Source organism: Curtobacterium sp. JUb34, assembly GCF_003755065.1.
Taxonomy (GTDB): domain Bacteria; phylum Actinomycetota; class Actinomycetes; order Actinomycetales; family Microbacteriaceae; genus Curtobacterium.
In genome coordinates this window covers 741,915-798,705 of the sequence record NZ_RJVH01000001.1, presented here as the reverse complement: position 1 = coordinate 798,705, position 56,791 = coordinate 741,915, and the positions used below count along the sequence as shown (strand labels likewise).

Sequence of the window (56,791 nt, the reverse complement as noted above, 5' to 3'; positions counted from 1 at the left end):
GCAGGAGGGCAGCGAAGGTCTTGCTCGCGGAACGGAAGGCACGCTCGACGATTACCTTCCTCGGCATATGGTCGACCCGAACCGCTGACGAACCGAGGACCTTGAGTCGGTCTTCGAACCTGGTGATCTCTTCGGGGGTCATGGCTTCTCCAGAACAGCTGCTGAGGTGTACGGGGTATTGAGGTCGGTGCGGAGTGCACCGGTCCAGACCAGGTGGCGGACGACCTGCAGGGCGAGGGGTCGGTCGAGGGCGCTGAACTGCGCGGCGTTGCGGACGAGTTCCGCGACGGTGACGTTCGGACGCCAACGGCGGAGCAGCTCGACCCCGTACGTCAGTGCGAGGTCGGGGTCGGGTCGGGCCTTCGAGAAGCTGCTGAGGTTGCTCGTCACGGACTCCGGTAAGCCGGTCCAGACGATGTGGATGATGCCGGCGGCGGCGAGGGTCTCGCGGATGAGAGCGTGCCGCGCGATGTTGGCGGGCTTCGCGGCGGCGGCGGGCGTCTTCACGTCGACTGCGATCACGGGAAGGCCGGGGGAGAGGACTCCGAAGTCTGGGGTGTGCTTCTTCAGGGGGAAGCCGTTCGGCCACAGTGCGGTGAATGGTTGCGCGCTGATGTGCGCGACGCGTGGATCGAAGTCCGCGAGGAGGACGAACTCTCGTTCGAGTCGGGATTCGCAGTGCACGTGGCCGTGCGTCGTTTGGGTCCAGACCGCGACGGGCTTGTGCCGCTGGCTCCGTCTACGGGAGTAGTCGCGGGTCGGGTGACCGAGCACGAAGTCCTTCACAGCGATGTCCATGAGGTCGCGGGAGTAGGTGGTGCGTCCGTCAGCACTGAACCATGCGCGAACGGTTGTCTTCTCGGCGTCCGTCCGCTGGATGAAGTTGAGGTGCCGGACGCCTCGCACTGGCCGGAACTGTCGGGCGCGTGCGGCTGGCGCTGACTCGGCGCGCAGTGCCGCGAGAGCTGTGAGCAAGGGCGGATCGGAACGGTTCTCGAAGGCACCCCAGGCGCCCTGGTCCCAGTGTTCCCATCCCTGCTGCGTCTGCTGCATCTGAACTTTGATCATGCGACACGCCGCCCTTCTTGTCAGTCCGACCACTCAGTGCGTATCAAGATACGCATCAAGGTACGGTTCCTCCTGGGCGAGCGCAAGAGGAGATTTTGGATGGTGGGAACGAAGAGGCAGACGCCCGTGGAGCTGACGCCTGGTCCGTGGCCGGACCTGCCGTCCGACGACGCTCCCGCGGAGGCGGCGAGGCAGCTCGCGCTCCGTGTTCGTGATGCCTTGGGGACGCGGAGTGTGCGGGCACTTGCTCGCCATACGGGGGTTCCGGATGGCACGCTCTTGCGCATCATGAACGGTGCGCTTTGGCCAGACCTTCGCACGGTGATCGTGCTCGAGGAGGCGATCGGCCGAGATCTTTTTCCGAGTTGGAGCGAGCGCCTTGCAGCACGGTCAGCCGTGCAGCCTCTTGAAACGGAGTCCTACATCCGTCGCGACGAGAGCGGCCAATGGCGTCATGCGGAACGAATCGCTGGGACGTGGGACCCAAACGACAAAGATCTAGGTCCACTCCCGTCGAAGGACTTCGAGTGAGAACGGTCGGTGAGTTGATTCCAGGATGTACGCGGCGGACGCGAGCACGGTGAACGTCTCGAGGTGACGGACGTAGTCGCCTTTTTCAAGGTGGCGAGGTGCAAGGCGTCGGATGGTATTCACGTCGAGGCCGGTAAGCGATGCGATGGTCTCGTTGCTCAGTTCCTGCACCTCTTCGATGCGATGGGCGAGATCATACATTCGGCGGCGATGGTGTGGGTCATTGGAGCGAGCGAGCGCGAGCATGCGCACCTGAGCGGCGTAGAGGATGCCGTCATCTTTGACGCGCGAGGACTCTGCTTGACTGAGGAGCTCGGCGCACTCGACGCCCTGGATACGGTTCGGGCACGTGCGCGGGTCCCATTCCTGCACGGTGCGGCCGAGCGGGATCCGCGGTTGCTCACCGCAGGCTGAGCACGACGTCGCGAGAACTCGCGAGTGCTTCAAGCAGATGTGCATCCACGGATGCCGCCACATCATCAAGTGAACACCGGGCAGTTCGTGGAGGCAGTCTGGGCACCACTTGTGGATGACTTCGCGATAGAGCGGGTCGCTGTCGAGGCCGCGCTCCTCGAACGGCACGTAGCCATCTCGGACGATGTCCGTGAAGGATGCCCACGTGGCTCGGTCGCGCATCGACTGCGTCATCGCGTAGAGCTGTACGAAGGGGATGCCGCTTGCTGCGCTGATGGTTTCGGCTGTCTCAGGGCGCAGCGCGACCCCAAGGCCGTGGATCTCGGTTGAGTGCAATGTGCCCATGCCGAGGGCTTCGAGGAGGTCTCGGCGGGAGCATTTGTAGACGTCGAACGCCCACCGGCTGAGTGCGGTTTGTAGCCACTCGCCGGGCTCTGGTGTTAGCGGCGTCGCCAGTCGACGTACGGTTCGTGGTGGTCGAGGCGCATCGCCGATCCGGTGTTGTGGCTGTGTCGCCTCAGGCATGGTGCGGCCTTTGCAAGGCTTCGTGTCGCGTGGGCACATGTTGCAGCGCAATGTGTCGTCTCAGTGCCGTCGTGTAACGCATCGTGTCGCCTGATCGCCCCGGTTGTCGTCGGAACGTGTCGCGTGGGCGGTTCGCGACAGTTCGCGCTACATCGCGACACATTGCGACGACAGTCACAACAGACGACTACTGCGGCATGTCCACGAACCGCGAGAACATCCCGTGGAACGCCACGGTGATGGTGTCCGTCGGCCCGTTGCGGTGCTTCGCCACGATCAGGTCGGCCTCACCCTGCCGCGGGTTGTCCTTCTCGTACGCCGATTCGCGGTGCAGCAGGATGACCATGTCGGCGTCCTGCTCGATCGACCCGGACTCACGCAGGTCGGAGATCGCGGGCTTCTTGTCGGCACGCTGCTCGGGGCCACGGTTCAGCTGCGACAGCGCGATGACGGGGACCTGGAGCTCCTTCGCCATCAGCTTCAGGGCGCGCGAGAACTCGGAGACCTCTTGCTGGCGGCTCTCGACCTTCTTGCCCGAGGTCATCAGCTGCAGGTAGTCGATCACGACGAGCTTGAGGTTGTGCTGCTGCTTGAGTCGACGGCACTTGGCGCGGATCTCGACGAGCGTCATGTTGGGGGAGTCGTCGATGAAGAACGGGGCGTCGTTGATGCGGCCGCGGGTCTGCGCGATGGTGGTCCAGTCGCGGGAGTCGACGGTGCCCTTGCGCATGTTCTGCAGCGGCACGCTGGTCTCGGCGGACAGGAGTCGCATCGCGATCTCGGCGCGACCCATCTCGAGCGAGAAGAAGGCGGCGGTCTGGTCGTGCTTGATCGCGGCCGCGCGGCACAGGTCGAGCGCGAGGGTGGACTTACCGAGCGCCGGTCGTGCGGCGACGATGATGAGCTGCCCCGGGTGGAAGCCGTTCGTCAGGCCGTCGAGCTGCGCGAAGCCGGTCGGCACACCGGTCATCTGGCCGTCGCGCCCCTTGGCGGCCTCGATCTCGTCGAGGGCGGCCGAGATGGCGTCGGTCAGCGGCACGTAGTCCTCGGTCTGCACGCCGCCTGCGACGTTGTAGACCTCAGCCTGGGCGCTGTTGACGAGGTCGGTGACCTCTCCCTCGGACGCGTACCCCATCTGCACGATGCGCGTACCGGCGTCGACGAGGCGACGGAGGACGGCCTTCTCGGCGACGATGCCGGCGTAGTACCCGGCGTTCGCCGCGGTCGGCACCATGCTCGTGACGCTGTGCAGGTACTCGGCGCCACCGCCACGGGACAGCAGTCCGGTCTTGGTCAGCTCGTCGGTGACGGCGATGACGTCGGTGGGCTCGCCGTGCGAGTAGAGCGACAGGATCGCGTCGAAGATGACTTCGTGCTTGGGGACGTAGAAGTCCACGCCACGGGCCGTCTCGATGACGTCGGCGACGGCGTCCTTCGACAGCAGCATGCCGCCGATGGTCGACTGCTCGGCCAGCAGGTCGTGCGGCGGGGTGCGTTCCATGCCGCGCTCCGGGTACTCCTGCGGTGCGGGCTCAAGATGCGCGATCGACACACTCTCTCCTCTGTTGAACGACGCGGGACCGGACACGACGGTCCGACACCCGCAACGACTTTCTACCCCCAGCAACCGACATCCCCGAGTCGCTGGGCCAAGCTACGGCCGCAGAGTTATCCCCAACAAACGGCCCTGTGGATAACTCTGTGGACAGATTGCGGAACACGCCGGGATGCTGTGTGGACAACTGTGGATGGTCCTGTGGAAACAGACCCATGGGAACACACTTTCGACCACTTGACCTGGGGTTTTCCGGTTCACACCATGTGTGGAAAAGTGGGGTTCAAGTAGGCGTTGAAGGTTCCGATTTGACACGTTTCTGCTGTGTAAAACGACTTGACAAGTGCCCCTCCTGTGGGAAGTGTTCTCGGGCCGTTCCCAGCAAGCTGGACCGGGCCTGAGAGGTAACCAGCCAGCCAAGCCGAACCCGCCCGTACAAGCCGAGCCGGGCCTCCCGGCCGTTCTGGACGACCGTGCGTTGATGGTGAGCAGAAGATGTCGAGTGGGGGATCGGGACCCGACCTTTTCTGCTCACCAAGTGAAGCCACGCGCGCCACGCGCCCCGCACCCGCGCGCCCCGCGCCCCGCGCCCCGCACCACGCGAAGCACCCGCCAACGCAACGACGGGCGGGCCTCCCGGAGGAGACCCGCCCGTCGTGGAGCGGAACGTCAGTGCTACTTGGCAGCGACGACCTTGAGCGAGATCACGGCAGTGATGTCCTCGCGCAGACGCACGGTGGCCTCGTGGTCACCGACGGTCTTGATGGTCGCGGGGACCTCGACCTTGCGCTTGTCGAGCGAGCCGACGCCCTGCGCCTGGACGGCGTCAGCGACGTCGCCCGGACGGACGGAGCCGAACAGACGGCCGTCCTTGCCGGCCTTGACCGCCAGGGAGATGGTCGCGTTCTCGAGCTTCATCTTGAGGTCCTGCGCCTCTTCGATGGTGGCGAGCTCACGCGCGGTGCGCGCGGCACGGATCGACTCGACCTGCTTCTCGCCGCCCTTGGACCACGCGACAGCGAAGCCCTGGGGGATGAGGTAGTTGCGGGCGTAGCCGTTCTTGACGTCGACGACGTCACCAGCGGAACCGAGGCCGGAGACCTCGTGGGTGAGGATGAGCTTCGACATGTGTCGACCTCCGATCAGCGGCCGGAGCCGGCGTAGGGGAGGAGCGCCATCTCACGGGCGTTCTTCACGGCACGGGCGATGAGGCGCTGCTCCTGGACGGAGACGCCGGTGATGCGACGGGCGCGGATCTTTCCACGCTCCGAGATGAACTTGCGAAGGGTCGCAACGTCCTTGTAGTCGATGACGCCGACCTTGATCGACTTCGCGGGAGCGGCGTTCTTGCCGCCCTTGCCGCGAGGCTTCCGGCGGTCGCCGGTGCTCTTTCCAGCCATAGTGATTTGTCCTTAGAAGAAGAGTTGTGTGTCCGTCGGAACGCGGAGGATCAGAACGGGGTCTCGTCGTCGAAGTTGCCGCCGGGGGTGCTCCACACGTCGTTCGACTGTGCGTTGCCGCCGCCCTGCTGGCCACCCTGCGGGGACCACGGCTCGTCGGACTGGCCACCAGCGGAGGCGTTGCCGCCACCGTTGTTGTTCCAGCCGCCGTTGCCGCCGCCCTGCTGACCGCCGCCGTTGCCGCCGCCGACCTGGCCACGACCGCCGCCGCCACCCGCTGCGCGGGTGATCTGTGCGGTCGCGTACCGGAGCGACGGGCCGATCTCGTCGACCTCGAGCTCGATGCTCGTGCGCTGCTGACCCTCACGGTCCTGGTAGGAACGCTGACGCAGACGACCCTGCGCGATGACGCGCGAGCCCTTCGTCAGTGACCCCGCCACGTGCTCGGCGAACTCCCGCCACACACTCGCGCGGAGGAACAGCGCGTCGCCGTCCTTCCACTCGTTCGCCTGACGGTCGAACGTGCGAGGCGTGGAGGCGATGGTGAAGTTCGCCACCGCGAGCCCGTTCTGCGTGTAGCGCAGCTCGGGGTCCGCGGTGAGGTTGCCCACCACCGTGATGACGGTTTCGCCGGCCACGGGTTACTCGGCGCTCGCGGTCGCGGTTGCGGACGCGTTGGCGGCCTTGCGGGCCGCACGTGCCTCGTCGCGCTGCTTCTGGGCGGCGACCTGCGCGATGCCCTCTTCGGCGCGGAGGACCTTCGTGCGGAGCACGGCCTCGGAGAGACCGAGCTGACGGTCGAGCTCCTTGGCGGCCTCGGGGGAGGACGTGAAGTCGACGACGGCGTAGATGCCCTCGGACTTCTTGGCGATCTCGTAAGCGAGCCGGCGACGGCCCCAGACGTCCACGTTGTCGACGGTGCCACCGTCGTTGCGGATGACAGCGAGGAACTTGTCCAGGCTGGGAGCGACGGTGCGCTCATCGATCTCGGGGTCGAGGATCGCCATCAGTTCGTACTGGTGCATGCGGAACCCACCTCCTCTGGTCTCAGCGGCCCCGGGCAGTTCCCGGGGCAGGAGGGTTGATGCATGTGCCACGGCACGCAGACACGCGCCGGGCAACCTGCACAGACTACCGGACGGCCTGGAGGCGCGCCACCGGTCTGTGGATCGGCTCGCGGAACCAGGTTCCGGACACCACACCGTGCAATCGCGCGGTTCCGAGTCCGGAACCTGGTTCCGTGGCTGCGGTCGCGCCTGTCAGGCGGTCGCGTCGCGCGCGGCCCACCAGTCGCGCAGGCGCGCCTCGGCTGCGTCCGCTCCGAGGGGTCCGTCGTCCATCCGCGCCTCGAGCAGGAAGCGGTAGGCCTCGCCGACCGCACGCCCCGGCGGGATGTCGAGGATCCGCATGATGTCGTCGCCGGTCAGGTCGGGCCGGATGGACTCCAGCTCCTCTTGCTCGGCGAGGACCTTGATGCGGTCCTCCAGGTCGTCGTACGCGAACGCCAGGCGGTCGGCCTTGCGACGGTTCCGCGTGGTGACGTCCGAGCGGGTGAGCTCGTGCAGCCGCTCGAGCTGCGGTCCGGCGTCGCGCACGTAGCGGCGGACGGCGGAGTCGGTCCAGGCGCCGTCGGTGTACCCGAAGAACCGCAGGTGCAGCTCGATCAGCCGGGACACGGCGGCGATCGTGTCGTTGTCGAATCGCAGGGCGCGCAGTCGTTTCTTCGCGAGCTTCGCGCCGACCAGGTCGTGGTGGTGGAAGCTGACGGCGCCGCCGGGCTCGAGCTTGCGGGTGGCGGGCTTGCCGATGTCGTGCAGCAGCGCCGCGAGTCGCAGGACGGTGTCCGGCGGGTCGCCCGCGTGCCGCTCGGCCTCGTACCCGATGGCCTGCTCGAGCACGGTCAGGGAGTGCTCGTAGACGTCCTTGTGGTGGTGGTGCTCGTCGATCTCGAGCCGCATCTCGGGCAGCTCGGGCAGGAACCGCTCGGCGAGGCCGGTGTCCACGAGCAGCCGGATGCCGGGCACCGGGTCGCTCGTGTTCAGGAGCTTGACGAGTTCGTCGCGCACCCGCTCGGCGGACACGATGTCGATGGAGTCGACGAGCTCCTGCATGGCGGCACGGACGTCGTCGTCGACCGTGAACCCGAGCTGCGCCGTGAACCGCGCTGCCCGCATCATCCGGAGCGGGTCGTCGCGGAACGACACCACGGCGGCCTGCGGGGTGCGGAGCCGGGCGGCCAGCAGGTCCTCGACGCCGCCGTGCACGTCGACGAGCTCGCGGGCCGGCAGCCGGAGCGCCATCGCGTTGACCGTGAAGTCGCGACGGAGCAGGTCGTCCTCGATGGTGTCGCCGAACGCGACCTCGGGCTTCCGGGTCTCGCCGTCGTAGACGTCACTGCGGTAGGTGGTGATCTCGACCTGCTCGCCACCGACCCGCGCGGCGATGGTGCCGAACTGGCGGCCGACGTCCCACGTGGCGCTCGCGATCGGCTCCACGATGCGGAGGATGTCGTCCGGACGGGCACTCGTCGTGAAGTCGAGGTCGGTGACGGGACGACCGAGGAAGGCGTCGCGGACGGGACCGCCGACCAGGGCCAGCTCGTGTCCGGCGTCGGCGAAGGCCCGAGCGAGGAGGTCGACGGGCTCGGTGGTGGCGAGTGCGTCGAGTCGTTCGACGGCCTGGGCAACGGACTGCATGACGGTCCTCATCCTCCCAGATCGACGCCCCGAGTTCTCCACAACCCCGCGCGCACGGGACCTGTTCATGGTCGCGCCTCATACACTCGTGCTCGGCCCGAACCGACCCCGTGGCCCGCTCCCGTATGCACATCCTCCGCACCACGCTCGCCGCAGCCGCGTCGACCCTCGTCGCGCTCGGCCTGGTCGTCGCGCCCGTCAGCGCCGACCACGCGTCCGCCGCGACGGTCTCGTCAGCAACGACCCACCTCGCCGATCCGGCTGCCGCCGACGCCGGCAAGGCCACCATCTCGGTCGCTCCCGCGCACCGTGGGATCGTGCAGCGCGACCAGGACCTCACCCTCTCGGTGACGGTCACCAACGACACCGACACCGCACTGCCGGCAGGCACCGCGGAGTTCGACATCTTCCGCTCCGTGAGCACACGGGACGTCCTCGCCGAGTGGCTTGCCGACACCACCACGACCGGTTACCTCGGCGCCCCGATGGACTCCGTGGACATCCCGGCGGTCCCGGCGCACCGATCGGTCACCATCGACTCGGTCGAGATCGTCTCGGGCAACGTCGCACTCGGCGGGTACTCCTCGTTCGGTGCGCGGCGCATCGCAGCGGAGTACACGGCCGGTGAGACGTTCGCCGTCGCCCGCTCCGCGATCACCTGGTACCCGGACTTCGAGCAGGTGCCGGTCAGCGTCTCGGTGGCGATGCCGGTGACCGTCCCGAAGTCCACGGACGGCATCCTCAGCGCGGCCGTCCTGGCCGCCGCGACCTCGGTGGACGGCACCCTCACCCAGCAGCTCGACGCGGCCGAGGACCACAACGTCGCCGTCGCGGTCGACCCACGGATCATCGCCTCGATCCGGATCCTCGGCGAGAACGCCCCGTCCGCGGCGACCGCGTGGCTCCAGCGGCTCGAGGCCCTGCGCAACGAGACCTTCGCGCTGCCCTACGCCGACGCCGACGTCACCGGTCTGCGCCAGGCGGGGTCGGACGGCATCCTCGCCCCGATCTCGCTCGACCAGTCCGTGAAGTCCGAGAACTTCCCCGGTGCCGAGACGCCCGCGCCGACGCCGACCGCCACCCCCGGGCAGACCTCCGGCCCGAGCAGCACCGCGACCCCGAGCGACGACGCCACCACCGACGCCGGCTCCGGCTCCGGCACGGGCTCCGGCACGGGCGAGACCACGGAGACGCTGCCCACCACGGAACAGCTGCTGGACTTCCCCTACTCCATGGACTCCATCGCGTGGCCGGCGGACGGCACCGTGACCGCGGCTGACCTGACGGCGCTGCAGCGGGCCGACAAGAACACGACGATCGTCTCGAGCGGGAACACCTCCGCCGGCGCGAACGCCACGATCTCGGCGTCCGAGAAGATCGGCGACGACCACGTCCTCGTCTCCGACCAGTCGATGTCGTCCCTGCTGCGCGATGCCGCGACGGCACCGGACCGCCAGAGCTGGTCGTCGGCGATGTCCGAACTGACCGCGACGCTCGCCACCTCGGCGCGTGACGGCGGCACCACCGGACCGATCCTGCTCACCCTCGGTCGCGACTGGCCCTCGGACTCCACGCGCCTCAGCCAGACCCTCGACGCCCTCGAGAGCACCGCCTGGGTGGCGCCGGCCGACCTCTCCACCACGTCGAAGGCCGTCGCGGGGTCGCTCACCCTCAACAGTGCGTCCACCGGCGCCGAGCGCATCGCGCAGCTCAAGCGCCTGGTGCAGGGCGAACAGGGGCTCTCCGCGTTCGCCACGATCCTCGACACCCCCACCGAACTGACGGCACCGGCACGCCTCCGGCTGCTCGCCCTCGCCTCGAACGCGTGGCGCGGGGACGACGAGGGACTCACGGCCGCGGTCGACGCCCGCACTGCGGCTTGGGCGAAGCAGACCACCGAGGTCGGGATCGTCGACTCGAGCAGCCTGACCCTGCTCGGGGACCGGTCGTCGCTGCCGGTCTCGATCCGCAACAGCTCGGACTACCCGGTGACGGTGCACCTGGCCGTGCAGCCGTCGAACTCCGCACTCCGGATCGTCCGCAACGACATCGTGGTCGAGATCCAGCCGGACTCGTCCACCCGTGCCACCGTGCCCGTGCAGTCGGTCGCGAACGGCAAGGTCGAGCTGACCATGTCGCTGTCGAGCCCGACCGGCGTCGCCGTCGCGCAGCCGGCCACCGTCGAGCTCAACGTCCAGGCACAGTGGGAGACGGTCATCACCGCCGCCGCCGCGGTCGCCCTGATCGCGATCTTCGGCTTCGGCATCTTCCGCAGCATCCGGAAGCGCATCCGCCGACGCAACGGCGAACTCGACGACGAGGACGACGACGACCCCAACCGCCCGCTCGCCGTGCAGCCGAGCGCGCCCGGTGCGTCCGCCGTCCCGGCCGCTGTCGCGGCCCTCGAAGGCGACCGTCCGCAGGACGCGACCGACCGTGCCGGAGCCGGCCCGGGCCTCCCGTCCGACGCCCGTGCCAGCCGGGTCGCGGACGCCCGCGACCCCGAGGAGCCAACCATCAGCGCCACCCAGCCCCAGCCCGACGTCGACGCTGAACCGGTCGCCGAGCGCAACCTGGGGCGGGCGAGTGCGATGCTCGCGGCGGGGACGATGGTGAGCCGGATCCTCGGCTTCGCGAAGACCTTCGTGCTCGCCTACGCCATCGGGCAGAACGCGAGCCCCTCGGCGAACGCGTTCGCCGTCGCGAACCAGCTGCCGAACAACATCTACGCGCTCATCGCGGGTGGCCTGCTGTCGGCCGTGCTCATCCCGCAGATCGTCCGCGCCATGAAGAACGGCACCGACGGCGGCCAGGCGTACGTCAACAAGATCGTGACGCTCGGCGGGTCGGTCTTCATCGTCATCACCATCGTCGCGACGGCACTGGCACCGCTCCTGGTCCGCCTCTACACGACGTCCTCGGACACCCGGGGGCCCGCTGCGACCGACCTGGCCATCGCCTTCGCGTTCTGGTGCCTGCCGCAGATCCTGTTCTACGCGATGTACTCGCTGCTCGGTGAGGTCCTCAACGCCAAGCAGGTCTTCGGACCGTTCACCTGGGCTCCTCTGCTCAACAACGTCATCGCGATCGCCGGCCTCGTCGTGTTCATCGCCCTGTACGGCACCAGCGGCAACGCCCTCGACGAATGGACACCCGCGAAGATCGCGCTCCTCGCCGGCAGCGCCTCGTTCGGGGTGTTCGCCCAGGCCGCGTTCCTCCCGCTGTTCTGGCGGCGGGCAGGGCTGTCGTTCCGACCGGACTTCCGGTGGCGCGGCGTCGGCCTGAAGTCGACGGGGACCGCTGCCGGGTGGCTCTTCGCGATGATCCTGGTGACGCAGGTCGCCGGCATCGTGCAGTCGGCCGTCGCGTGGAAGGGTCAGGGCGACGGACCCGGCAACGCGGTGCTCGGCAACGCGTGGCTCATCTTCATGCTGCCGCACTCGATCATCACGGTGTCCATCGCGACGGCGTACTTCACCCGGATGAGCCACGACGCCGAACGCGGCGACCTGGCATCCGTCCGACGGAACCTGTCGCTGTCCCTGCGCATCGTGGGGCTCTTCACCGTGTTCGCGTCGGTGGCGCTGGTCGTCGTCGCGGTGCCGTTCGGCCGACTCTACGAGGGCACGTTCGAGAGCGCGCTGCAGGTCGGCGCCGTCCTGGTCGCCTACATGCCGGGCCTGGTCCTGTTCAGCATGTTGTTCATCATCCAGCGCGTGTTCTGGGCCATGCACGACCACCGGACGCCGTTCCTGATGCAGTGCATCCAGTCCGTCCTGTTCGTCATCGGGGCCCTCGCGGTGTCGACGTTCCCGACCTCCGTGATCGGCATCGGTGTGGCCGCGTGCACCACCCTCGCCGGGACCGCGCAGACGATCGTCGCCCTCGTCCTGGTGCGTCGGAAGCTCGGCAGCATCGAGGGACCGGTCGTGACCCGCTCGCACGTGCAGTTCATCATCGCGGCCTTGATCGCCGGTGTCGTCGGCCTGCTGGTCGTCAACTTCTTCGGCGCGTTCTCCGCCGCCGGGTTCGCCATGTCGGACCGCACCGGCGCGCTCATCACCATCGTCCTGACCGGCGCCGTGATGGTCCTCGTCTACTTCGGGGCGCTCGTCGTCGCGAAGAACGGCGAGATCAGGAACGCCGTCGGCATGGTGAAGAGCAAGCTCGGCCGCTGACCGCACGCTTCCCGGACGTCGCGGAATGCCGCGCCGGTACCATGTGTTGACCCGGTCAGCACGCAACGGAAGGGCAGTCAGGCATGCGCCAGCTCATCATCATCGGTTCCGGTCCGGCCGGGTTCACCGCCGGCATCTACGCCGCGCGCGCAGAGCTCAAGCCGCTCATCGTCGCCTCCAGCGTCGAGACGGGCGGTGAACTCACCAAGACGACCGAGGTCGAGAACTTCCCGGGCTTCCCCGAGGGGATCCAGGGACCCGACCTCATGATCAAGATGCAGGAACAGGCCGAGAAGTTCGGTGCTGAGGTCCTGTACGACGACGCCGTCTCCGTCGACCTCACCGGCGACGTGAAGAAGGTCACCGTCGGCTCCGGCGAGACGTACGAGGCCCTGGCGGTCATCTACGCAACCGGCTCGGCGTACCGCCACCTCGGCATCGCCGACGAAGAGCGCCTGTCCGGCCACGGTGTCTCGTGGTGCGCGACCTGCGACGGCTTCTTCTTCCGTCAGAAGAACATCGCCGTCGTCGGCGGTGGCGACTCCGCGATGGAAGAGGCCACGTTCCTCACCCGCTTCGCCGACAAGGTCACCGTGATCCACCGCAAGGACACCCTGCGCGCGTCGAAGATCATGCAGGACCGTGCCCACAACGACCCGAAGATCGAGTTCGCGTGGAACAAGGAGGTCATCGGCATCCAGGGTGACTCCGCAGTGACCGGTGTGACCCTCAAGGACACCGTGGACGGCACCGAGAGCGAACTCGCCCTCGACGGCCTGTTCATCGCGATCGGCAACGACCCCCGCGTGCACCTCGTGCACGGCCAGCTCGAGCTCGCTCCCGAGGGCACCATCGCCGTCGAGGGCCGCACGTCCAAGGCCGTCGGCGTCCCCGGGGTGTTCGTGGCCGGCGACGTCCTCGACCACACCTACCGCCAGGCCATCACGGCTGCCGGCTCCGGTGCGGTCGCTGCCCTCGACGCGGAGAAGTACCTCGCCGACCTCGAGGACACGCTGACCGATGCTGCCGTGGGCGAGACCCCGGTCGAGCCGGTCACCATCTCCGCCTGACCCGGACAGCCCCCGGAATGCCGGGGGCGCGCCCGTGGTTCCACACCCAGTACTGACTTCTCACGAAAGGACACCCATGTCCAACGCAAAGGCTGTCACCGACGCCACCTTCTCGGACGAGGTCCTCAAGTCCGACAAGACGATCCTCGTCGACTTCTGGGCCGAGTGGTGCGGCCCGTGTCGCGCCGTCTCGCCGATCCTCGACCAGATCGCCGAAGAGCACGCCGGCAAGATCGAGATCGTGAAGCTCAACGTGGACGACAACCCCCAGTCGGCCATGAACTACCAGATCACCTCGATCCCGGCGATGAAGGTCTTCAAGGGCGGCGAGGTCGTCAAGACCGTCATCGGTGCCAAGCCGAAGCCCGCGCTCGAGGCCGACCTCGCCGAGTTCCTCGCGTAGGTCGAACCAGCACCACCGAACGCCCCGTTCTCGTCCTGCTCAGCAGACGCGGGCGGGGCGTTCGCATGCCACCCGTTGCGGATCGGCCCCCGCCGCGGAGCCCGGGTTTCCGGGGTCGATGTCGTAGTGTGGCGGGAATGTCTCACTGATCGGAGCACGGTATGACGAACGGCAACAGCCTCGACCCCTGGTACGACTCCTACGCCCAGCGCACCGCCGGGCTGAGCGCCTCCGAGGTCCGAGCCCTGTTCGCCGTCGCCTCGCGCCCTGAGGTGGTCTCGCTGGCCGGCGGCATGCCGTTCGTCTCCGCACTGCCCAGAGAGCTCGTCACGGGCTCCCTGGACCGTGTCATGAACGAGCACGCTGCCATGGCGTTGCAGTACGGCGGCGGTCAGGGTCTCCGGTCGCTCCGCGAGCACATCGTGGACGTCATGAGCCTCGAGGGCATCCGTGCGAGCGCCGAGGACGTCGTCGTGACGACGGGCTCGCAGCACGCGCTGGACCTCGTCACGCGGCTGTTCATCGATCCGGGCGACGTCGTGCTCGCCGAGTCCCCGTCCTACGTCGGCGCGATCGGTGTGTTCCGGTCCTACCAGGCGGAGACCGTCCACGTGACGACGGATGAACTCGGGCTGGTGCCCGAGGCGCTGCGCGAGGCTATCGCGAACCTGCGCACGCAGGGGAAGCGGATCAAGTTCCTCTACACGATCCCGAACTTCCACAACCCGGCCGGAGTCACCATGAGCCGGGAGCGCCGTATCGAAGTGCTCGACATCTGCCGGTCGAACAACATCCTCGTGCTCGAGGACAACCCGTACGGGCTCCTCTGGTTCGACGAGCCGGCACCGCAGGCCATCCGCTCCATCGACGAAGAAGGGGTCGTGTACCTGGGGTCCTTCTCGAAGACCCTCGCACCCGGTTTCCGCGTCGGCTGGGCGCTCGCGCCGCATGCCATCCGCGAGAAGCTCGTGCTCGCCAACGAATCGGCCGTCCTCGCCCCGAACTCCTTCGGCCAGTACGTCGTGAACGCCTACCTGGACGCCGCGGACTGGAAGGGTCAGGTCGACACCTTCCGGGGCATCTACGCCGAGCGTCGTGACGCCATGCTGTCCGCCCTGGGGGAGTTCCTGCCGGACCTCTCCTGGACGAAGCCGAACGGTGGCTTCTTCGTCTGGCTCACGCTCCCCGAGTCGCTCGACTCGAAGGGCATGCTGCCGCGCGCGGTGAAGGAGCTCGTCGCCTACACGCCGGGGACGGCCTTCTACGCAGACGGTCGCGGTGGGGGACACATCCGGCTGTCCTTCTGCTACCCCACTCCCGAGCAGATCCGCGTCGGCGTGAAGCGGCTCGCCAACGTCGTGAACGACGAGCTCGAGCTGATCGAGACCTTCGGCCCGAGCACGCGGCCGAACGGCGTCGTGCGTGAGACGTCCTCGGTCAGCGCGCCGCCGCCGAACATCTCCTGATCAGCGCTTTTCTGCGGTGCGAAGTCCACCAGCACCGTCGTTCCACACCGGAGGACCCCCATGGCTGAGCTCACCCGTCGTCACGTCGTCGTCGTCGCGGGAGGGATCTCGCACGAGCGTGACGTCTCCCTGCGCTCCGGTCGACGGGTCGCCGACTCGCTGACCGGGTACGGCTGGCAGGTCGACCTCCGCGACGCGGACGCGCTGCTCCTGCCGGCTCTCGCCGAAACCCGCCCGGACGTCGTGTGGCCGGCTCTGCATGGCGCCTCCGGTGAAGACGGGGCCCTGCGGGGCATCCTGGAGGCGGTGGACATCCCGTTCGTCGGCTCACGTTCCACGTCGGCACGGTTGGCATGGGACAAGCCCACGGCCTCCGCGTTGGTCGCGCGGGCAGGTGTGCGAACCCCTCGCTCCGTCACGCTGTCCCACGACGTGTTCCGCGAACTCGGTGCCGTCGGAGTGCTCGAGGCCATCGCGGGGGAGCACCCGGTCCCACTGGCCGTGAAGCCAGCACGCGGTGGCAGCGCGCAGGGCGTCACCCTCGTCGACGACGTCAACGACCTGCCGCGAGCCATGGTGACGGCGTACACGTACTGCGACGACGTCGTGGTCGAGCAGCTCATCCGAGGCACCGAAGTCGCGGTCGGCATCATCGACACCGGCGACGGGCCCGTGGCCCTCTCCGCCGTGGAGATCGTGCCGCGGAACGGGATCTACGGGTTCGAGGCGCGGTACAACGCGGGGGAGACGACGTTCTACACCCCGGCCCGGCTGTCGGACGAGTTCGCGTCAGCTGCAGCGGACGCCGCAGTCGCAGCCCACGCGGCGCTCGGCCTCCGCCACCTGTCGCGTGTGGACCTCATCATCGACGGCGCGGGCACGCCCTGGTTCCTCGAGGCCAACGTGCTCCCGGGTCTGACCGAGACATCATTGCTCCCGCAGGCACTCTCGGCGTCCGGTTTCGACCTCGGTTGGACCTACGCAGAGCTCGCCGAACAGGCGATCCGCGACCACCACGCCTGATACGCGGGTCGAACGTTCCACGTGGAACATCGGCGTGGCCGCCAGCTCGATGTTCCACGTGGAACACCGCTGTCCGGCGCCTCGCTGCTGACAGCTGATCCACTCTGAGCAGCATCGGGTGCGTCTGGTCAACTGCCGGCGCTCGGTGGACGCATGACCGATTCACCACCCCCGCAGCCTTCACGACCGAGCACCGGCGTGCCCTCTTCGACCAGCGCGTGCTCGTACTCGACGGCCACCGTGCTCGGACTCATCGCAGCGGACACCGGGCAGACGGTCGACCGCGTATTCGAGGACTCGCCAAACGACCACTGGTACTCCGCAACCCGGACTCGGACGTGCACCTCTCCGTCAACTGCGACGGGGGCGACCCGAGTGCCATGCTCGCCGTCTCCGACACCATGCGGTTCATGCCCCCGTTGCGACCACCTGTGTTGGGCAGGCAATCGGTGTCGGAGCCGTCCTGCTCGCCGCGGGCATCGAAGGAAAGCGGTCGGCCTTGCCGTACGCTCGGGCCGTGCTCCACCAGCCCGCAGCCAAGGGACAGGGGCCATACCCGAGCCCATCCTGCCGGCCGACGAGGTCGTCCGGATCCGCGCCGAGATCGAGGACGTGCTCACTGTGCACTGCGGCCGGAGTGTCGACCGACCGCAAGCCGACACCGATCACGACCGCGTCTTCACGGCCCGTCAGGCCCGGCAGTACGGGCTCGTGGACCACGTGATCACTCGACGCTGACGGACGGCGCTCCCCGACGACGCCTCAGGCTGCGAGGAGGAAACTGCTCCGCAGTTGTTCGCCACCAGTACCTGCGGAAGGTCCTCCCTCGCGGAGCTGTTCCGCTGCGGCGACCGCTAGGTCGGGCAAGCACCTCTCCAGCGCGCCGGCCACTGCTGCCAGCATCTCGCTCGAGGGCTCCTTCCGCCCGCGTTCCATCTCGGACAAGTACTGCGGTGACACCCCTGCGCGACGAGCGACGTCGTGCAGGGTGTCCCCGCGGCTGCGCCGACGACCGCGGAGTTCCTGACCGACGACATCACGCCATAGCGGCTCAGGATTGCAGGATCTCATGATCCGAGATTGAGAGCGTTCCACGTGAAACGTCCGGCCTTCCAGTTGGCTGCTCGTGAACTCGAACCAGCTGAACGGCTACGCGCCCCGTAACGGACTGACCACTCCCTCGCTGCTCCGGACACCCGAACCGGGCCTGCGAGGCCCGCTACGGGCCGCACAGCGCCCGCGGAGGCGCATCAAGACGAGACGTCGCCGATACCCAGCTCGGTGAGGATGCGGTTGAGGTCGTCACCGTTCGCAAAGTCGATCATCACGGAACTCTTCCGTGCTCCGACGGCGATCTTGACCCGCGTGTTCAAGCGATCGCCGATCCGCTCAGCGAGGTCGTTGAAGTGCGCTTGGTTCTTCGTGGGCTGTGGTGCCGGCTTCGGCGGGGTCTTCGTCGCGAGCTGCTGTGCGATGGCCTCAGCAGCACGGACGGACAGGTCCTCGTTGACGATCTTCTCGGCGAGGTACTCCATCGCCTCAGCGTCCGGAGCAGCCAGGATCGCGCGAGCGTGCCCGGCGGACAGGACACCGGCGGCGACGCGGCGCTGCACGGGGGAGGGGAGCCGGAGCAGACGGATGGTGTTGGTGATCTGCGGGCGCGATCGCCCGATGCGCTGTCCGAGCTGCTCCTGCGTGATACCGAAGTCCGCCAAGAGCTGCTGGTACGCCGAAGCCTCTTCGAGGGGGTTGAGCTGCGCACGGTGGAGGTTCTCGAGGAGGGCGTCACGGAGCATCGCGTCGTCCGGCGTCTCCTTGACGATCGCCGGGATGACGCTGAGTCCGAGTTCCTTGGTCGCACGGAGGCGCCGTTCGCCCATGATGAGCTCGTACTGCGGCTCCGTCCCCGCAGCCCCGGGGATCGGGCGGACCACGATGGGCTGCAGCACGCCGATCTCGCGAATGGAGTGGACGAGCTCCTGCAGCTCTTCCTCGCGGAACTCCTTGCGGGGCTGCTGTGCGTTCGGGATCACGTCCAGCGGGTTGAGGTTCGCGAGTCGCGCACCCGGGACGGCCACGAGCTCGTCGGCCGTCGGCGCCGATGCCGGGGAACCACCGGTGGGGAAGAACACGTCGACCGGACGATCCTGCTGGTCCGTCGCCGTCGGGATGAGCGCGCCGATGCCACGGCCCAGTCCGGTTCGCTTGGGTGCCATCAGTCCTGCGCTCCTCGTGCTGCGATCTCGGCGGCCGCCTCCAGGTAGGAGAGCGACCCGGTGGAGTTCACGTCGTACGCCACGACGCTCTGTCCGTAACTCGGCGCTTCACTCACCCGCACTGATCGGGGAATCATCGCCTTGAGCACCTGGTCACCGAAGTGCTCGCGCACGTCGTTTGCGACCTGGTTCGCCAGGTTGGTCCGTCCGTCGTACATCGTCAGCAGGATGGTCGAGACCCGGAGATTGGGGTTGAGGTGCCGCTCGATGAGCTCGATGTTCCGCAACAACTGGCTGAGGCCCTCGAGCGCGTAGTACTCGCACTGGATCGGGATCAGCACTTCCTGCGCCGCGACGAACGCGTTGATCGTCAAGAGGCCGAGCGACGGCGGGCAGTCGATGAAGACGTAGTGGTACGGCTCATCCAGCGACTGGAGGTACAGGTCGAGAGCAGTACGCAGGCGCTGTTCCCGCGCAACCAGCGACACGAGCTCGATCTCCGCGCCGGCCAAGTGGATCGTCGCCGGAACACACCAGAGCGTGTCGGACTCGGGGGACCGCTGCACCGTGTCGGCCATCGCAGCCTCGTCGACGATGACGTCGTAGATACTGGCGACCTCAGCCTGGTGGTCGACACCGAGCGCCGTCGACGCGTTGCCCTGCGGATCCAGGTCGATCACGAGGACGCGAGCCCCGCCATGGGCGAGGCCTGCAGCCAGGTTGACGGTCGTCGTGGTCTTCCCGACGCCGCCCTTCTGGTTCGAGACGGTGATGATGCGCGTCTTGGACGGCAGTGGGAACTGCTGCGTCGCGATGGCCCGGCGCCGGCGGTTCAGGTCGGCGATTTCGCGAGCAAGCGGAGTCGACGCGTCGTAATCGGTCGATGAGCTCAACGAATGCCTCTTCCCCGGTTCGATGTTTCACGTGAAACGTGAAGTCGCTGATGGTCGAACCTGTCGGTCCGGGCCGCAGCGTCAGTCAACTGTAGCCCGGAAGACACGTGTGGTCTCGTCGACCACACCGTCCCCGAGCTCGAGGACCTCGACGTCCGAGAGGTGCGTGCGAAGGATGACCTTCCGAGCCTTCTCGATCTCGTCGTCGACCCGCGCACCCTTCATCAGGATGAGCTGGCCGCCGGACCGAACGAGCGGAACCGTGAGCGGGATCAGCTTCGACAGTGCACTGACAGCGCGGGCCGTGACCTGGTCGACCACGATGTCGTCAGAGACGTCCTCAGCCCGCGCACGGACGACGGTCACGTTCGACAGGCCGAGTCGGCCCGCCTCGGACGTGAGCCAGTCCACGCGACGCTCCATCGGCTCGATGAGCGTGAACCGCACGTCAGGACGGGCGATCGCGAGCACGAGACCGGGCAACCCTGCACCGGAACCGACGTCGGCAACCCGACCACGGGCCTCCAGGAGGGGCGCCAGCAACGCAGAATTGAGGATGTGTCGCGTCCAGAGCCGAGGCAGCTCGAGCGGGCCGATCAGGCCCAGTTCCTCGCCCCGTCGAGCCAACTCGTTCGTGAACGAGCGCGCCGTCTCGATCTGGTCGCCGAAGAGCGCGGATGCAGCCGCGGGCTCGACTTCGAGCACCGGAGCGGCGTCCGTGGACACCGCGTCGTCCGTCATCGGGTGACGACCGTGTGGCGGTCCCGACCCTCGCCCTCGGACTCCGAGTGGAAGCCCTTCTCGGCGACCAGGTCGTGGACCAGCTTGCGCTCGTACGACGACATCGGGGGGAGTGCTGCGGACGACGATCCGGCTTCGATGCGCTCGACGGCGGTGTCGACCAGTCGCTGCAGCTCGTCGGCACGAGCGTCACGGGAGCCGCCCACGTCCAGGATGAGCCGGCTGAACTCGCCCGTCTCGGCCTGGACGGCGATGCGGGTGAGTTCCTGCAGGGCCGTGACCGTGTCCGGCTTCGAGAGGACGCGGAGCGCCTCGCCGTCATCGGTGACCGACAGGTAGACGCGACCGGCGCGCTCCTCGATCTCGATGTCTCCATCGAGGTCGCAGATGTCGAGGAGTTCCTCGATGTAGTCCGCAGCGATGTCGGCTTCGTCGCGGCCGTCTTCGGCCTCGGTGGTATCGACGGCTGCGGCGGTGTCCTGCTCGGTCACTTACTTCTTCCCGTTCTTCTTCGAGCGCTGCTTGCCGACCGGCTGCGAACGCTGGGTGGTGACGCGCACGGCCTCGATCTCGGCGGCACCCGCACCGGCACCGGCCTCGGCGAGGACCGGGTTCGCGATCCCACGACGCTGGGCCTTCTTCGCCAGACGTGCCTCACGCGCCAGCGCCGCCTCGGAGCCGGGCGTCGGCATGCTGCGGATGACGAAGTACTGCTGCGCCATCGTCCAGACGTTCGACGCGAGCCAGTAGAACATGACGCCGAGGGGGAAGCTCAGACCCGAGATCACGAAGACCAGCGGGAGGATGTACAGCATCATCTTCTGCTGGCGGTACATCGGCGACGCCTTGGTCTCCGGCGACATGTTCTTGGCGACGAGCTGCAGCTGCGTGATGAACTGCGACGCCGTCATGACCACGATCATGAAGCCGGCGATCGCACGGACTTCCCACCCGGAGGCGTTGGTGAACGTCTCGTGCAGGGGAGCGCCGAACAGGGCCGCGTTGCCGAACGACGCCGCGAGGTCGTTCGTCAGCAGGCCGATGCCCGTCTTGTTGATCTGTGCTTCGTGCAGCACCGAGTACAGCGAGAAGAAGATCGGCATCTGCAGCAGCAGCGGCAGGCAGGAGCTCAGCGGGTTGGTACCGGTCTCCTTGTAGAGCGCCATGGTCTCGCGGCTCATGGCCTCACGCGAGAACTGGTCCTTCTTGCCCTTGTACTTGTCCTGGATCTTCTTCAGCTGCGGCGCGACCTCGAGCATGCGACGCTGCGACTTGATCTGGCGCACGAAGATCGGGATCAGCGCGGCGCGGACCACGAAGGTCAGGAAGATGATGGAGAGGACCCAGGTGATACCCGCGCCCGGGTCCATGCCGATGCTCTCGAAGATCCAGTGGAAGCCGACGAGGATGGCGGAGACCACCCATTTGAGCGGCCAGAGGATCGTACCGATGATGTCCATGGGGACGGCTACGCCTTTCGAGTGCGCTGGGGGAGCAGGACTGGCCGGGCCGTTCCGACCGCGGGGTGCGGCTGCTGCGGGATCGGCGCGAGGACGAACCCGAACCGGTTGACGACGAACGGGCGACGACGTTCCGTGACGTCGTCGATGCCGCCTGCAGCCCAGGGGTTGCAGCGAGCGATACGCCAGGCGCCCATCGCGGATCCGCGGACGACGCCGTACTGCTGGATCGCTTCGAGGGCGTACCGGGAGCACGACGGGTGGTACCGGCAGACGTTGCCGTACAGCGGGGAGATCACGGCACGGTAGGCCCGGAGCACGACGACGCACGCGTTGCGTGGGAGCAACGCGGCGACCCAGGCCAGCCGGGTCCACTGGATGCGGTTCATGCTGCCTTCTCCACCCCGCGCGCGTAGGAGCGCACGACGTCTTCGAGCAGGGTAGGCCATCCGGCCTGCGATGCGGCTGGCAGTGCTCGGACCACCACGTCGTACCCCACGGGGGAGTCGGCGAGGATGCCGTGCGCGATCGCCTTGAGCCGCCGCCTGATCAGGTTCCGGGTCACGGCGTTGCCCACCGTCTTCGCGACGATGAACCCGAACCGTGACGGTCCGGTGAGGTCCGCCGAACGACGGACCACGGACACGACGACGTGCGCCGTGGCGCTCTTGCGACCACGACGCACGACGTTCCGGTAGTCGTCCCCGCGGACGATGCGGTTGGCTCTGGCCAACACTGCGATGCCGGGGTCAGACCGAGGACCGGATCAGGCGATGAGCCTGATCAGGCCGAGAGCTCGGTGCGGCCCTTGGCGCGACGCGCCGACAGGATGGCGCGGCCGGCACGCGTCCGCATGCGGAGGCGGAAGCCGTGCTTCTTGGCGCGGCGACGGTTGTTCGGCTGGAAGGTGCGCTTGCTCATGATCTCTCCACACGGCTGCTCGCGGCGAGCCGTCACGTATGTATGTGTCATCGCTCGGTGTCGAACGACGCAGATGGGCGCGACCAATCGGCCGCAGTCAACTGGTTAACGGTACGTGACAGCAGCGGGCAGGTCAAACGCCGATCGGGGCCGGCCTCGATGCCGGGGCGTCGTGGACACCGCTGCGGTCCATTCTCCACATTGGGGACAACTTCCGTTCGGTGCCACCCGGCCCGGTCCTTTACAGTGGGGTCATCGATCGGCCCCGCGCCCCGGTACGACAGGGAAGTACTCCTGTACGACGGATCCGGGCGGTCGTGGACAACACTGTGGACAACCCTGTGGGAACACGCGCGGTACGAGGCGTCGACGAAGCCCCCGAGCCACCGACGAACCGCCGGCGAACGACACGGTCCGCTGAGCGCCACCACCCGCGGCGCCCCGGCACGTCCGACCCAGCAGGACGCACCCCGGTCCGGCACCGAACGCACGACACACACCTGGAGACGAGCGCGACATGACGATGCCGGCCGACCCCGTCGAGGACCTCTGGTCATCCGTACTCGGAATCCTCGCCGAGGACCCCCGCATCACGCCGCAGCTCCACGGGTTCCTCAACCTGGTCGAACCGAAGGGCGTCCTCGCCGGCACCCTGTACCTCGAGGTCCCCAACGACCTGACCCGCGGCATGCTCGAGCAGCGGATCCGCATCCCGATCACCGAGGCCGTCGCACGCATCGGGGACGACACGGTCGCGAACTTCGCCATCACCGTGAACCCGGACATGGCGTCCGAGCCGCGCGTCGACCCGAACGTGCCGGAGTACGCCGAGCCCGTGCAGGAAGCGGTGGAGCAGAGCGCCGCACCCCGCCAGTACATCGAGGCACCCTTCGTCCCGAGCCAGATCGACTCCCCGGGCACGAGCGGACGGCCCGAGTCGCGGCTCAACCCGAAGTACAACTTCGACAACTTCGTCATCGGCTCGTCGAACCGCTTCGCGCACGCCGCAGCGGTCGCGGTCGCCGAAGCACCGGCGAAGGCCTACAACCCCCTCTTCATCTACGGCGACTCCGGGCTGGGCAAGACCCACCTGCTCCACGCCATCGGGCACTACGCGGAGAGCCTCTACCCGGGGATCCGCGTCCGGTACGTGTCGAGCGAGGAGTTCACCAACGACTTCATCAACTCGATCGCGAACAACCGCTCGAACCAGTTCCAGCAGCGCTACCGCGACATCGACATCCTGCTCATCGACGACATCCAGTTCCTGCAGGGGAAGGACTCCACGCAGGAGGCCTTCTTCCACACGTTCAACACGCTGCACGACCACAACAAGCAGGTCGTCATCACGTCCGACGTGGCACCGAAGCACCTGACCGGGTTCGAGGACCGCATGCGCTCCCGCTTCGAGTGGGGCCTGATCACCGACGTGCAGGCGCCCGAGCTCGAGACGCGCATCGCGATCCTGCGCAAGAAGGCGCAGTCCGACCACCTGCAGGTGCCCGACGACATCCTCGAGTTCATGGCGTCGAAGGTGTCGAGCAACATCCGCGAGCTCGAGGGGACGCTCATCCGCGTCACGGCGTTCGCGAGCCTGAACCGGACGGCCGTCGACATGGCCCTGGTGCAGACCGTCCTCAAGGACCTGATCACCCTCGACGAGGACAACGTCGTCGCGCCGACGGACATCATCAACCACACCGCGGAGTACTTCAAGCTCTCCGTCGACGACCTGTACGGCTCGTCCCGGTCCCAGGCGATCGCCACCGCTCGGCAGATCGCGATGTACCTGTGCCGCGAGCTCACGAGCCTGTCCCTGCCGAAGATCGGGCAGCTGTTCGGCAACCGCGACCACACCACGGTCATGTACGCGAACAAGAAGATCACGGAGCTCATGAAGGAGCGCCGGTCGATCTACAACCAGGTCACCGAGCTCACGAGCCGCATCAAGCAGGACCGCCGCTACCGCTGAGATCGGTACGTCTCCGGGCGTATCCACCATCTGAGACGGTTCCATGGGCCGGAGTTCTCACAGTGTGGATAGCCTGTGGATAACTGTGGAGGACACGCCGCCCGGTTGTTCACAGCGAGGGGGCCTCCTGTGGAAACTGGGGATGGAAGTGGATAGATGAGATTCATTCATCCCGACGTCGCCCACAGACCGCCCACAAGTCACAACCGTGTAGTTCCCTACGGCCGAGCGGCATGCACAGGGTTATCCACAGTGTGCACAGGCGTTAACACCATTACTCCTGGTTAACGATCCATCTCCGCGGGACAACCTTGTGGACGGCGGGATGACAAGAAATCCGGCCCACGTCCGCCTGTGCCAGAATGGGGCGGCCGGACAGTCCAAGCCGATCGACAGGGGTTCCAGCTGTGAAGTTCGAGGTCAACCGGGACGTCTTCTCCGAAGCCGTCTCCTTCGCGGTGAAACTCCTCCCACAGCGCACGACCCTCCCGATCCTGTCGGGCGTCCTGATCCACGCCGACGGCGATCGTCTGACGCTCTCGTCGTTCGACTACGAGGTCTCGGCGCAGACGTCGATCTCCGCACAGATCGACGACCCGGGCACGGTCCTGGTCTCCGGCCGGCTCCTGAACGACATCGCGAGCCGACTGCCGAACGCCCCGGTCACCTTCACGACCGAGGACTCGAAGATCTCGGTCTCCTGCGGATCGGCGCACTTCACGCTGCTGTCCATGCCGGTCGAGGAGTACCCGACGCTGCCCGAGATCGGTCCGCAGACCGGCGTCATCCCCGGCGACGCGTTCTCCGAGGCCGTGTCGCAGGTCGCCGTCGCCGCGAGCCGCGACGACGTCACCCCCGTCATCACCGGTGTCCAGCTCGAGGTCGGCGACAACGACCTGTCGCTCATCGCCACGGACCGGTACCGCGTGGCCGTCCGCACCATCGCGTGGGACTCCGGCCGCGTCGGATCGGACCCGCTGCACGCCCTCGTCCCGGCCCGCACCCTGCAGGAGGTCGGTCGCACCTTCGGGTCGGCGTCCACCGTCTCCGTCTCGATCAGCGGCAACTCGGACCGTGAGCTCATCGCGTTCCACGCCGACGACAAGACCGTCACGTCCCTGCTCATCAAGGGCAACTACCCGCCGGTCCGCCGGCTCTTCCCCGAGAACGTCAACGACCACGCGGTGATCAACACCGCGGAACTGGTCGAAGCCGTCCGACGGGTCTCACTCGTCCTGGAGCGCGAAGCAGCGCTCCGGTTCTCCTTCACGGTCGACGGGCTCACGCTCGAGGCGATCGGATCCGAACAAGCGCAGGCGTCAGAGTCGATCAGTGCGTTGCTGACCGGAGAGGAAACGGTGGTCTCGCTGAAGCCCGCCTTCCTCCTGGACGGACTGAACGCGGTGCACTCCGAGTTCGTCCGCATCTCCTTCACCAAGACGGAGAACCCCAACAAGCCGGGCCCGGTGCTGATCACCGGCCAGACTTCGCAAGAGGCTGCCGCGACCGATGGATACCGGTACCTGCTGCAGCCCAACCTGCTGCTGCGATAGGCGCAACAGGAACACTGCGCTGACCCACCACCTTCGGCCTCAGCGCGACGACGAAACAGAAGAGGAAATCATGCACATCGGTCTTGTCGGCCTTGGTCGCATGGGCAACAACATGCGTGCCCGTCTCCGCAACGCAGGGATCGAGGTCACCGGTTACGACGCCAACCCCGCCGTCTCCGACGTCGCGAGCCTCGCAGACCTGGCGGGCGCACTGCCCGAGGGTCAGCGACTCGTCTGGGTGATGGTGCCGCACGGCAAGATCACCGACGACGTCATCACCGAACTCGCCGGCGTCCTGAACGAGGGCGACCTCGTCATCGACGGCGGCAACTCGAAGTGGCTCGACGACACCACGCACGCCGAGCAGCTCGGTGCGCGCGGCATCCGGTACATGGACGTCGGTGTCTCCGGCGGCGTGTGGGGCAAGGACAACGGCTACGGCCTCATGGTCGGCGGTGACGTCAAGGACGTCGAGTTCGCGATGCCGGTCTTCGACGCACTGCGCCCCGAGGGCCCGCGCGAAGAGGGCTTCTCGCACGCCGGCCCGATCGGCGCCGGTCACTACGCCAAGATGGTCCACAACGGCATCGAGTACGCGATCATGCAGGCGTACGGCGAGGGCTACGAGCTCCTCGAGGCCAAGGACCTGATCACGGACGTCCCCGCGGTGTTCGCCGGGTGGCAGCGCGGAACGGTCGTCCGTTCCTGGCTGCTCGACCTCATGGTCCTCGCGCTCAACGAAGACCCGAAGCTCGACGAGCTCGAGGGCTACGTCGAGGACTCGGGCGAGGGTCGCTGGACGCTGGAAGAGGGCATCGAGCTCGCCGTGCCGATGCCGGCACTGTCGGCGTCGATCTTCGCGCGCTTCGTCTCGCGTCAGGGCAGCGCGTCCCCGACGATGAAGGCCGTCGCGGCGCTCCGCAACCAGTTCGGCGGTCACGCCGTCAAGAAGTCCTAGGACCACCCGGGGAAACCCGGACTCGGCCCGCGTGCACGTCGACCATCTCCAACTCACCGACTTCCGGAACTACCGGGAGGCGGACGTCGACCTCGCACGCGGGCCGAACCTGTTCGTCGGGCGGAACGGGCAGGGCAAGACCAACCTGGTCGAGGCGATCGGGTACCTGTCCACGCTCGGGTCCCACCGCGTCCCGACCGATGCCGCGCTCGTGCGGCAGGGCTGTGACGCCGCGATCGTCCGGGCACGCCTCGCGCACGAGGACCGCAGCATCCTCGCCGAGGTGCAGATCAACCGCACCGGTGCGAACCGTGCGCAGGTGAACCGGTCGGCGATCAAGCCCCGTGAACTCCCGCGCTACTGCACCTCCGTGCTCTTCGCGCCCGAGGACCTGGCACTCGTCCGCGGCGAGCCGGCTGGCCGACGGCGCATGCTCGACGAGCTGCTCGGCCAGATCGCGCCGCGGATGCAGGGCGTGCTGGCCGACTACGACCGGACGCTCCGTCAGCGGAACACCCTGCTCAAGTCGGCCCGGGCGACGGGCGCGAAGGCGAACGCCCTGTCGACGCTGGACGTCTGGGACGACCGACTCGTCGGACTCGGTGCCGAGATCGTCGCCGCGCGCGACCACCTGACCCGTCGGCTCGCACCGTTCGTCGCCGAGGCCTACGCGACGGTCGCCGGTGAGCACCACGACGCCTCCATCGCCGGGGTGCTCTCCATCCGCGGCGGTGACCCGGAGGCCGCGGCGGCGACGGACCCCGTGCTCGGGACACCGGACGAGCCGGTCACGGTCGCGGCGGCGGCCGAGGCGTTCGCAGCGGCACTCGAGCGACGCCGCCGGGACGAACTCGACCGCGGACTCACCCTCGTCGGCCCGCACCGCGACGACGTGTTGTTCCAGCTAAACGGGTTACCTGCCCGTGGATACGCCAGTCATGGTGAATCCTGGTCGTTCGCGCTCGCGATCCAGCTGGCGAGTGCGTCGATCCTGCGGGCGGAGTCGAACCTCGGTGACCCGATCATCATCCTCGACGACGTGTTCGCCGAACTCGACGAGTCCCGACGCGAACGGCTGGGCAACGCGGTGGCGGACTACGAGCAGGTCCTCATCACGGCGGCGGTGTTCGGCGACGTCCCCGCGCAGCTGGCGGCGCACACGGTGCGGATCGAGGCGGGCACGATCGTGACCGACGAGGCGGACGCGAGCCGCGCCTCCACTCCGGAGACTGACGCGACCGACGCGACGACGCCGGCGGAAGCCGACTCCTGATGCCCCGCCCCTGGAAGCCGACGGAACCGTCCCGCGTCTACCGCCACCTCCGCGCCGTCTTCGGCGACCCGTCGAAGCGCGGGGTCGACGCCCGCCGCCGACGATCCCGCGAGTTCGACGCCGACACCGTCCCCTACGGCCGTGGCCGTGAGCCCCGGGGACTCGGCGACGTCGTCGGATCCCTGGCCAACGAACTCGGGTGGACCGAACCCCTGGCCCGCTCGGAGCTCTTCGTCGACTGGCCCAGCGTCGTCGGCGAGGAACTCGCGAAGCACTCCACCCCGGTGACCATCGACGACGGTGCGCTGGTCATCCGGTGCGACTCGACGGCCTGGGCGACGCAGCTCCGGCTCATGCGTGCGAGCGTCACGACGACGATCGCCGAGCGGCACCCGGAAGCCGGGGTCGAGTCGATCCGGGTTTCGGGGCCGGACGTCCCCACCTGGAAACGCGGCCCCAGGACGGTCCAGGGGCGCGGTCCTCGCGACACCTACGGTTGAGCCGACGAAATCATCCTGCGGTGCCAAAAAAGCCCGTCTGTGGGCCGGATGAGCCCTCGAAAGAGGGGCCTCTGCGGTAGACTGGGAGGTGCAGTGCGCGGGCGTTCCGCGCGCAGGCAGGAGCACGCTCGACATGGCATCAGAATCTGAAGACGACCCGCAGAACCCGCTCGACGCGGAGACCCCGCAGAGCGAATCGTCCTACGGAGCAGACCAGATTCAGGTGCTCGAGGGGCTTGAGGCGGTCCGCAAGCGTCCCGGTATGTACATCGGTTCGACGGGGCCCCGCGGTCTGCACCACCTGGTCCAGGAGATCGTCGACAACTCCGTCGACGAGGCCCTCGCCGGGTACTGCGACACCATCGACGTCACCATCCGTGAAGACGGCGGCGTCCGCGTGGTCGACAACGGCCGTGGCATCCCGGTCGGCATCCACGCGGCCGAGGGCGTCTCGACCGTCCAGGTCGTCCTGACCGTCCTGCACGCCGGCGGCAAGTTCGGCGGCGGCGCGTACGCGGTCTCCGGTGGTCTGCACGGCGTCGGTTCGTCCGTCGTGAACGCGCTGAGCTCCGAGCTCGACGTCGAGGTCCGTCAGCAGGGCCACGTCTGGCGCCAGAGCTACACCGACGGCGTCCCGGTCGCACCGCTGACCAAGGACGAACCGTCCGACGAGCACGGCACGACGATCACCTTCTGGCCGAACGCCGAGATCTTCGAGACCGTCGTCTTCGACTACGAGACCCTGCGCACGCGCTTCCAGCAGATGGCCTTCCTCAACAAGGGCCTGCGGATCAACCTGCGCGACGAGCGCACCCCGGAAGAAGGGGAAGAGGCGCGCAACGACTCCTTCATGTACGAGCGCGGTCTCGCCGACTACGTCGAGTACATCAACGCGCAGAAGAAGGCCGACCTCGTCCACCCGGACGTCATCGGCTTCGAGTCCGAGGACACCGAGCGCAAGATCGCGCTCGAGGTCGCGATGCAGTGGAACACCTCGTACCAGGAGAGCGTCCACACCTTCGCGAACACGATCAACACGCACGAGGGCGGCACGCACGAAGAAGGCTTCCGTGCTGCGCTCACGACGCTCGTCAACCGCTACGCGCGCGAGACGAAGATCATCAAGGAGAAGGACGACAACCTCACGGGTGACGACATCCGTGAAGGACTGACGGCCGTCATCTCCGTGAAGCTCGGCGAGCCGCAGTTCGAGGGCCAGACGAAGACGAAGCTCGGCAACACCGAGGCGAAGTCGTTCGTCCAGCGCGTCGTCGGTACCGAACTCACGCACTGGTTCGAGAGCAACCCGACGCAGGCCCGCGACGTCGTCCGCAAGGCGATCCAGGCGTCCCAGGCACGGCTCGCGGCCCGCAAGGCCCGTGAGACCACGCGTCGCAAGGGCCTGCTCGAGTCGGGCGGCATGCCCGGCAAGCTGAAGGACTGCCAGTCGAAGGACCCGACCCTGTCGGAGATCTTCATGGTCGAGGGTGACTCCGCCGGCGGTTCCGCCGTGCAGGGCCGCAACCCGATGACCCAGGCGATCCTGCCCCTGCGCGGCAAGATCCTGAACGTCGAGAAGGCGCGGCTCGACCGTGCGCTCGCGAACCAGGAGATCCAGTCGATGATCACGGCGTTCGGCGCCGGCATCGGTGAGGACTTCGACCCGGACAAGGCCCGGTACCACAAGATCGTGCTGATGGCCGATGCCGACGTCGACGGCCAGCACATCACCACGCTGCTGCTCACCCTGCTGTTCCGCTACATGCGTCCGCTCATCGAGCGCGGCTACGTGTACCTCGCGCAGCCGCCGCTGTACCGCCTGAAGTGGTCGAACGCGGCGCACGAGTACGTGTTCAGCGACCGGGAGCGCGACGCCCTGATGCAGTCGGGCATCGCCGCCGGCAAGCGGATCCCGAAGGACAACGGCATCCAGCGCTACAAGGGCCTCGGCGAGATGGACTACAAGGAACTCTGGGACACCACGATGAACCCGGACACCCGCACGCTCCTGCAGGTCACGCTCGAGGACGCCGCGGCGGTGGACAGCACGTTCTCGACGCTGATGGGTGAGGACGTCGACGCACGTCGCCAGTTCATCCAGCAGAACGCCAAGGACGTCCGGTTCTTGGACATCTGAACAGTCTCGACATCTCGACCCGGCCTGGAGGCGCGGTGCCAGCCGCGTGCTCTGGTCCGGACCACCTGTGGTCGCGTCCACCGCGACGAACGTCACCACGGCCTCCCGGCCGTCAGAAAGGTAACGCAAGCCAATGGCTGACGACAACGAGAACGCCCCCGACGAGCAGCCCGAGATCGTCCACGGCGACAGTGGGGACATCGTCGTCTCCGGTGACCGCATCTCACAGGTCGACCTGCAGCTCGAGATGCAGCGTTCCTACCTCGACTACGCCATGTCCGTCATCGTCGGACGTGCACTGCCCGAGGTCCGCGACGGTCTGAAGCCGGTGCACCGCCGCGTGATCTACGCGATGTTCGACGGCGGCTACCGCCCGGACCGTGCGTTCTCGAAGTGCTCCCGCGTCGTCGGTGACGTCATGGGACAGTTCCACCCGCACGGCGACTCGGCGATCTACGACGCGCTCGTCCGCCTGGTGCAGCCGTGGTCGCTGCGGTACCCGCTCGCGCTCGGCCAGGGCAACTTCGGCTCGCCGGGCAACGACGGCGCCGCTGCTCCGCGGTACACCGAGACCAAGATGGCGCCGCTCGCCATGGAGATGGTCCGGGACATCGACGAGGACACCGTCGACTTCCAGGACAACTACGACGGTCGGACCCAGGAGCCCGCGATCCTGCCGGCTCGGTTCCCGAACCTGCTGGTCAACGGCTCCGTCGGCATCGCGGTCGGCATGGCGACGAACATCCCGCCGCACAACCTGCGCGAGGTCGCCGAGGGCGCGAAGTGGGCGCTCGACAACCCCGAGGCCACGCGTGAGGAACTCCTCGCCGCGCTCATGCAGCGGATCAAGGGGCCGGACTTCCCGACCGGTGCGCAGGTGCTCGGCACCAAGGGCATCCAGGACGCCTACCGCACGGGCCGCGGTTCGATCACGATGCGCGCCGTCGTCAACGTTGAGGAGATCCAGGGCCGCACCTGCCTCGTCGTCACCGAGCTGCCGTACCAGGTCAACCCGGACAACCTCGCGATCAAGATCGCCGACCTCGTCAAGGACGGCAAGCTCGCCGGCGTCGCGGACATCCGAGACGAGACCTCGGGTCGTACCGGTCAGCGCCTCGTCATCGTGCTCAAGCGCGACGCCGTGGCGAAGGTCGTGCTGAACAACCTGTACAAGCACACGCAGCTGCAGGAGAACTTCGGCGCGAACATGCTCGCGATCGTCGACGGGGTGCCTCGCACCCTGCCGCTCGACGGGTTCATCTCGGCGTGGGTCGCGCACCAGGTCGACGTCATCGTCCGCCGCACCCAGTTCCGCCTCCGCGAAGCCGAGAAGCGTGCGCACATCCTGCGTGGCTACCTCGCAGCCCTCGACGCCCTCGACGAGGTCATCGCGCTCATCCGCCGGTCGCCCGACGTCGAAGAGGCCCGCACCGGCCTGATGGACCTGCTGTCCGTCGACGAGATCCAGGCGCGCGCGATCCTCGAACTCCAGCTCCGTCGCCTGGCCGCCCTCGAGCGCCAGAAGATCCACGACGAGGCCGAAGAACTCGAGCGCAAGATCGCCGACTTCCAGGACATCCTGGCGTCGGAGACCCGGCAGCGCACGATCATCCGCGACGAGCTCGAGGAGATCGTCGACCGCTTCGGCGACGACCGCCGCACCGAGATCATGCTCGGCTACGACGGCGACATGTCGATGGAAGACCTCATCCCCGAAGAGGAGATGGTTGTCACCATCACCCGCGGCGGGTACGTCAAGCGCACGCGCAGCGACCAGTACCGCTCGCAGCACCGCGGTGGCCGTGGTGTGCGGGGCGCCCAGCTCCGCGCCGACGACATCGTCGAGCACTTCTTCGTCACGACGACGCACCACTGGTTGCTGTTCCTGACCGACCAGGGCCGGGTCTACCGCGCCAAGGCGTACGAGTTGCAGGAAGCGGGCCGCGACGCCAAGGGCCAGCACGTCGCGAACCTGCTCGCCATGCAGCCGGACGAGCAGATCCAGCAGGTGCTCGACATCCGTGACTACGAGGTCGCCCAGTACCTCGTGCTCGCGACCGAGCACGGCCTGGTGAAGAAGACCGCGCTCACCGAGTACGACACGAACCGCACCGGCGGCATCATCGCGATCAACCTGCGCGACGGCGACAAGCTCCGGCAGGCGCTGCTCGTCGACGAGCACGACGACCTGCTGCTCGTCTCACGACAGGGCATGTCGCTCCGGTTCACCGCGACGAACGACACCCTGCGGCCGATGGGTCGATCGACCTCCGGCGTGAAGGGCATGTCCTTCCGCGAGGGCGACTCGCTGCTCGCAGCACGGGTGGTCTCGGACGACGGCTTCGTCTGGGTGATGACCGAGGGCGGCTACGCCAAGCGCACCTCCGTCGACCAGTACCGCATCCAGGGGCGTGGCGGACTCGGGATCAAGGTGGCCAAGTTGGCGATGGACCGGGGCGACCTTGTGGGTGCTCTCATCGTCGGTGAGGACGACGAGGTGCTCGTCGTGCTGCAATCGGGCAAGGTGGTAAGGTCTGCCGTGGCCGAGGTGCCCGCCAAGGGCCGTGACACGATGGGTGTCGTCTTCGCGAGGTTCGCGGAGAACGACAAGATCATCGCCGTGGCCCGGAACACAGAGCGGAACCTGGACGACCAGGACGACGCCGAGATCGAGCCCGCGGGCCCGGTGGAGACGGTCAGCCCTGCCGAAGCGGCCCCGGACTCCACTGATCCCATCGACACCGCGCCCGTCGAAGACGAGGCCGGAGAGGACCAGTCAAGCAATGAGTAGTGTCGCCGAGAAGCTCCAGAAGAAGGCGAAGCGACCCGTCGGCACCCGCCAGGTGCGGTTGCGGCTGGTCTACGTCGACTTCTGGTCGATGGTGAAGCTCAGCTTCCTCATCGCCCTGGCCGGCAGCATCGTGATCGTGGTCGCCACGGCACTGGTGTGGGTCATCCTCAACCAGACGGGCGTGTTCACGCAGGTGGACGCCCTGTTGAAGGACGTCACCGGGCAGAACAGTTACTCGATCATGGACCAGTTCTCACTGGGTCAGGTGCTCGGGTTCTCCATCGTCGTGGGCATCCTCAACGTGGTCGTCGGCACCGTGCTCGGCGCCATCGTGAGTGTCCTCTACAACCTCAGTGTTCGCATCACCGGCGGCCTGCTCGTCGGCTTCACGAACAACTGACACACCCGGGCCGGGTGGGCCGACCGCTCGATTTCGTTCTGCGAGATCCGTACGGTAGGCTTTCATCCGGTCTGAGGGGCTATAGCTCAGGCGGTTAGAGCGCTTCGCTGATAACGAAGAGGTCCAAGGTTCAAGTCCTTGTAGCCCCACCAGTTCTCCGGAACACACGACAATTCCATCCCGTCGCCGAGCACCTCGGTGGCACCCGGGGCCTTAGCTCAGTTGGTAGAGCGCCTGCTTTGCAAGCAGGATGTCGGGAGTTCGATTCTCCCAGGCTCCACTCCACTCCGGGATGACCCTGCTGCGGTCGTTCCTCCCTCCGCCCGGTCGCTCCGCCGTGCTGGTCTCGTGCCTTCGGCACTGGCCGCTCCGCGATGGCCGTCTCCGTGAGACATCGTGCGTTCGTCGTGCGTGCTCGGTTCGGGCGTGTGCCGCTGCGTCGAGGTTCCGAGATCTCGGCATCTCGAGCGCGCCTCGGGCCGCCTGTGGAACCTCGGCGGGCAGCGGACGGCATGTCGTGGAACCTCGGCGCCGACAGACGGGCGTGTCCTCGCAGCACCCGGCCCAGGAACGACGAAGGGCCCCGGCGGAGTGCCGGGGCCCTTCGTACGAACCGTGGAGGTCAGGCGGCGGGCTTCTCCGCCGTGTCAGCGTCGTCGGCGACCCAGAGGTCGTCGTCGGCACGGAGCGTCTGGTACGCGGCGTACGCAGCACCAGCAACGGCGACGACGCCGACGATGATGAGTGCGACACCGCCGAAGCCGATGCCCTTCTTCTGCTGCGACGGAACGTACTTCACAGCAGCCTTCTTGGCCTTCTTGCCCTTCTTCTGGGCGTTCTTCACGATCTTCTTGACCCGGGGGTCCTTCGCGAGGTCGGTGACGCTCAGCACGGAGCCAGCGGTCGACACCAGTCCGGGGATGACCTCGGACTGGAACTTGTGCGAAGCACTCTGTGCTGCGGACGTCGCAGCGTGTACCCCGGTCGCGACCGCGGGACGGATCCCGTTGTCGATCGCGTTCTGCACACGAGGGGCGATGTCCTTGCGGGCTGCGTCGGCTGCGTTCGACCGGGCTTCCGCCAGGATCGCGTTCGCGTGCTCGAGGACCTTGCGCTGCTCTCCGAGGAGCGAGGCGGTCTGGCCCTTGAGCTTCTTGATCTGCTTCCGACGCTTGCGCGGGATCTCGATCGTCGTCATCTGGTACCTCCATCGGATCGGCGTGACCCCATCCTGCCACCAGAGTCCCTGACAGGTCACGGAGCCTCACCTGTGGGTCCGGTCCGTACGCAGCCGGTACATGCGAGAATCGGAACATGTCTCTGCACACCGCTGTCGCAACGATCCACACCAACAAGGGCGACATCCGCGTCAACCTGTTCGGCAACCACGCTCCGAAGACCGTCAAGAACTTCGTCGACCTCGCAACGGGCCAGCAGGAGTGGACCCACCCGGGCACGGGCAAGGTCTCCACCGACAAGCTCTACGACGGCGTCATCTTCCACCGCATCATCAAGGACTTCATGATCCAGGGCGGCGACCCGCTCGGCCAGGGCATCGGTGGCCCCGGGTACCGCTTCGACGACGAGATCTCCCCCGAGCTCACGTTCCAGAACCCCTACATCTTCGCGATGGCGAACGCCGGCATCCAGGGCGGCCGCGGCACCAACGGCTCGCAGTTCTTCATCACCACGGTGGCGACGCCGTGGCTGCAGGGCAAGCACACCATCTTCGGTGAGGTCGCCGACGACGAGTCCCGTGCCGTGGTCGACGCCATCGAGGGTGTCCCGACCGACGGTCGCGACAAGCCCGTCGAGGACGTGGTCATCCAGAGCATCGACGTCGAAGGCGTCTGATCCTCACGTGACCGACCAGGCGTACAACCCGAACAACACCTGCTACCGGCATCCGGACCGGCAGAGCTTCGTCCTCTGCCAGCGCTGTGGGCGGACGATCTGCCCGGAGTGCCAGACGCCGGCGGCAGTCGGGGTGCACTGCCCGGAGTGCGTGCGGGAACAGCGCGCACAGTTCGCAGCGAACCGTCGCGCGTCCGGAGCCCCGAGCGGGTTCACGGTCGCGCGACGGCGCTTCGCGATGCTCGACCAGAAGGCGACGGTCGTCATCGTGGCGGTCACCGTCGCGATCTGGCTGCTCGACCAGGTGAGCGGCCGGTTCTTCACCAGCCTGCTGGCCTACAACTCGTTCCTCTTGCCCACGCAGCCGTGGCGAGTCGTCACTGCCCTGTTCGTGCACTCGGGCATCTTCCACATCCTGTTCAACATGTGGGCGCTGTGGATCTTCGGCCGGATGCTCGAGAACATGCTCGGTACGTGGCGCTTCGTCGCGTTGTACTTCATCACCGGGATCTTCGGGTCGATGCTCGTGACGTTCCTCGCTCCTGGCACGACCGTCGTGGGGGCGTCCGGCGCGATCTTCGGTCTCTTCGCGGCGTTCTTCGTGCTGCAGCGGAGCCTCGGGCAGAACGCAGTGCAGCTCCTCGTGATCATGGGGCTCAACCTGGTCGTCGGGTTCCTCCCGGGGATCAACATCTCGTGGCAGGCGCACGTCGGTGGCATCATCGGCGGGTTCCTGGTGGGCTTCGTGTTCGCCAAGACCGGGAAAATCCGGAAGCGGCCGCTGCAGATCGGCTTGCTCGCGGCCACCGCGGTGGTCGGCATCGCGCTCACCGCAGTCGGGTACGCGGTCACCATCGGTTGACCCGACCCGGACACACGTCCGACCGAACGCCCCGTCGCTTCCGCGGCGGGGCGTTCGTCGTTCCCGGACATCCGTGCGCCCGGCCCGTCGCGTGGCCGCTCTTCCGTGGAAGCGACGGTCTGCGGCCAACCTTGCGGCGACATCTGGCGCTTTCGCAGACGGGACGGCGCAGCCGCCGTCCACAAGGCGCCCGCAGAGTTATCCACAGGTGTGGAGAAACCGGTGAGTTACACGCGTGTGATTATCCCCACTGTGGACTCAGCTGTGGATAACTCCGGGGTCGGGGTGTGGATGACGATGTGGAGAGTGTGGAGAAGTGTGGACAACCACCCGGATCCTCGACGATCCGGGCGCTGACGCCGGGAACTCCTGTGGAAAACGACGACGCCCGCCGCACCTGGCGGTGCGACGGGCGTCGGGAAGTCTCGCGGCTGGTGTCAGCGCCAGCGGGTGGTCATGAGGAAGCCGATGAACATGATGCCGAAGCCGATCAGGATGTTCCACGAGCCGAGGCTCGGGACCGGCAGGGTCGCGTTCGAGATGTAGAAGACGATCACCCAGACCAGGCCGATGATCATGAAGCCGAACATGACCGGCTTGAACCACACCGGATTGGGGCTGTCCCCCGCGGTGTCGACCGAGTCGGCTCGGGTCCTCCGGGCGGGCTTGGTGCGGTCCTTGTCACTGGCCATGGCCGGTATCCTACCGTGACCACGTGTGTGGATCGGCCCGCAGACCGCTGCACACATCCCCCACGAGTACGGTGAACCGCCATGACCAGGATCCTCGTCGTCGACAACTACGACAGCTTCGTCTACACGCTGAACGGGTACGTCCAACAGCTCGGGGCCGAGACGGACGTGGTCCGCAACGACGCCTTCCCCGAGTCGGAGATCGCAGACCGCATCGCGGAGTACGACGGCGTCCTGCTGTCGCCCGGCCCGGGGACCCCGGCCGACGCCGGCGTCTCGATCCCGACGGTGCACGCAGCGATGGCCTCCGGAACCCCACTGCTCGGGGTCTGCCTCGGCCACCAGGCGATCGCGGAGGCCCTCGGGGCCACGGTCACGCACGCGGACGAACTCATGCACGGCAAGACGTCGCAGGTCGACCACGACGACAGTGCGCTCTTCGCGGGGGTCCCGCACCCGTTCACGGCGACGCGGTACCACTCCCTCGCGATCGTCGACGGGACGGTTCCCGACGAACTCACCGTCACGGCCCGGACCGGCGGCGGCGTCATCATGGGCGTCCAGCACCGAGACCACCCGCTCTACGGCGTGCAGTTCCACCCCGAGTCGGTCCTGACCGAGGGCGGCTACCGCATGGTCGGCAACTGGCTCGAGACCACCGGCCTGTCCGGTGCCGCCGAGCGCGCCGACGGCCTCGGCCCGCTCATCGCGACGCACCGCGCCTGAGCTGCCGGTCCACGTACGACGGCGTCGTGTCCTGACGGTGGCGGCCGCGGCGGTGGACGCGACGACCTGACGAGCTGCGGACGCGTGGCGGCGATGCACCGGACCTCCTGGCCGTCAGCGTGCCGACGGGAGGCCCGTCACCGGCCCGCCACGCTGCACGCGCATGCGTGTGGTCGGCTCGAGAGCCGCGGTGACGCCGTCAGTGATCCGAACGGTCAGCGACCGTCGCCGTTGTCCCCGCGGTTGTCGCCGTTGTCGCCGCCGTTACCGCCCTTGTCGTCCCCGTTGTCGGTCGACGGGGCGCGGGTCGGCTGGCTCGCGGCGCAGTACGTCAGCGTGACGGCACTGCCCTGGGCGATGTCGCCCTGGGGGGTGTCCTGCTGCGTGACGAGGCCGCCCGTGCACGAGTACGACGGCGACGGCGTCACGGTGAGGCCCAGCTGCTCGAGCGACGCCTTGGCCTCTGAGAACTGCTGGTTCGTGACGTTCGGCAGCTGCACCTTGCCGTTGGAGACCGTGAGGTTGATCACGATGCCCTTGGTGTGGAGCGAGCCGGACTCGGGGTCGGAACTCATCACGGTGCCCTCCGGCACGTCGGACGAGTAGTCGGAACTGATCGCGCCGACACGGAACCCGGCATCGTCCAGCGCCTGCTGCGCCGCTGCCTGGGACTGCCCGTTCAGTTCGGGTACCGGCACCCGCTCCGGGCCGAGGGACACGACGACGTTGACACTGGACTTGCGGCCCACGTTGATGCCGGAACCGGGGTCGGTGCGGATGACCATGCCCTTGTCGACCGAGTCGGAGTTCTCCTCGACCTTGACGGCCGTGAGGTCCTTCTTCTCGAGGGCGGTGGACGCGGCACTGAAGGTCGACCCGGTGACGTTCGGGACGCTCACGGACGATGACACCGGCGGCTTGCCCGGCTGCAGGTTCGCGACGAAGAACACCACACCGACGATGACCGCGACCGTCAGCAGGATCCCGACCCAGATCCACGCCACCGGCGGACGGTTCTGCGTGCGCTGCGGGCGGTGCTCAGCCGTGTCGTCGTCGAGCTCGCGGAACGCCGCGGCCGGGTTCGACGTGGTGCGCGGGTCGACCCCGAACAGCACCGTCGAGGCGTCGTTCGCCGCGTTCTGCTGGATCTTCTTGGTCGACGCCGGCACCCGGCCCGCAGCGGCCTGCTGCAGGTCCGAGCGGAACTCTGCTGCGTTCTGGAAGCGGCGCGTGCGGTCCTTCACCAGGGCGTGCAGGGTGACGGCGTCGAGCGCCGGCGAGACCTCTGGCGTGATCGAGGACGGTGCGACGGGCTGCTCGCTGACGTGCTGGTAGGCCACCGCCACCGGGGTGTCCCCGAGGAAGGGCGCACGGCCGGTGAGGAGCTCGAACAGCACGACACCGGTGGAGTAGATGTCCGTGCGGGCGTCGACGGTCTCGCCGCGGGCCTGCTCCGGCGAGAAGTACGACGCGGTGCCGAGGATCGACGTGGTCTGCGCGACGGTGGCCGAGGTGTCGGTGATGGCGCGGGCGATGCCGAAGTCCATGACCTTGACCTGGCCGCTGTGCGTGACCATGACGTTGGCGGGCTTGATGTCCCGGTGCACGACGCCGGCGCGGTGGGAGTACTCGAGCGCGGTGAGGATGCCCTCGGTGATGCGGACGGCCTCGGCCGGAGCGACGGCGCCCTCGGCGATGATGTCGGAGAGCGGGCGGCCCTCGACGTACTCCATCACGATGAAGGGGACCTGCACCTCGGCGCCCGAGGTCTCGGTCACGGTCTCCTCGCCCGCGTCGTACACGCGGACGACCGTCGGGTGCGCCATGCGTGCGGCGGCCTGGGCTTCCTGCCGGAACCGGGTGCGGAACGCCGGGTCGTTGGCCAGGCTCGGCTTCAGGAGCTTCACCGCGACCTTGCGACCGAGACGGGTGTCGTTGCCGAGGTGCACGGTTGCCATGCCGCCTCGACCGATGACGTCACCGATCTCGTAACGGTTGGCGAGGAGGGTGATCCCCGCGGTCACACCTTCTGGCACGTACTCCTCCGTCTGTCCGTCCGGGCTAGTGTACGGCAGCACAACCTGGTGAGACGCTGGTCCGGGAGGGGTCGACCGAACCGTTACCGAACGGTGTCGACAGTCCCCGTCCGGGGGTCGTTCAGTTGCCGTCCATCGGGGCGTCGGTGGGGTCGATGCCGTCGTTCGGGTCCGTCGTGGGCTCCTCGGTGGGCTCGGTCCAGGTGACCTGCGCCCCGGGCGACGAGTCGGAGACGACCGCCGTGCCGGACTGCGGCGACTTGCACGTCACCTTGTAGGACAGGGTCACCGTGCCGGACTGCGCGGCCGCGACGGTGACCGCCGTGCCGGAGGTCGAGCCCGAGCTGCTGCCGTTCGACGGGACCGTGCCGTTGTCGATCGTGTACGTGTAGCTCACGTCGGAGTACCCGGCGGGGCACTTGTCGTAGGACGGCCAGCTGAACGTGACGCGGCCGGAGTCGCTCACGGAGCCACCGGTCGCACGCTCGGGCGCCTCGGCGGTCAGCACGTCGCCGAACGCCTTGATCGTCACCGTCGTGCCCTGCTCGAGGCTGCCCTCGGGGCTGAGCGACTCGACGGTGCCGACCTGGTCGGAGGACGTCGCGTTCGACCCGGCGACGACCTCGGCCACGAGGCCCTGACCACGGAGCTGGTTCGCGACCTGCTCGGCGTTCTGGCCCGTGTAGTCGGCCGCCGACACGGTCACGCGGGTGTCGACCGGCGTCTGCGACGGCGTCTCGGACGGCGTCGTCGACGGACGCGGGGTCCTCGTCGCGGACTTCGACGGGGTCGGGTCCGGCTCGGACGCACCGTTCAGGGCGAAGGCTCCGACGACGCCGGCGATCGCGAGCACGACGACGATGCCGACGACCCACCAGATCCAGGCGCGCTTCTTCTTCGGTTCCTCCGGCTCGTCCGTCGCCGGGGACCGCGGTCCGACGGGTCCACCGGCGGCCGCACCGGACTGGGTGCCGAGCAGTGCCGTGGCGGCGTCGTTGCCCTGCCCCTGCGGCGGGTTGAACGCCACGGTGCCGCCCTGCGCGATGGCGGGGACGGCCACGGTGGCCGCCGCGACGTCACCACGACGGAGCGCCTGTGCAGCACGCGCCAGGTTGGCGGCGGTCGCGGGACGATCGGCGGGCTTCTTCGCGATGCACGAGATCACGAGCGCCGCGACGGGCTCGGGGATGTCCCCGGGCAGCGCCGGCGGCTGCTCGTTGATGTGCGCCATCGCGATGGCGACCTGCGACTCACCCGTGAAGGGACGGCGGCCCGCCAGGCACTCGTACGCGACGATGCCGAGCGAGTAGATGTCGGTCGACGGCGACGCCGGGTGTCCGCTCGCCTGTTCCGGCGAGAGGTACTGCACGGTGCCCATGACCTGGCCGGTCGCGGTGAGCGGGACCTGGTCGGCGATGCGTGCGATGCCGAAGTCGGTGATCTTGACGCGGCCGTCCGGCGTGATGAGCAGGTTGCCGGGCTTGATGTCGCGGTGCACGAGACCGACCGCGTGGGCGGCCTGCAGGGCATTCGCGGTCTGCGCGACGATGTCCAGGACCTTGTCGACCGGCAGCGTGTGCTCGCGCTCGATCATGGTCGAGAGCGCTTCGCCGGGGACGAGCTCCATCACGAGGTAGGCGCTGCCGTCCTCTTCGCCGTAGTCGAAGACGTTGGCGATGCCCTCGTGGTTGACGAGCGCAGCGTGGCGGGCCTCGGCGCGGAAGCGCTCGAGGAACCCGGGGTCGCCGAGGTACTCGTCCTTGAGGATCTTGAGTGCGACGGTTCGGCCGATGACGAGGTCGGTGGCCTGCCACACCTCTCCCATGCCGCCGATGGCGACCCGGGACGAGAGCTGGTACCGCCCACCGAAGGTGAGTCCGCTGGTGGGTCTCATTTGTTCAGCACCGCCTCCATGACTTTCTTCGCGACCGGGGCCGCGACTGTGTTGCCGACTCCCGACTGACCGAGCCCGCCGCCGTCTCCGACGACGACCGCCACGGCGACCTCCGGGTCCTTCGCGGGCGCGAACCCGGTGAACCAGAGGGTGTAGGGATCGCCTGTTCCGCCCTCGGCCGTGCCCGTCTTCCCTGCGACGTCGACACCGTCGATCTTGGCATTCGTTCCGGTCCCGGCGTTCACGACGCTCTGCATGGCCTCGGTGAGGTCAGCGGACTCGGAGGAGGACAGCGGATCACTGTACTGCCTCGGGGAGAAGGACTCGACCGTCTTCAGATCGCTCGTGGTGATCGAGTCGACGAGCGAGGGCTGCATGACCTTGCCGCCGTTCGCGATGCCGGCCGACACCATGGCCATCTGCAGCGGGGACACCCGGACGCTCGCCTGGCCGAACGCGCTCAGCATGAGCTGCGCCGTGGAGTCGACCTCGGGGTACTGGCTGGCGGTCGCGGACATCGGGACCTCGATGGCGTCACCGAAGCCGTACTTGTCGGCCATGCTCTTGATCGCGTCGTACCCGAGCTTCTGCCCGAGCTCGGCGAACGGGATGTTGCACGAGTACTGGATGGCCGTGCGGAGCTTGACCTTGTCGCCGCCGCCGCACGTGCCGCCCTCGGCGTTGTTGATGTACGAGCTCGTACCGGGGAGCTGCAGGCGCGAGGGGTTCGGGAACGTCGAGTCGAGGTTGTACTTCCCGCCCTCGAGCGCCGCTGATGCCACGACGAGCTTGAACACCGATCCCGGCGTGTACAGGTCGCCGCCGATCGCGCGGTTCTGCAGCGGGGACGACGAGGCTCCGAGCAGGGCGTCGTACTGCTCCTTGACCTTCGCGGTGTCGTGCGAGGTGAGCGTGTTCGGGTCGTAGCTCGGCTTCGACACCATGGCGAGGATCTTGCCGGTCTTCGGCTGGATCGCGACCACGGCGCCGCTGTTCGAGCCGAGGGCGTCGTACGCTGCCTGCTGCACGGCGGGGTCGATCGTCAGGTTGACGTTGTCGCCCTGGACGTCCTGGCCGGTGAGGATCGAGTTGAGGTTCTGGAAGAAGGAGGCGTCCGAGTTGCCGGACAGCACGGTGTTCTCCGCGCTCTCGATGCCGGTGTTGCCCTGACCGATGGTGAAGTACCCGGTGACGGCCGAGTACAGGTCGCCGTTCGTGTACTTGCGCTGGTACTCGTACTGGTCGTCCACAGGGGTCGACTCGGCGATCGGGCTGCCGTCGACGAGGATCGCACCGCGCTTGGTCGAGTAACTGTCCAAGATGGTTCGTGAGTTGCGGGAGTCGGCGCGGAGCGTGTCCGCCGAGAAGAACTGGATCGAGGTCGTCGACACGAAGAGTGCGACGAACATGAGCACGATGACGGTCGAGACACCGCGGAGCTGTCGGTTCATCGACGACGCTCCTTCCTGGTCGCGCGCGCAGACCGCCCGCTCGCGGCGGGGATCGCACCCTGCTGGACGCGCTGTTCGGCTGGGATGGAATCGGTGAGTCGCAGCAGCATCGCGGCGATGATCCAGTTGGCGATGAGCGAGGAACCACCCGCTGCCATGAAGGGCGTGGTCAGGCCCGTCACCGGGATGATCCGGGTGATGCCGCCGACGACGACGAAGACCTGCAGCGCGATGATGAAGCCGAAGCCCACACCGAGCAGCTTGCCGAAGTCGTCCTGGGCCATGAACGCCACGCGCAGGCCCCGCGACGCCAGGACGATGAAGAGCGCGAGGATCGCGAAGACACCGATCAGCCCGAGCTCCTCGCCGAGCGAGGCGATGATGTAGTCGGCGTTGGCCACCGGCGTGATGTAGGGGCGACCCTGCCCGAGGCCGGTGCCCGTGATCCCGCCGTTCGCGAAGCCGAACAGACCCTGCACGAGCTGGTAGCTCGCCTGGGTGTCGCGGCTGAAGACCTCTTGGTTGAAGGGGTCGAGCCACTGCTCGAACCGACCGTGCACGTACTCGAGGGCGCTCTGCGCGACCAGGGCACCGCCGACGAACAGTGCGAGGCCGATGATGACCCAGCTGATGCGCGCGGTCGCGACGTAGATCATCACGAGGAACAGGCCGAAGTACAGCAGCGCCGTGCCGAGGTCGCGCTGGAAGACGAGGACCGCCATCGCGGCGCCCCACATCACCAGGATCGGGCCGAGGTCGCGGGCCCGCGGGAACGTCATGCCGAGGAACTTCTTGCCGACGATCGACAGCGAGTCGCGTGCGGTGACGAGGTACCCGGCGAAGAACAGCGCCATGGTGATCTTCGCGAGCTCGCCGGGCTGGAACGAGAACGGGCCGATCTTGATCCAGACCCGCGCGCCACCGATGTTCGTGCCGATCCCGGGCAGCATCGGCAGGAGCAGCAGGACGATCGTCAGCGCCATGAAGATGTACCGGTACCGCTGCAGGAACCGGTGGTTGCGGACGGCGACGAGCGTGATGATCGCCAGGACCATCGCGAGCATCGTCCAGACGATCTGCTTCACGCCGATGGCGTCCCAGCCGGACAGGCCGTTGTGGACGTCGATGCGGTAGATCTCGGCGATGCCGACGCCGTTCAGCACCAGCGCGATCGGCAGGATGAACGGGTCGGCGTTCTTCGCGACGACCCGCAGCACCACGTGCATCACGAGCCCGAGGCCGAGGATGCCCCCGCCGACCCAGAGCACCGAGGTGTCGAAGAGTCGACCCTTCGTGCCGAGCTGCACGAGGACCATCGCGCCGGCGCAGATACCGCAGGCGATGACGAGGAGCACGAGCTCGAGGTTCCGAGCGCGTGCGGGTTCACGGAGCTTGATCGTGATCGCCTGGGTGAACGACTGGGCGGTGGCGTTGCTCATCGCGAGCCCCGGGTCGGGGACGGCGAGGGCGTCGACGACCGGGTCGGGGACGGCGAGGGCGAGGAGGTGGATCCGCCGTCGCCGCCGGTACCGGCTTGGTCCTGCCCGGTCTCGGCGGCCTTGCGGAGTCGGTCGACGATGTCGCGCGCGTCACCGAGCGACTGCGCGTTGATCGTCGAGCGGACGTTCTCGCGGGTGTAGTCCGGCAGCATCGACACGGTGATGTCGGTGTCCTCGTAGACGTCCGACAGCGCCAGTGGGCCGATCGACTGCTGGACGCCCTTGTAGATCGCGACGGTACCCCGGTCGGTGCCGACGTAGTAGTGGTCCTGCGTGATCCGCCAGCCGACGAACACCGCGCCGACGAGCACGGCGACGGCGACCACGAGCGCGACGGTCCACGACACCCGGCGTCGGATGCGGCGCCGGCGGTCCTCGGCGATGAGCTCCGCGAAGAACTGGTCGGACTCGGGTTCGAAGTGCGAGTCCTCGGGAGCGGTGGTGACCTTGAGCGGGTGCAGCAGGATCGTGGGGAGGCGGATCGGCTTGCGGCCGGTCGACGCTTCGAAGGTCAGGGGAGCGGCCGCGGACCCGACGGTGGTGGCCGCGTCGTCATCGTCGTCGACCTCGTCCGCGGTGACGTCCATGACGACGACGGTGACGTTGTCGGGGGCGCCGTGGTCGAGGGTCTCCTTGACGAGGCGCTGGGTGACCTGGTTGGCGTCCATGTTCGACGCCAGGGCGTGGCGGATGCGTTCCTCGGCCAGGTACGACGACAGGCCGTCGGAGCACAGCAGCCAGCGGTCGCCCGGCTGGATGTCCATGATCGCGGTGTCGACCTCCGGTGCGGCGTCGACGTCGCCGAGCACGCGCATGAGCACCGAGCGGCGGGGGTGGACCGCTGCTTCTTCCGGGGTGATCCGGCCGCTGTCGACCAGGCGCTGCACGAAGGTGTGGTCCGACGTGATCTGCTGCAGCTCGCCGTCGCGGTGCCGGTAGATGCGCGAGTCGCCGATGTGCGCGATCGCGATCTGCTCGCCGACCCGGATCATCGCGGACACCGTGGTGCCCATGCCGGTGAGTTCCTGGTGCTCGAACACCGTCTCGGTGATGAGCTGGTTCGCCGCGATCAACGCCGACTGCAACGCGAACTCGGCGTCGTGCGCTGACGGGAACTCGCGGTCGACCTCGCGGATGCGCCGGATCGCGATCGCCGAGGCGACGTCGCCGCCGGCGTGCCCGCCCATGCCGTCCGCGACCGCGAACAGGTGCGCCCCGGCGTAGCCGGAGTCCTGGTTGTTCGCGCGGATGCGGCCCACGTGGGACACAGCGGCGCTCAGCGTGCGAGCGGTCATGCCGGGTTACCGCCGCAGCTCGAACGTCGTCGTCCCGATCGTGATCGGCGTGCGCTCCGCGACGATCAGGGGAGCGCTCACCTTCTGACCGTTGACGAAGGTGCCGTTCGTGGACTCGAGGTCGGTGAGGAGCCAGCCGTCGGCGCGCAGGTCGAGCCGGGCGTGGTTGGTCGAGGTGTAGTCGTCGCGGATCACGACGTTGGACTCGCTGGAGCGACCGATCGTGATCGGTCCGCCGCCGAGGGGCATCTCCATGCCCTCGCGCGCGCCCTCGGTGATCACGAGGCGCACCGCAGCCGGCGAGGCGGACTGGGTCGCGGCGGTCGGTTGCCCGATCAGGTCGGTGAACGCGCCGCCCGAGGCCGCTGCCGGCGCCGCCGCTGCGGGGATCGTCGGGGTCGTCGGGCCGGAGGGTGCCGACTTGGAATCCGTGGGGATCGTGCGCACGCGCTGGCCGAAGAGATCACTGCGCAGGGCGAAGACGATCACGAAGACGAACAGCCAGAGCACCGCGAGGAACGCGAAGCGCAGGACGAGCAGGGTCAGGCCTGTGGTCATCGAGCACCTCCGTCGTTCTCCGGGATCACCCGGAACACCATACGGGTACGACCGATCTCGATGGTGGAGTCCGGCTCCACGATCGCCTGTTGGAAGTGCTGACCGTTCAGCTTCGAGCCGTTCGTCGAGCCCAGATCGGTGGCCTGGGCGTGCTTCCCGTCCCACAGGACCTCGACGTGCTTCCGGCTCGTCCCGGTGTCCGCGATCGTGATGTCCGCGTCGCTGCCGCGGCCGATCACGGTGCGTCCGCGCTGCAGGCGGTGGCGCTGCGAACCGATGTCGAGCACGGCGATCCAGGCGACGTCGCGCTGCACCGTGGTGGAGTCGATCTGCAGGATGCCCGTTGAGAGCGTGCCGTCCTGTTGCAGCCGGATGGTGACCGGTCCGGAGAACGAGTAGTTCTGTGCGACGGCGTGCTGGTGGGCCATCTGCGTGAGTTCGTCGATCAGTGGACGACCGACGTCGTTCATGCGCGTGAAGTCCGGTGGCGCCAGGCGCACGGTGAACTCGTTCGGCACCAGGATCCGCTCGCGGGACACCACGGCGGCCTTCGTGTCGAGCTCGCGGCGCAGGGCACTCGAGATCTCGACCGGCTGCACACCGGAGCGGAAGGTCTTCGCGAACGCGCCGTTCACGGCGCGCTCCAGCCCTCGCTCGAAGTTGTCCAGCAGGCCCATGTGTCTCCAGAGTCGTCGGTCGCCAACCACTGCATGGTAGTGGTTGGCGCAGGGGGCAGTCTGTGCGTGGTAGTGTTTTGGGGCTGGCGCGAGTGGCGGAATTGGTAGACGCGCACGGTTCAGGTCCGTGTGCTGGAAACGGCGTGGGGGTTCAAGTCCCCCCTCGCGCACCAGGCAAAACGAGGAAGGCCCCGGAGGAATCCGGGGCCTTTCCTCGTTCTCGGGGGCGTGCCGTCCGGATCGGTCGGCGGGGTGCGGATCAGGTCCGGTCGGCGTCCGTCGCGTGGTCGGGATCCGGCCTGGAGGCACGGCTCGGCGCCGACACGCCGGTTCCGGAGAACCCGTGGCCGGTTCTTCCCGCACCGCTCGGTGCGAAGAACGGGCGCGCGCTGGGCAGGAAGAAGAGGACCGCGGCGACGACCGACAGCGCGATCGTCAGGAGCCCGAGTTCGCCGCTCGTGAGGCTGAGGGCAGCGCGGGCCGCGGCGACGACGACCAGCACGATGCGTGCCACCCGCGACCCGCCGGCCATGCGGACGACGGCCCAGCCGACGAGCCCCCAGACGACGACCGCGACGAGCACCGTCAGGACCGTGCCGAAGCCGGTCGTCGCCGTCCCCGCGACGAACTGCAGGACGGTCGCCACCAGGCAGACGGCGACCCAGACGAGCCAGAGCACGAACGACACGGTGACCACCTGCGGTCGGTCCGGGCGGCGGGTGAACAGGGTGCTGGTCATGGCTGCACGGTACCGGGCGTGCAGGTCGTGCGGACGGCCGCGCCGCTAGCGTGACCGGGTGACCGATGATCGTGCAGCAGCCGCCCGCCCCGGTGTCGACGTCCCCGATGCCCGGGGGCGGACCGGACTCGACGCCGTCGGCCGTGACCTCGACCGCAACCCCGACGTCGTCGTGCGGGACGTCGAGGTCGTGTCGGACGGTTGGCACGTGCTCCGTCGCACGACGCTCGACGTCCGGCGCCGGGACGGCCGGTGGGACCGGCAGCAGCGTGAGACCTACGACCGCGGGAACGGCGCCACGGTGCTGCCGTACGACGCCGAGCGCCGGACGGTCCTGCTCACCCGGCAGTTCCGGTGGCCGGCGTACGTGAACGGCCACCCCGACGGCATGCTGATCGAGGCAGCGGCGGGGCTGCTCGACGAGGACGACCCCGAGACCGCCGTCCGACGCGAGGCCGCCGAGGAGCTCGGCATCCGGCTGCGCGAACTGTCGCACGTGGCCGACGTCTTCATGAGCCCCGGTTCAGTGACCGAGCGCGTCCACTTCTACGTCGGTGCCTACACGCCGGCGGACCGGGTCGAGGCCGGCGGTGGGCTCGAGGACGAGGGCGAGGACATCGAGGTGCTCGAGCTGCCGCTCGACGAGGCGCTGGCGATGGTCGAGGACGGCCGGATCGCCGACGGCAAGACGATCATGCTGCTGCAGTGGGTGGCACTGCGGCGGGTGTCACCCGGCCAGGGCTGACGCGTCCAGGCCGACGGCGCGCGCGATCGTCGTGCGGACCAGGCCCTCGCGGGTCGGGCGGTCGAGGTAGTCGACGAGCGCGTACCCGTTGGTGGCGTCGACGAGTGCGAAGAGCAGGCGTCCGACGCCGTCCGGATCGTCGGTGCGCATCGCGCCGGCGTGCACCCCGTCGGCGACGACCGTGGTCGCGAGGAGTTGCCAGTCGTCCATGACGTCCCGTGCCGCGGTCGCCAGTGCCGCGTTCGTGCGGCCGATGCTCCACGCGTCGGCCCAGAGGGTGGCGACGTCGTCGCGTGCGGGGTCGGCGATGCAGCCGAGCAGGGTGCGGAGGCCGGAGACGGGGTCGGGGGCGTCGGTGACGATCGCGCGGACCTCGGCGACCTCGGCGTCCGCGACGGTGCGGAAGGTCTCGCCGACCAGGTCCTCCATGCTCGGGCGGTAGTGGGCGACGAGCGAGGGCGCGACCCCGATCACCGCGGCGACCCCGCGCAGGGTGACCGCCGCGAGGCCCTCGGCGCGCGCCAGGTCGACCGCGGCGGCCGTGATCTGGGCCTCGCGTTCGGCCGGGCTGAGGCGCCGGCGGGCCGGTGTCGACGGCATCGTCCTACCGTATCCGCGCGTCACGCGCCCTCGACGACGAACGCCGCCCACAGGTCGGCCCGGGTCGCGAAGACGGAGAGGTCGCGGTCCAGGAGTCGGCCGGCGTGCTCGATTCGGGAGCGTGCGGTGTGGCGGTGGATGCCGAGCACCTGGGCGGCCCGGTCGTACTCGCAGTTCTGCTCGAGCCAGGCGCGGACGGTGCGGGTGAGCTCGGTGCCCGCCGACCGGTCGTGTTCGAGCAGGGGAGCGAGGAACGCGCGGGCGACGGCTCCCGCGTCCACGTCGACGTGGGCCAGGTGTGCGAGGACGCCCTCCCGGGCGAGGTCGCCGAACTCGGTGGTGCCCGGGCGTCCTTCGCGGCGGCGGTCGAGGGCCTGCACGGCCTCGGTGCGGGCGCGGCCGAACGAGCGGTAGGCGGCACCGTCCGACAGCCCGGCGCGCAGGTCGAAGCGCCCGACGAGCTCCTCGACGATCGCGGTGTCGTCGGCGCTCACGCACAGGAAGAGCGCGTCGTCGACGGCGAAGAAGAGCTGTCCGGGCCGGTCCTGCACCCACAGTTCGAGCAGGTCGACGACGGTGTCGAGGTCCTGGTCCGCGACGTCGACGGCCGCGATCCGGACCGGTTCGGCGGGCAGCGGCCCCCACACCTCGCGCGACGTCGACTGGACCACCTCCGGATCGCCGACCGAGAGCATGGTGAGGAGCCCGGTGCGCAGGAGCCCGCGTGCCCTGGCCAGCTCGCGGTTCTGCTGCAGTGCGAGGCCGGCGAGGGCGATCACGGAGGTCACCACCTCGCGTCCGGCGCGGTCGAGTGCTCCTCCGTTGGCGATCGCGAGCACGCCGCTCAGGTGGCCGCCGCTGCCGAGGGTCTGCAGCGTGAACCCGGTGTGGTGCTCGGTCGTCACCGGCAGGCTCGCCCGCTGTCCCGCACGCAACAGGCGCAGTGCCTCGGTCCGGAGCAGCTCGAGGTCCTGGTCGGGCACGCCGTCAGCCGGGTGCCCACGGTCCAGGCGCCCCGACACGTCGAAGAGTCCGACCCAGCCGTCGAGCTGGCCGGAGAGCTCGGCGATCGTGGCGCCGAGTCCGTCCGGGCGCATCGCCGCGAGCGAGATCGCCCGCTGCGCGGCGAGGGCCCAGGCGTTCCGGGCGTTCGCGTCACGGGCGACGGCCTCGGCGTTCGCCTGCGCCACCGCGATGAAGGAGGTCTCGTAGGGCACCTCGAACAAGGGGAGTCCGTCCTGCTCGCAGGCTGCGACGAGGGCGTCCGGGGTGCCGGCGCGGACGACCTCGGTGCCGAAGCCGAGCGCGACGACGCCACGCTCGACGAGCCGCCGGACGTAGGGGCCTGCGACGTCCTCCGGGACCTCGGCCTCGGTGCCGAACTGGGTGCCGGTCGTCAGCAGTCCCTGCCCGTCGGCCAGGAACCGCGTCGGGTCCTCGAGGTCGGAACTGTGCAGCCACGACAGCGGGGCGTCGAGTGCGCCCGAGTCGGCATCGGTGAGCAGGCGGAGGCGGAGGTCGGCTCGGTGCAACAGGGAACGCAGCGTCGCGGGCATGCGAGCACCTTATCCACCGGGGCGATCGAAGCGGGTGCCGGTGTACACGATGGACAGCCGTCCGGGCCGCCGCAGGCTCCTACGATCGCCGCATGTCCTCCACCGCAGCACCCTCGATCAGTGCGCCCACCGGCGGCCCCTCGCTGCCCCAGGAGCGACGGCTCGTCACGGCCGTCCCCGGCCCGCGGTCACGCGAGCTCATGGCGCGGAAGGCCGGTGCCGTGGCGGCCGGGGTCGGCGTCGCCGTGCCGATCGCCGTCGTCGCTGCCGGTGGTGGGGTCGTGGTGGACGCCGACGACAACTCGTTCGTCGACCTGGGCTCGGGCATCGCCGTGACGAGCGTCGGCAACGCGCACCCCGGTGTCGTCGCCGCGGTCACCGAGCAGGTCGCTGCCTTCACCCACACGTGCTTCACGATCGCCGCCTACGACGGCTACGTCGCCGTCGCCGAGGCGCTCAACCGCCTGACCCCCGGTGACCACGAGAAGCGGACGGCCCTGTTCAACTCCGGCGCCGAAGCCGTCGAGAACGCCGTGAAGATCGCGCGCAAGCACACCGGTCGACAGGCCGTCGTGGTGTTCGACCACGCGTACCACGGTCGGACGAACCTGACGATGGCGCTCACCGCGAAGAACCAGCCGTACAAGGACGGCTTCGGGCCGTTCGCGCCCGAGGTCTACCGGGTGCCGATGTCCTACCCCTTCCACGACGGACTCTCCGGTCCCGAGGCGGCGAAGCGCGCGATCAGTCAGATCGAGAAGCAGGTCGGCGCGGCGAACACCGCTGCGCTGCTCATCGAGCCGATCCAGGGTGAGGGCGGGTTCGTCGTCCCCGCACCGGGCTTCCTCGCCGCCCTGTCGGAGTGGACGACGACCAACGGCGTCGTCCTCATCGCCGACGAGGTGCAGACCGGCTTCGCGCGCACCGGGGCGATGTTCGCCAGCGAGCACGAGGGCATCGTGCCGGACGTCGTCACGACCGCGAAGGGCATGGCCGGCGGTCTGCCCCTGTCCGCCGTGACCGGTCGTGCCGAGATCATGGACTCCGCCCACGTCGGCGGGCTCGGCGGCACCTACGGCGGCAACCCGATCGCGTGCGCCGCCGCGCTCGCCGCGATCGACGCGTTCGAGCACGACGGGCTGATCGACCGCGCCCGCGAGATCGGGGACGTGCTGCTCGGACGGCTCCGGACGGCGCAGACGACCGACCCACGGATCGGTGACGTCCGCGGACGCGGCGCGATGGTCGCGATGGAACTCGTGGACCCCGCGACCGGCGAACCGGACGCCGCACTGACCGGGAAGGTGGTGCGGCACGCGTTCGAGCACGGTGTCATCGCGCTGACCGCCGGCACGTACGGCAACGTCGTCCGGTTCCTGCCCCCACTGTCGATCGACGACGCCCTGCTTCACGAGGGACTCGACGTCGTCCTGGAAGGACTCGCAACAGCATGACCACCGTCACCACCACCGCCCCCGCGGCCGACCGCACCGACGCCGAACGCGAGCTGCTCGCGCGCGTCCCCACGGGCCTCCTGGTCGACGGCGTCTGGCAGCCGGCGGCCGACGGCCGGACCTTCGCCGTCGTCGACCCCGCCACCGGCGAGACGCTGCTCGACATCGCCGACGCAACCCCCGAAGACGGTGTCCGAGCCCTCGACGCCGCGGAAGCAGCCAAGAGGGGCTGGGCGACCACGCCGCCGCGACAGCGCGCCGAGCTGTTGCGGCGCGCGTTCGACCTGCTCCAGGAACGCCGGGAGGACTTCGCGCTGCTCATGACGCTCGAGATGGGCAAGCCGCTCGCCGAGGCCCGCGGCGAGGTCGCCTACGGCGGCGAGTTCCTGCGCTGGTTCTCGGAGGAGGCCGTCCGGATCGGCGGCTCGTACGGGGTCAACCCGGAGGGCACCGGCCGCGCCACCGTCTCGCACAAGCCCGTCGGTCCCGCGTTCCTGATCACGCCGTGGAACTTCCCACTGGCGATGGCGACGCGGAAGATCGCACCGGCGCTCGCCGCCGGCTGCACGGTCGTCGTGAAGCCGGCCGAACTGACGCCGCTCACGACCCTGCTCTTCGTCGACCTGCTGCGCGAGGTCGGACTGCCCGCCGGCGTGGTCAACGTGGTGCCGACCACCCGCGCCGCCGACGTCTCCGGGCCGGTGATCGCCGACCCCAGGCTCCGGAAGCTGTCCTTCACGGGCTCGACGCCGGTCGGACGCACGCTGCTCGCCCAGGCGGCGCAGAACGTGCTCCGGACGAGCATGGAGCTCGGCGGCAACGCCCCGTTCCTGGTGTTCGCCGACGCCGACCTCGACCTGGCCGTGGAGGGCGCGCTCGCCGCCAAGTTCCGCAACACCGGGCAGGCCTGCACCGCCGCGAACCGGTTCCTGGTGCACGAGGACGTCGTCGACGAGTTCGCCCGCCGGGTCACCGCACGCGTCGAGGCCATGCGGGTCGGACGCGGCACCGAGGACGGTGTCGCCATCGGACCGCTCATCGACGACCGCGCCGTCGACAAGGCGCACCGCCTGGTGACCGACGCGCTCGACCGCGGGGCGACGCTCCGCACCGGCGGTCACCCGGTCGACGGCCCCGGCACCTTCTACGCGCCCACGGTCCTGACCGACGTGCAGCCCGGCAGCGACCTGCTCCGCGACGAGATCTTCGGTCCCCTCCTGGCGATCCGGACCTTCCGCACCGAGGACGAGGCCGTGGCCGCCGCCAACGACACCGAGTACGGTCTGGTCGGCTACGCGTTCACCGAGGACCCGGCTCGCGGCCAGCGCCTCATGGAGCGCCTCGAGACCGGCATGCTCGGACTCAACACCGGTGTCGTCTCGAACGCGTCGGCCCCGTTCGGCGGGGTGAAGCAGTCCGGACTCGGTCGCGAGGGCGGCGGCGAGGGCATCGCCGAGTACCTCGAGACCATGTACACGCTGACCCCGGACCCGTTCCGGAGCACCACCACCGAAGGAGCAGCACGATGATCGAGAGCGACGTCGTCGTCATCGGAGCCGGTGTCACCGGCCTGACCGCCGCGAACCGCCTGCGCGCGGCGGGGCTCACCGTCACGGTGCTCGAGGCACGCGACCGCGTGGGCGGGAGAACCTGGACCAACGACATCGACGGCGTCACGCTCGAGATCGGCGGCCAGTGGGTCTCGCCCGACCAGACCGCGCTGCTCGAGACCCTCGACGAACTCGGACTCGACACCTACGACCGGTACCGCGAGGGCTCCAGTGTCTACGTCGACGCCGCGGGCACCCGCACCGAGTACACCGGCGACATCTTCCCGCTGCCCGAGGCGACGGCGAACGAGATCGAGCGGCTCGTCGAGGTCGTCGACGAGTACGTCGCGGCGGTCGATCCCGCACGACCCTGGGAGACCCCGGACGCCGCGGCACTGGACGAGACCTCGTTCCGGGCCTGGCTGCACACGCTCAGCCCGGACCGCGTCGCCACCGACAACGTCGAGCTGTTCATCGCCGGCGCCATGCTCACCAAGCCCGCGCACGCGTTCTCGGCACTGCAGGCCCTGCTGATGGCCGCCTCCGCCGGCAGCTTCGCGAACCTGGTCGACGCCGACTTCATCCTGGACAAGCGGGTCGTCGGCGGGATGCAGCAGGTGTCGGAGCGGCTCGCCGAGCGCCTCGGTGAGGCCGTGCACCTGAACGCGCCGGTGCGCACCCTGCGCTGGACCGACGAGGGGGTCGTCGCGCTCGCCGACGGCGGCCTCGAGGTGCACGCCCGGCAGGCGCTCGTCGCCGTGCCGCCGCCCCTGTACTCGCGGATCTCGTACGAGCCGCCGCTGCCCCGTCGCCAGCACCAGCTGCACCAGCACCTGTCGATGGGCTTCGTCATCAAGGTGCACGCCGTCTACGACCGGCCGTTCTGGCGCGGCGCCGGGCTCTCCGGCACCGCGTTCAGCCCCTACGAGGTCGTGCACGAGGCGTACGACAACACCGAGCACGGCTCCGAGCAGGGCACGCTCGTCGGGTTCGTCTCCGACCAACACGCCGACGACCTGTTCACGCTGTCGGCCGAGGAACGGAAGGCCCGGGTGCTCGGCTCGCTCGCGCACTACTACGGCGACGAGGCCCTGCGCCCGGTCGTGTACTACGAGAGCGACTGGGGCACCGAGGAGTGGACCCGTGGCGCCTACGCGGCGAGCTTCGACCTGGGCGGGCTCGTCCGCTACGGCGCCGACCAGCGTGCTGCCGTCGGTCCGATCCGGTTCGCGTCGAGCGACCTGGCCGGGCAGGGGTACCAGCACGTCGACGGCGCGGTGCGGATCGGGCGCGAGGTCGCCGACGAGATCCTCGCCGTGACCCCGGTCAGCGCCGGCGCGGGCGCTGCCGGCACGTCCGTCTGAACGGGCGCAGCGACGGCCGCGCGTAGCGTCCGGTCCATGAGCGACACGACGGCGAACGGGTCCAGCGACCCCACCAAGGACCAGGAGCAGTACACCGAGGACCTGCCGGACGGGTCGCCCACGGGCGACGCGACGAAGGACCCCGCGCAGGACAGCGACACGGACTCCGGCGGCGAGCCCGCCGACCCCCAGCAGTAGCGGCGACCGACGAGCAGACGGGAGGCCCGTGGCGAGACCGCCACGGGCCTCCCGTCCGTCGTGGAGCCGAGTCGAGAGCGTCCGTCAGCCGATGCGGATCAGCTTCTTGTTGACGAACTCGTCGGCCCCCAGGGGGCCGAGTTCGCGGCCGAACCCGCTCGCCTTGACGCCGCCGAACGGCAGTTCCGGGCTGTCCGCGCCGACGATGTTGACGTAGACCATGCCGGCCTCGAGCCGGTCCGCGACGCGGAGTGCCTGGTCGGCGTCCGTGGTGAACAGGTACGAGCCGAGCCCGTACGGGGTGTCGTTGGCGAGTGCCACGGCGGCGTCCTCGTCGTCGACCCGGTACACGGCGGCGACGGGGCCGAAGAACTCCTCGCGGTAGGCGTCGTTGTCCGGCGTGACGTCGGTCAGGATCGTCGGCACGAAGGCATTGCCCTGGCGGTCGCCACCCGTGACGACCGTGGCACCCTGCTCGACGGCCGCGGCGAGCTGCTCCTGCAGCCGGTCGGCGGCGGCCGGCGAGGACAGCGGGCCGAGCTCGGCACCGGGCGTGCTCGGATCCGTCGGCGCGACCGCAGACATCGCGGCGGTGAACTTCGCCAGGAAGTCGTCGTACAGGTCGTCCACCACCAGGAAGCGCTTCGGGGCGTTGCAGACCTGTCCGTTGCCCTCGAGGCGGGTGGTGACGGCCGACTCGACGACGGCGTCGAGGTCGTCGGTGGACAGCACGATGAAGGGGTCCGATCCACCGAGTTCGAGCACGACCTTCGTGAGGTTCCGGCCCGCGATCTCGGCGACGGCGGCGCCGGCGCGGGCGGAACCGGTCAGCGAGACGCCCTGCACGCGCGGGTCGGCGATGACGTCGGCGGCCTGGTCGTTCGTCGCGAAGACGTT

General features: G+C 68.6%; 52 protein-coding genes, 3 tRNA genes and 1 pseudogene (1 of these 56 running past the window's edge). 26 read left to right on the top strand and 30 right to left on the bottom strand.

Going from position 1 to position 56,791, the window contains the following annotated elements; all coding sequences use genetic code 11:
• Positions 1-138: 138 nt before the first annotated feature.
• The 8 genes from EDF63_RS03770 to EDF63_RS03735 all read right to left on the bottom strand — a co-directional run bounded on the left by EDF63_RS03770 (position 139) and on the right by EDF63_RS03735 (position 8,189).
• Positions 139-798: a hypothetical protein gene (locus EDF63_RS03770; RefSeq protein WP_148061709.1), complete on the bottom strand. Its 660-nt coding sequence runs from the start codon at positions 796-798 to the stop codon at positions 139-141.
• Between the two features lie 768 nt (positions 799-1,566).
• Positions 1,567-2,538 (bottom strand): TniQ family protein, encoded by a 972-nt coding sequence (locus tag EDF63_RS03765; protein ID WP_185021275.1) that lies wholly within the window; start codon positions 2,536-2,538, stop codon positions 1,567-1,569.
• A 187-nt stretch (positions 2,539-2,725) separates the two neighbouring features.
• Positions 2,726-4,090 (bottom strand): replicative DNA helicase, encoded by a 1,365-nt coding sequence (gene dnaB / locus EDF63_RS03760; protein ID WP_123311312.1) that lies wholly within the window; start codon positions 4,088-4,090, stop codon positions 2,726-2,728.
• Between the two features lie 678 nt (positions 4,091-4,768).
• A complete protein-coding gene (gene rplI / locus EDF63_RS03755; RefSeq protein ID WP_111083665.1) occupies positions 4,769-5,221 on the bottom strand; it encodes a 50S ribosomal protein L9 in 453 nt (150 codons plus the stop codon).
• Positions 5,222-5,235: 14 nt separating this feature from the next.
• The gene (rpsR, locus tag EDF63_RS03750) at positions 5,236-5,493 is read right to left on the bottom strand and encodes a 30S ribosomal protein S18 (RefSeq protein ID WP_017887834.1); all 258 of its coding nucleotides are present in this window, start codon (positions 5,491-5,493) and stop codon (positions 5,236-5,238) included.
• A gap of 50 nt (positions 5,494-5,543) precedes the next feature.
• Entirely contained in the window at positions 5,544-6,131 is a 588-nt protein-coding gene (locus tag EDF63_RS03745; protein WP_123311310.1) for a single-stranded DNA-binding protein, read from the bottom strand.
• A 3-nt stretch (positions 6,132-6,134) separates the two neighbouring features.
• Positions 6,135-6,518, bottom strand: coding sequence for a 30S ribosomal protein S6 (gene rpsF / locus EDF63_RS03740; RefSeq protein ID WP_111083667.1), 384 nt, complete (start codon positions 6,516-6,518; stop codon positions 6,135-6,137).
• A 234-nt stretch (positions 6,519-6,752) separates the two neighbouring features.
• On the bottom strand, positions 6,753-8,189 hold the full coding sequence (locus EDF63_RS03735) for a CCA tRNA nucleotidyltransferase (protein WP_123311308.1): 1,437 nt from the start codon (positions 8,187-8,189) through the stop codon (positions 6,753-6,755).
• 110 nt (positions 8,190-8,299) lie between these two features.
• Between EDF63_RS03735 and EDF63_RS18845 the strand changes: the two genes are divergently transcribed.
• The 7 genes and pseudogenes from EDF63_RS18845 (at position 8,300) to EDF63_RS19035 (ending at position 17,067) form a co-directional block, all read left to right on the top strand.
• Positions 8,300-12,367 carry a DUF6049 family protein gene (locus tag EDF63_RS18845; RefSeq protein ID WP_221180518.1) on the top strand — a complete coding sequence of 1,356 codons (4,068 nt, stop codon included), beginning with the start codon at positions 8,300-8,302 and terminating at the stop codon, positions 12,365-12,367.
• Between the two features lie 83 nt (positions 12,368-12,450).
• The gene (trxB, locus tag EDF63_RS03725; protein WP_123311306.1) at positions 12,451-13,437 is read left to right on the top strand and encodes a thioredoxin-disulfide reductase; all 987 of its coding nucleotides are present in this window, start codon (positions 12,451-12,453) and stop codon (positions 13,435-13,437) included.
• 76 nt (positions 13,438-13,513) lie between these two features.
• Entirely contained in the window at positions 13,514-13,840 is a 327-nt protein-coding gene (trxA, locus tag EDF63_RS03720; protein WP_017887828.1) for a thioredoxin, read from the top strand.
• 161 nt (positions 13,841-14,001) lie between these two features.
• Positions 14,002-15,306 carry a PLP-dependent aminotransferase family protein gene (locus EDF63_RS03715; protein ID WP_123311304.1) on the top strand — a complete coding sequence of 435 codons (1,305 nt, stop codon included), beginning with the start codon at positions 14,002-14,004 and terminating at the stop codon, positions 15,304-15,306.
• Between the two features lie 60 nt (positions 15,307-15,366).
• Positions 15,367-16,329 (top strand): D-alanine--D-alanine ligase, encoded by a 963-nt coding sequence (locus tag EDF63_RS03710; protein ID WP_123311302.1) that lies wholly within the window; start codon positions 15,367-15,369, stop codon positions 16,327-16,329.
• Between the two features lie 160 nt (positions 16,330-16,489).
• Positions 16,490-16,819 (top strand): annotated as a pseudogene (locus tag EDF63_RS19040) (hypothetical protein); the annotation flags it as partial.
• Entirely contained in the window at positions 16,705-17,067 is a 363-nt protein-coding gene (locus EDF63_RS19035) for an ATP-dependent Clp protease proteolytic subunit (protein WP_311316877.1), read from the top strand. The pseudogene EDF63_RS19040 and the gene EDF63_RS19035, both read left to right, overlap by 115 nt.
• 24 nt (positions 17,068-17,091) lie before the next feature.
• On the opposite strand, the gene EDF63_RS03700 is transcribed toward EDF63_RS19035, so the two are convergent.
• From EDF63_RS03700 to rpmH, 9 genes are all read right to left on the bottom strand, one after another.
• Positions 17,092-17,400, bottom strand: a complete 309-nt coding sequence (locus EDF63_RS03700) for a helix-turn-helix domain-containing protein (RefSeq protein ID WP_123311300.1) — start codon at positions 17,398-17,400, stop codon at positions 17,092-17,094.
• Between the two features lie 179 nt (positions 17,401-17,579).
• Positions 17,580-18,545: a ParB/RepB/Spo0J family partition protein gene (locus EDF63_RS03695; protein ID WP_123311298.1), complete on the bottom strand. Its 966-nt coding sequence runs from the start codon at positions 18,543-18,545 to the stop codon at positions 17,580-17,582.
• Positions 18,545-19,438, bottom strand: coding sequence for a ParA family protein (locus tag EDF63_RS03690; protein ID WP_275898011.1), 894 nt, complete (start codon positions 19,436-19,438; stop codon positions 18,545-18,547). The genes EDF63_RS03695 and EDF63_RS03690 overlap by 1 nt, the downstream gene beginning before the upstream one ends.
• An 81-nt stretch (positions 19,439-19,519) precedes the next feature.
• Positions 19,520-20,179 (bottom strand): 16S rRNA (guanine(527)-N(7))-methyltransferase RsmG, encoded by a 660-nt coding sequence (gene rsmG / locus EDF63_RS03685; protein WP_123311294.1) that lies wholly within the window; start codon positions 20,177-20,179, stop codon positions 19,520-19,522.
• The gene (locus tag EDF63_RS03680) at positions 20,176-20,670 is read right to left on the bottom strand and encodes a R3H domain-containing nucleic acid-binding protein (RefSeq protein ID WP_123311292.1); all 495 of its coding nucleotides are present in this window, start codon (positions 20,668-20,670) and stop codon (positions 20,176-20,178) included. The genes rsmG and EDF63_RS03680 overlap by 4 nt, the downstream gene beginning before the upstream one ends.
• Complete coding sequence (gene yidC / locus EDF63_RS03675) at positions 20,671-21,639, bottom strand: membrane protein insertase YidC (RefSeq protein WP_123292941.1); 969 nt, start codon at positions 21,637-21,639, stop codon at positions 20,671-20,673.
• Between the two features lie 8 nt (positions 21,640-21,647).
• The gene (gene yidD / locus EDF63_RS03670) at positions 21,648-22,028 is read right to left on the bottom strand and encodes a membrane protein insertion efficiency factor YidD (RefSeq protein WP_111083680.1); all 381 of its coding nucleotides are present in this window, start codon (positions 22,026-22,028) and stop codon (positions 21,648-21,650) included.
• Complete coding sequence (gene rnpA, locus EDF63_RS03665) at positions 22,025-22,375, bottom strand: ribonuclease P protein component (RefSeq protein ID WP_123311290.1); 351 nt, start codon at positions 22,373-22,375, stop codon at positions 22,025-22,027. The genes yidD and rnpA overlap by 4 nt, the downstream gene beginning before the upstream one ends.
• Positions 22,376-22,422: 47 nt before the next feature.
• Complete coding sequence (rpmH, locus tag EDF63_RS03660; protein ID WP_022889115.1) at positions 22,423-22,560, bottom strand: 50S ribosomal protein L34; 138 nt, start codon at positions 22,558-22,560, stop codon at positions 22,423-22,425.
• A 517-nt stretch (positions 22,561-23,077) separates the two neighbouring features.
• On the opposite strand from rpmH, the gene dnaA reads away from it, so the two are divergent.
• The 10 genes from dnaA (at position 23,078) to EDF63_RS03610 (ending at position 34,424) form a co-directional block, all read left to right on the top strand.
• Positions 23,078-24,532 (top strand): chromosomal replication initiator protein DnaA, encoded by a 1,455-nt coding sequence (gene dnaA / locus EDF63_RS03655; protein ID WP_123311288.1) that lies wholly within the window; start codon positions 23,078-23,080, stop codon positions 24,530-24,532.
• Positions 24,533-24,939: 407 nt separating this feature from the next.
• Positions 24,940-26,085, top strand: coding sequence for a DNA polymerase III subunit beta (gene dnaN, locus EDF63_RS03650; protein ID WP_111083683.1), 1,146 nt, complete (start codon positions 24,940-24,942; stop codon positions 26,083-26,085).
• 70 nt (positions 26,086-26,155) lie between these two features.
• Positions 26,156-27,043 carry a phosphogluconate dehydrogenase (NAD(+)-dependent, decarboxylating) gene (gene gnd, locus EDF63_RS03645; RefSeq protein ID WP_111083684.1) on the top strand — a complete coding sequence of 296 codons (888 nt, stop codon included), beginning with the start codon at positions 26,156-26,158 and terminating at the stop codon, positions 27,041-27,043.
• Between the two features lie 31 nt (positions 27,044-27,074).
• Positions 27,075-28,316 carry a DNA replication/repair protein RecF gene (gene recF, locus EDF63_RS03640; protein ID WP_123311286.1) on the top strand — a complete coding sequence of 414 codons (1,242 nt, stop codon included), beginning with the start codon at positions 27,075-27,077 and terminating at the stop codon, positions 28,314-28,316.
• Complete coding sequence (locus EDF63_RS03635) at positions 28,316-28,816, top strand: DUF721 domain-containing protein (protein WP_123311284.1); 501 nt, start codon at positions 28,316-28,318, stop codon at positions 28,814-28,816. Before recF ends, EDF63_RS03635 begins: the two co-directional genes overlap by 1 nt.
• Positions 28,817-28,949: 133 nt before the next feature.
• Positions 28,950-30,953 (top strand): DNA topoisomerase (ATP-hydrolyzing) subunit B, encoded by a 2,004-nt coding sequence (gyrB, locus tag EDF63_RS03630; RefSeq protein WP_123311282.1) that lies wholly within the window; start codon positions 28,950-28,952, stop codon positions 30,951-30,953.
• A gap of 133 nt (positions 30,954-31,086) precedes the next feature.
• Positions 31,087-33,744 (top strand): DNA gyrase subunit A, encoded by a 2,658-nt coding sequence (gene gyrA, locus EDF63_RS03625; protein ID WP_123311280.1) that lies wholly within the window; start codon positions 31,087-31,089, stop codon positions 33,742-33,744.
• Positions 33,737-34,144 (top strand): DUF3566 domain-containing protein, encoded by a 408-nt coding sequence (locus tag EDF63_RS03620; RefSeq protein ID WP_027466922.1) that lies wholly within the window; start codon positions 33,737-33,739, stop codon positions 34,142-34,144. Before gyrA ends, EDF63_RS03620 begins: the two co-directional genes overlap by 8 nt.
• A gap of 75 nt (positions 34,145-34,219) precedes the next feature.
• A tRNA-Ile gene (locus EDF63_RS03615) sits at positions 34,220-34,296 on the top strand.
• Between the two features lie 55 nt (positions 34,297-34,351).
• Positions 34,352-34,424: transfer RNA gene (locus EDF63_RS03610), tRNA-Ala, on the top strand.
• Between the two features lie 342 nt (positions 34,425-34,766).
• Here EDF63_RS03610 and EDF63_RS03605 read toward each other — a convergent pair.
• Positions 34,767-35,342: a hypothetical protein gene (locus tag EDF63_RS03605; RefSeq protein ID WP_123311278.1), complete on the bottom strand. Its 576-nt coding sequence runs from the start codon at positions 35,340-35,342 to the stop codon at positions 34,767-34,769.
• A 116-nt stretch (positions 35,343-35,458) separates the two neighbouring features.
• Here EDF63_RS03605 and EDF63_RS03600 point away from each other — a divergent pair, with 116 nt between their 5' ends.
• Together EDF63_RS03600 and EDF63_RS03595 are read left to right on the top strand one after the other, a co-directional pair.
• On the top strand, positions 35,459-35,998 hold the full coding sequence (locus tag EDF63_RS03600) for a peptidylprolyl isomerase (protein ID WP_027466924.1): 540 nt from the start codon (positions 35,459-35,461) through the stop codon (positions 35,996-35,998).
• 7 nt (positions 35,999-36,005) lie between these two features.
• Positions 36,006-36,860, top strand: coding sequence for a rhomboid family intramembrane serine protease (locus EDF63_RS03595; RefSeq protein WP_123311276.1), 855 nt, complete (start codon positions 36,006-36,008; stop codon positions 36,858-36,860).
• 437 nt (positions 36,861-37,297) lie between these two features.
• On the opposite strand, the gene EDF63_RS03590 is transcribed toward EDF63_RS03595, so the two are convergent.
• Positions 37,298-37,552: a cell division protein CrgA gene (locus EDF63_RS03590; protein ID WP_123311274.1), complete on the bottom strand. Its 255-nt coding sequence runs from the start codon at positions 37,550-37,552 to the stop codon at positions 37,298-37,300.
• An 81-nt stretch (positions 37,553-37,633) separates the two neighbouring features.
• On the opposite strand from EDF63_RS03590, the gene EDF63_RS03585 reads away from it, so the two are divergent.
• Positions 37,634-38,278 (top strand): aminodeoxychorismate/anthranilate synthase component II, encoded by a 645-nt coding sequence (locus EDF63_RS03585; protein ID WP_123311272.1) that lies wholly within the window; start codon positions 37,634-37,636, stop codon positions 38,276-38,278.
• A 215-nt stretch (positions 38,279-38,493) separates the two neighbouring features.
• On the opposite strand, the gene pknB is transcribed toward EDF63_RS03585, so the two are convergent.
• The 7 genes from pknB to EDF63_RS03550 form a co-directional block, all read right to left on the bottom strand.
• Entirely contained in the window at positions 38,494-40,314 is a 1,821-nt protein-coding gene (gene pknB, locus EDF63_RS03580; protein ID WP_260232960.1) for a Stk1 family PASTA domain-containing Ser/Thr kinase, read from the bottom strand.
• Positions 40,315-40,435: 121 nt separating this feature from the next.
• Complete coding sequence (locus tag EDF63_RS03575) at positions 40,436-42,208, bottom strand: serine/threonine-protein kinase (protein WP_123311268.1); 1,773 nt, start codon at positions 42,206-42,208, stop codon at positions 40,436-40,438.
• Positions 42,205-43,659 (bottom strand): penicillin-binding protein 2, encoded by a 1,455-nt coding sequence (locus EDF63_RS03570; protein ID WP_123311266.1) that lies wholly within the window; start codon positions 43,657-43,659, stop codon positions 42,205-42,207. Before EDF63_RS03570 ends, EDF63_RS03575 begins: the two co-directional genes overlap by 4 nt.
• A complete protein-coding gene (locus tag EDF63_RS03565) occupies positions 43,656-45,098 on the bottom strand; it encodes an FtsW/RodA/SpoVE family cell cycle protein (RefSeq protein ID WP_123311264.1) in 1,443 nt (480 codons plus the stop codon). The genes EDF63_RS03570 and EDF63_RS03565 overlap by 4 nt, the downstream gene beginning before the upstream one ends.
• Entirely contained in the window at positions 45,095-46,453 is a 1,359-nt protein-coding gene (locus tag EDF63_RS03560; RefSeq protein ID WP_123311262.1) for a Stp1/IreP family PP2C-type Ser/Thr phosphatase, read from the bottom strand. Before EDF63_RS03560 ends, EDF63_RS03565 begins: the two co-directional genes overlap by 4 nt.
• 6 nt (positions 46,454-46,459) lie before the next feature.
• On the bottom strand, positions 46,460-47,011 hold the full coding sequence (locus EDF63_RS03555) for an FHA domain-containing protein (RefSeq protein ID WP_123311260.1): 552 nt from the start codon (positions 47,009-47,011) through the stop codon (positions 46,460-46,462).
• Entirely contained in the window at positions 47,008-47,688 is a 681-nt protein-coding gene (locus EDF63_RS03550) for a DUF3662 and FHA domain-containing protein (protein WP_123292929.1), read from the bottom strand. Before EDF63_RS03550 ends, EDF63_RS03555 begins: the two co-directional genes overlap by 4 nt.
• An 86-nt stretch (positions 47,689-47,774) precedes the next feature.
• On the opposite strand from EDF63_RS03550, the gene EDF63_RS03545 reads away from it, so the two are divergent.
• Positions 47,775-47,861 (top strand) — tRNA-Leu (locus tag EDF63_RS03545).
• A gap of 86 nt (positions 47,862-47,947) precedes the next feature.
• Here EDF63_RS03545 and EDF63_RS03540 read toward each other — a convergent pair.
• A complete protein-coding gene (locus EDF63_RS03540) occupies positions 47,948-48,427 on the bottom strand; it encodes a hypothetical protein (RefSeq protein WP_123311258.1) in 480 nt (159 codons plus the stop codon).
• Positions 48,428-48,485: 58 nt separating this feature from the next.
• Between EDF63_RS03540 and EDF63_RS03535 the strand changes: the two genes are divergently transcribed.
• A complete protein-coding gene (locus tag EDF63_RS03535) occupies positions 48,486-49,172 on the top strand; it encodes an NUDIX domain-containing protein (RefSeq protein ID WP_123311256.1) in 687 nt (228 codons plus the stop codon).
• Here EDF63_RS03535 and EDF63_RS03530 read toward each other — a convergent pair.
• Together EDF63_RS03530 and EDF63_RS03525 are read right to left on the bottom strand one after the other, a co-directional pair.
• Entirely contained in the window at positions 49,155-49,772 is a 618-nt protein-coding gene (locus tag EDF63_RS03530; RefSeq protein ID WP_123311254.1) for a TetR/AcrR family transcriptional regulator, read from the bottom strand. The two genes, EDF63_RS03535 and EDF63_RS03530, sit on opposite strands and share 18 nt — an antisense overlap.
• 20 nt (positions 49,773-49,792) lie before the next feature.
• Positions 49,793-51,328, bottom strand: a complete 1,536-nt coding sequence (locus EDF63_RS03525; RefSeq protein ID WP_123311252.1) for a PucR family transcriptional regulator — start codon at positions 51,326-51,328, stop codon at positions 49,793-49,795.
• Positions 51,329-51,420: 92 nt separating this feature from the next.
• Between EDF63_RS03525 and gabT the strand changes: the two genes are divergently transcribed.
• Genes gabT through EDF63_RS18605 form a run of 4 tightly spaced genes read left to right on the top strand, consistent with a single transcriptional unit; the run spans position 51,421 to position 55,894 of the window.
• On the top strand, positions 51,421-52,782 hold the full coding sequence (gabT, locus tag EDF63_RS03520) for a 4-aminobutyrate--2-oxoglutarate transaminase (protein WP_123311250.1): 1,362 nt from the start codon (positions 51,421-51,423) through the stop codon (positions 52,780-52,782).
• Positions 52,779-54,311, top strand: coding sequence for an NAD-dependent succinate-semialdehyde dehydrogenase (locus tag EDF63_RS03515; protein WP_123311248.1), 1,533 nt, complete (start codon positions 52,779-52,781; stop codon positions 54,309-54,311). The genes gabT and EDF63_RS03515 overlap by 4 nt, the downstream gene beginning before the upstream one ends.
• On the top strand, positions 54,308-55,696 hold the full coding sequence (locus EDF63_RS03510; protein WP_123311246.1) for an NAD(P)/FAD-dependent oxidoreductase: 1,389 nt from the start codon (positions 54,308-54,310) through the stop codon (positions 55,694-55,696). Before EDF63_RS03515 ends, EDF63_RS03510 begins: the two co-directional genes overlap by 4 nt.
• A gap of 36 nt (positions 55,697-55,732) precedes the next feature.
• Positions 55,733-55,894, top strand: coding sequence for a hypothetical protein (locus EDF63_RS18605; RefSeq protein ID WP_185021274.1), 162 nt, complete (start codon positions 55,733-55,735; stop codon positions 55,892-55,894).
• Between the two features lie 84 nt (positions 55,895-55,978).
• Here EDF63_RS18605 and EDF63_RS03505 read toward each other — a convergent pair whose 3' ends face one another.
• Positions 55,979-56,791, bottom strand: partial view of an NAD-dependent succinate-semialdehyde dehydrogenase gene (locus tag EDF63_RS03505; protein WP_123311244.1) — the 3' portion only. Its footprint extends 546 nt past the window's final position; only the last 813 of its 1,359 coding nucleotides appear in the window; its start codon lies off the right edge, out of view; the stop codon is at positions 55,979-55,981.

Excerpts from the sequence above, each read along its gene's own strand:
- EDF63_RS03770 (WP_148061709.1), bottom strand. The coding sequence starts at position 798 with ATGGACATCGCTGTGAAGGACTTCGTGCTCGGTCACCCGACCCGCGAC.
- EDF63_RS03765 (WP_185021275.1), bottom strand. The coding sequence starts at position 2,538 with ATGCCTGAGGCGACACAGCCACAACACCGGATCGGCGATGCGCCTCGA.
- rplI (WP_111083665.1), bottom strand. The coding sequence starts at position 5,221 with ATGTCGAAGCTCATCCTCACCCACGAGGTCTCCGGCCTCGGTTCCGCT.
- rpsR (WP_017887834.1), bottom strand. The coding sequence starts at position 5,493 with ATGGCTGGAAAGAGCACCGGCGACCGCCGGAAGCCTCGCGGCAAGGGC.
- rpsF (WP_111083667.1), bottom strand. The coding sequence starts at position 6,518 with ATGCACCAGTACGAACTGATGGCGATCCTCGACCCCGAGATCGATGAG.
- EDF63_RS03735 (WP_123311308.1), bottom strand. The coding sequence starts at position 8,189 with ATGCAGTCCGTTGCCCAGGCCGTCGAACGACTCGACGCACTCGCCACC.
- trxB (WP_123311306.1), top strand. The coding sequence starts at position 12,451 with ATGCGCCAGCTCATCATCATCGGTTCCGGTCCGGCCGGGTTCACCGCC.
- trxA (WP_017887828.1), top strand. The coding sequence starts at position 13,514 with ATGTCCAACGCAAAGGCTGTCACCGACGCCACCTTCTCGGACGAGGTC.
- EDF63_RS03715 (WP_123311304.1), top strand. The coding sequence starts at position 14,002 with ATGACGAACGGCAACAGCCTCGACCCCTGGTACGACTCCTACGCCCAG.
- EDF63_RS03710 (WP_123311302.1), top strand. The coding sequence starts at position 15,367 with ATGGCTGAGCTCACCCGTCGTCACGTCGTCGTCGTCGCGGGAGGGATC.
- EDF63_RS03700 (WP_123311300.1), bottom strand. The coding sequence starts at position 17,400 with ATGAGATCCTGCAATCCTGAGCCGCTATGGCGTGATGTCGTCGGTCAG.
- EDF63_RS03695 (WP_123311298.1), bottom strand. The coding sequence starts at position 18,545 with ATGGCACCCAAGCGAACCGGACTGGGCCGTGGCATCGGCGCGCTCATC.
- rsmG (WP_123311294.1), bottom strand. The coding sequence starts at position 20,179 with ATGACGGACGACGCGGTGTCCACGGACGCCGCTCCGGTGCTCGAAGTC.
- yidC (WP_123292941.1), bottom strand. The coding sequence starts at position 21,639 with ATGGACATCATCGGTACGATCCTCTGGCCGCTCAAATGGGTGGTCTCC.
- yidD (WP_111083680.1), bottom strand. The coding sequence starts at position 22,028 with ATGAACCGCATCCAGTGGACCCGGCTGGCCTGGGTCGCCGCGTTGCTC.
- rpmH (WP_022889115.1), bottom strand. The coding sequence starts at position 22,560 with ATGAGCAAGCGCACCTTCCAGCCGAACAACCGTCGCCGCGCCAAGAAG.
- dnaA (WP_123311288.1), top strand. The coding sequence starts at position 23,078 with ATGACGATGCCGGCCGACCCCGTCGAGGACCTCTGGTCATCCGTACTC.
- gnd (WP_111083684.1), top strand. The coding sequence starts at position 26,156 with ATGCACATCGGTCTTGTCGGCCTTGGTCGCATGGGCAACAACATGCGT.
- EDF63_RS03635 (WP_123311284.1), top strand. The coding sequence starts at position 28,316 with ATGCCCCGCCCCTGGAAGCCGACGGAACCGTCCCGCGTCTACCGCCAC.
- gyrB (WP_123311282.1), top strand. The coding sequence starts at position 28,950 with ATGGCATCAGAATCTGAAGACGACCCGCAGAACCCGCTCGACGCGGAG.
- gyrA (WP_123311280.1), top strand. The coding sequence starts at position 31,087 with ATGGCTGACGACAACGAGAACGCCCCCGACGAGCAGCCCGAGATCGTC.
- EDF63_RS03620 (WP_027466922.1), top strand. The coding sequence starts at position 33,737 with ATGAGTAGTGTCGCCGAGAAGCTCCAGAAGAAGGCGAAGCGACCCGTC.
- EDF63_RS03605 (WP_123311278.1), bottom strand. The coding sequence starts at position 35,342 with ATGACGACGATCGAGATCCCGCGCAAGCGTCGGAAGCAGATCAAGAAG.
- EDF63_RS03600 (WP_027466924.1), top strand. The coding sequence starts at position 35,459 with ATGTCTCTGCACACCGCTGTCGCAACGATCCACACCAACAAGGGCGAC.
- EDF63_RS03590 (WP_123311274.1), bottom strand. The coding sequence starts at position 37,552 with ATGGCCAGTGACAAGGACCGCACCAAGCCCGCCCGGAGGACCCGAGCC.
- EDF63_RS03585 (WP_123311272.1), top strand. The coding sequence starts at position 37,634 with ATGACCAGGATCCTCGTCGTCGACAACTACGACAGCTTCGTCTACACG.
- EDF63_RS03575 (WP_123311268.1), bottom strand. The coding sequence starts at position 42,208 with ATGAGACCCACCAGCGGACTCACCTTCGGTGGGCGGTACCAGCTCTCG.
- EDF63_RS03570 (WP_123311266.1), bottom strand. The coding sequence starts at position 43,659 with ATGAACCGACAGCTCCGCGGTGTCTCGACCGTCATCGTGCTCATGTTC.
- EDF63_RS03565 (WP_123311264.1), bottom strand. The coding sequence starts at position 45,098 with ATGAGCAACGCCACCGCCCAGTCGTTCACCCAGGCGATCACGATCAAG.
- EDF63_RS03560 (WP_123311262.1), bottom strand. The coding sequence starts at position 46,453 with ATGACCGCTCGCACGCTGAGCGCCGCTGTGTCCCACGTGGGCCGCATC.
- EDF63_RS03555 (WP_123311260.1), bottom strand. The coding sequence starts at position 47,011 with ATGACCACAGGCCTGACCCTGCTCGTCCTGCGCTTCGCGTTCCTCGCG.
- EDF63_RS03550 (WP_123292929.1), bottom strand. The coding sequence starts at position 47,688 with ATGGGCCTGCTGGACAACTTCGAGCGAGGGCTGGAGCGCGCCGTGAAC.
- EDF63_RS03540 (WP_123311258.1), bottom strand. The coding sequence starts at position 48,427 with ATGACCAGCACCCTGTTCACCCGCCGCCCGGACCGACCGCAGGTGGTC.
- EDF63_RS03530 (WP_123311254.1), bottom strand. The coding sequence starts at position 49,772 with ATGCCGTCGACACCGGCCCGCCGGCGCCTCAGCCCGGCCGAACGCGAG.
- EDF63_RS03525 (WP_123311252.1), bottom strand. The coding sequence starts at position 51,328 with ATGCCCGCGACGCTGCGTTCCCTGTTGCACCGAGCCGACCTCCGCCTC.
- gabT (WP_123311250.1), top strand. The coding sequence starts at position 51,421 with ATGTCCTCCACCGCAGCACCCTCGATCAGTGCGCCCACCGGCGGCCCC.
- EDF63_RS03515 (WP_123311248.1), top strand. The coding sequence starts at position 52,779 with ATGACCACCGTCACCACCACCGCCCCCGCGGCCGACCGCACCGACGCC.
- EDF63_RS03510 (WP_123311246.1), top strand. The coding sequence starts at position 54,308 with ATGATCGAGAGCGACGTCGTCGTCATCGGAGCCGGTGTCACCGGCCTG.
- EDF63_RS18605 (WP_185021274.1), top strand. The coding sequence starts at position 55,733 with ATGAGCGACACGACGGCGAACGGGTCCAGCGACCCCACCAAGGACCAG.